51 protein-coding genes and 1 tRNA gene (1 of these 52 running past the window's edge) are annotated in these 56,918 nt (G+C 63.8%); 34 read left to right on the top strand and 18 right to left on the bottom strand.

Features of this window, described 5'->3' with window-relative positions; genetic code table 11:
- The 13 genes from drt2 to PIN31009_RS26210 form a co-directional block, all read left to right on the top strand.
- Positions 1-56, top strand: partial view of an antiviral reverse transcriptase Drt2 gene (gene drt2, locus PIN31009_RS26270; protein WP_150792039.1) — the 3' end only. It extends 1,216 nt beyond the left edge of the window; the window shows 56 of its 1,272 coding nt (coding positions 1,217-1,272); its start codon lies beyond the left edge, outside the window; it ends in the stop codon at positions 54-56.
- A gap of 82 nt (positions 57-138) precedes the next feature.
- Entirely contained in the window at positions 139-690 is a 552-nt protein-coding gene (locus tag PIN31009_RS26265; protein ID WP_150792038.1) for a hypothetical protein, read from the top strand.
- A gap of 106 nt (positions 691-796) precedes the next feature.
- Positions 797-1,036: a hypothetical protein gene (locus tag PIN31009_RS26260; protein WP_150792037.1), complete on the top strand. Its 240-nt coding sequence runs from the start codon at positions 797-799 to the stop codon at positions 1,034-1,036.
- A 654-nt stretch (positions 1,037-1,690) separates the two neighbouring features.
- Positions 1,691-2,710: a LacI family DNA-binding transcriptional regulator gene (locus PIN31009_RS26255; protein WP_150792036.1), complete on the top strand. Its 1,020-nt coding sequence runs from the start codon at positions 1,691-1,693 to the stop codon at positions 2,708-2,710.
- A 92-nt stretch (positions 2,711-2,802) separates the two neighbouring features.
- Positions 2,803-3,885, top strand: coding sequence for an ABC transporter substrate-binding protein (locus PIN31009_RS26250; RefSeq protein WP_246185869.1), 1,083 nt, complete (start codon positions 2,803-2,805; stop codon positions 3,883-3,885).
- Positions 3,869-5,689, top strand: coding sequence for an ABC transporter permease (locus tag PIN31009_RS26245; protein WP_174997407.1), 1,821 nt, complete (start codon positions 3,869-3,871; stop codon positions 5,687-5,689). Before PIN31009_RS26250 ends, PIN31009_RS26245 begins: the two co-directional genes overlap by 17 nt.
- Positions 5,686-6,798, top strand: coding sequence for an ABC transporter ATP-binding protein (locus PIN31009_RS26240; RefSeq protein WP_150792034.1), 1,113 nt, complete (start codon positions 5,686-5,688; stop codon positions 6,796-6,798). The genes PIN31009_RS26245 and PIN31009_RS26240 overlap by 4 nt, the downstream gene beginning before the upstream one ends.
- Positions 6,795-7,730 carry an inositol monophosphatase family protein gene (locus PIN31009_RS26235; protein WP_217426849.1) on the top strand — a complete coding sequence of 312 codons (936 nt, stop codon included), beginning with the start codon at positions 6,795-6,797 and terminating at the stop codon, positions 7,728-7,730. Before PIN31009_RS26240 ends, PIN31009_RS26235 begins: the two co-directional genes overlap by 4 nt.
- Before the next feature lie 291 nt (positions 7,731-8,021).
- Positions 8,022-8,747 (top strand): energy transducer TonB, encoded by a 726-nt coding sequence (locus PIN31009_RS26230; RefSeq protein WP_150792033.1) that lies wholly within the window; start codon positions 8,022-8,024, stop codon positions 8,745-8,747.
- A 36-nt stretch (positions 8,748-8,783) separates the two neighbouring features.
- Entirely contained in the window at positions 8,784-9,566 is a 783-nt protein-coding gene (locus PIN31009_RS26225) for a MotA/TolQ/ExbB proton channel family protein (protein WP_150792032.1), read from the top strand.
- Positions 9,567-9,983: an ExbD/TolR family protein gene (locus PIN31009_RS26220; RefSeq protein WP_150792031.1), complete on the top strand. Its 417-nt coding sequence runs from the start codon at positions 9,567-9,569 to the stop codon at positions 9,981-9,983. It abuts the gene before it with no gap.
- Positions 9,984-10,197: 214 nt separating this feature from the next.
- Positions 10,198-12,420, top strand: coding sequence for a TonB-dependent siderophore receptor (locus PIN31009_RS26215; protein ID WP_150792030.1), 2,223 nt, complete (start codon positions 10,198-10,200; stop codon positions 12,418-12,420).
- A gap of 17 nt (positions 12,421-12,437) precedes the next feature.
- Positions 12,438-13,814, top strand: a complete 1,377-nt coding sequence (locus tag PIN31009_RS26210; protein ID WP_150792029.1) for a histidine-type phosphatase — start codon at positions 12,438-12,440, stop codon at positions 13,812-13,814.
- A 59-nt stretch (positions 13,815-13,873) separates the two neighbouring features.
- Here the strand turns inward: PIN31009_RS26210 and PIN31009_RS26205 are convergent, their stop codons facing one another.
- The gene (locus tag PIN31009_RS26205; protein ID WP_170936107.1) at positions 13,874-14,746 is read right to left on the bottom strand and encodes a LysR family transcriptional regulator; all 873 of its coding nucleotides are present in this window, start codon (positions 14,744-14,746) and stop codon (positions 13,874-13,876) included.
- Between the two features lie 305 nt (positions 14,747-15,051).
- Between PIN31009_RS26205 and PIN31009_RS26200 the strand changes: the two genes are divergently transcribed.
- The 3 genes from PIN31009_RS26200 to PIN31009_RS26190 are packed head-to-tail and all read left to right on the top strand — an operon-like array spanning position 15,052 to position 20,956.
- Positions 15,052-16,326 (top strand): efflux RND transporter periplasmic adaptor subunit, encoded by a 1,275-nt coding sequence (locus PIN31009_RS26200; RefSeq protein ID WP_217426848.1) that lies wholly within the window; start codon positions 15,052-15,054, stop codon positions 16,324-16,326.
- A 2-nt stretch (positions 16,327-16,328) separates the two neighbouring features.
- Positions 16,329-19,475: a multidrug efflux RND transporter permease subunit gene (locus PIN31009_RS26195; protein ID WP_150792028.1), complete on the top strand. Its 3,147-nt coding sequence runs from the start codon at positions 16,329-16,331 to the stop codon at positions 19,473-19,475.
- A complete protein-coding gene (locus tag PIN31009_RS26190; protein ID WP_150792027.1) occupies positions 19,472-20,956 on the top strand; it encodes an efflux transporter outer membrane subunit in 1,485 nt (494 codons plus the stop codon). The genes PIN31009_RS26195 and PIN31009_RS26190 overlap by 4 nt, the downstream gene beginning before the upstream one ends.
- A gap of 91 nt (positions 20,957-21,047) precedes the next feature.
- Here the strand turns inward: PIN31009_RS26190 and PIN31009_RS26185 are convergent, their stop codons facing one another.
- On the bottom strand, positions 21,048-21,644 hold the full coding sequence (locus PIN31009_RS26185) for a nitroreductase family protein (RefSeq protein WP_150792026.1): 597 nt from the start codon (positions 21,642-21,644) through the stop codon (positions 21,048-21,050).
- 123 nt (positions 21,645-21,767) lie between these two features.
- On the opposite strand from PIN31009_RS26185, the gene PIN31009_RS26180 reads away from it, so the two are divergent.
- Positions 21,768-22,709, top strand: a complete 942-nt coding sequence (locus PIN31009_RS26180) for a LysR family transcriptional regulator (RefSeq protein WP_150792025.1) — start codon at positions 21,768-21,770, stop codon at positions 22,707-22,709.
- Here PIN31009_RS26180 and PIN31009_RS26175 read toward each other — a convergent pair.
- Positions 22,621-23,796, bottom strand: coding sequence for an MFS transporter (locus PIN31009_RS26175; RefSeq protein ID WP_150792024.1), 1,176 nt, complete (start codon positions 23,794-23,796; stop codon positions 22,621-22,623). The two genes, PIN31009_RS26180 and PIN31009_RS26175, sit on opposite strands and share 89 nt — an antisense overlap.
- Before the next feature lie 124 nt (positions 23,797-23,920).
- Here PIN31009_RS26175 and PIN31009_RS26170 point away from each other — a divergent pair, with 124 nt between their 5' ends.
- The 3 genes from PIN31009_RS26170 (at position 23,921) to PIN31009_RS26160 (ending at position 26,291) form a co-directional block, all read left to right on the top strand.
- A complete protein-coding gene (locus PIN31009_RS26170; RefSeq protein ID WP_150792023.1) occupies positions 23,921-24,814 on the top strand; it encodes a LysR family transcriptional regulator in 894 nt (297 codons plus the stop codon).
- A gap of 135 nt (positions 24,815-24,949) precedes the next feature.
- Positions 24,950-25,717 carry an autoinducer binding domain-containing protein gene (locus PIN31009_RS28415; protein WP_281355924.1) on the top strand — a complete coding sequence of 256 codons (768 nt, stop codon included), beginning with the start codon at positions 24,950-24,952 and terminating at the stop codon, positions 25,715-25,717.
- Positions 25,718-26,027: 310 nt separating this feature from the next.
- Positions 26,028-26,291 carry a DUF4148 domain-containing protein gene (locus PIN31009_RS26160; protein WP_058375676.1) on the top strand — a complete coding sequence of 88 codons (264 nt, stop codon included), beginning with the start codon at positions 26,028-26,030 and terminating at the stop codon, positions 26,289-26,291.
- A gap of 262 nt (positions 26,292-26,553) precedes the next feature.
- Here the strand turns inward: PIN31009_RS26160 and PIN31009_RS26155 are convergent, their stop codons facing one another.
- Genes PIN31009_RS26155 through PIN31009_RS26135 form a run of 5 tightly spaced genes read right to left on the bottom strand, consistent with a single transcriptional unit; the run spans position 26,554 to position 31,752 of the window.
- A complete protein-coding gene (locus tag PIN31009_RS26155; RefSeq protein ID WP_150792050.1) occupies positions 26,554-28,050 on the bottom strand; it encodes an efflux transporter outer membrane subunit in 1,497 nt (498 codons plus the stop codon).
- 17 nt (positions 28,051-28,067) lie between these two features.
- A complete protein-coding gene (locus PIN31009_RS26150) occupies positions 28,068-29,072 on the bottom strand; it encodes an efflux RND transporter periplasmic adaptor subunit (RefSeq protein ID WP_150686085.1) in 1,005 nt (334 codons plus the stop codon).
- Positions 29,069-29,278 (bottom strand): DUF1656 domain-containing protein, encoded by a 210-nt coding sequence (locus PIN31009_RS26145; protein WP_150686086.1) that lies wholly within the window; start codon positions 29,276-29,278, stop codon positions 29,069-29,071. The genes PIN31009_RS26150 and PIN31009_RS26145 overlap by 4 nt, the downstream gene beginning before the upstream one ends.
- Positions 29,275-31,275, bottom strand: a complete 2,001-nt coding sequence (locus PIN31009_RS26140) for an FUSC family protein (protein WP_150792022.1) — start codon at positions 31,273-31,275, stop codon at positions 29,275-29,277. Before PIN31009_RS26140 ends, PIN31009_RS26145 begins: the two co-directional genes overlap by 4 nt.
- Before the next feature lie 3 nt (positions 31,276-31,278).
- Positions 31,279-31,752 carry a MarR family winged helix-turn-helix transcriptional regulator gene (locus tag PIN31009_RS26135; RefSeq protein ID WP_058375671.1) on the bottom strand — a complete coding sequence of 158 codons (474 nt, stop codon included), beginning with the start codon at positions 31,750-31,752 and terminating at the stop codon, positions 31,279-31,281.
- A gap of 140 nt (positions 31,753-31,892) precedes the next feature.
- Between PIN31009_RS26135 and PIN31009_RS26130 the strand changes: the two genes are divergently transcribed.
- From PIN31009_RS26130 to PIN31009_RS26095, 8 genes are all read left to right on the top strand, one after another.
- Positions 31,893-33,062 (top strand): acyl-CoA dehydrogenase family protein, encoded by a 1,170-nt coding sequence (locus PIN31009_RS26130; protein ID WP_150792021.1) that lies wholly within the window; start codon positions 31,893-31,895, stop codon positions 33,060-33,062.
- Positions 33,063-33,212: 150 nt separating this feature from the next.
- The gene (locus tag PIN31009_RS26125) at positions 33,213-34,586 is read left to right on the top strand and encodes an MFS transporter (RefSeq protein WP_246185868.1); all 1,374 of its coding nucleotides are present in this window, start codon (positions 33,213-33,215) and stop codon (positions 34,584-34,586) included.
- Positions 34,587-34,927: 341 nt separating this feature from the next.
- The gene (gene nirB, locus PIN31009_RS26120; protein WP_150792020.1) at positions 34,928-37,420 is read left to right on the top strand and encodes a nitrite reductase large subunit NirB; all 2,493 of its coding nucleotides are present in this window, start codon (positions 34,928-34,930) and stop codon (positions 37,418-37,420) included.
- 10 nt (positions 37,421-37,430) lie between these two features.
- On the top strand, positions 37,431-37,823 hold the full coding sequence (gene nirD, locus PIN31009_RS26115; protein ID WP_150792019.1) for a nitrite reductase small subunit NirD: 393 nt from the start codon (positions 37,431-37,433) through the stop codon (positions 37,821-37,823).
- A 43-nt stretch (positions 37,824-37,866) separates the two neighbouring features.
- Entirely contained in the window at positions 37,867-40,644 is a 2,778-nt protein-coding gene (locus PIN31009_RS26110) for a nitrate reductase (RefSeq protein ID WP_174997405.1), read from the top strand.
- An 81-nt stretch (positions 40,645-40,725) separates the two neighbouring features.
- Positions 40,726-41,475, top strand: a complete 750-nt coding sequence (cobA, locus tag PIN31009_RS26105) for a uroporphyrinogen-III C-methyltransferase (RefSeq protein WP_150792018.1) — start codon at positions 40,726-40,728, stop codon at positions 41,473-41,475.
- A gap of 172 nt (positions 41,476-41,647) precedes the next feature.
- Positions 41,648-42,241, top strand: a complete 594-nt coding sequence (locus PIN31009_RS26100) for an ANTAR domain-containing response regulator (RefSeq protein WP_058375665.1) — start codon at positions 41,648-41,650, stop codon at positions 42,239-42,241.
- Positions 42,242-42,250: 9 nt separating this feature from the next.
- On the top strand, positions 42,251-43,465 hold the full coding sequence (locus PIN31009_RS26095) for a CmpA/NrtA family ABC transporter substrate-binding protein (RefSeq protein ID WP_150792017.1): 1,215 nt from the start codon (positions 42,251-42,253) through the stop codon (positions 43,463-43,465).
- Positions 43,466-43,501: 36 nt separating this feature from the next.
- Here the strand turns inward: PIN31009_RS26095 and PIN31009_RS26090 are convergent, their stop codons facing one another.
- The 4 genes from PIN31009_RS26090 to PIN31009_RS26075 all read right to left on the bottom strand — a co-directional run bounded on the left by PIN31009_RS26090 (position 43,502) and on the right by PIN31009_RS26075 (position 45,789).
- A complete protein-coding gene (locus PIN31009_RS26090) occupies positions 43,502-43,750 on the bottom strand; it encodes a hypothetical protein (RefSeq protein ID WP_150792016.1) in 249 nt (82 codons plus the stop codon).
- Positions 43,751-43,993: 243 nt separating this feature from the next.
- Positions 43,994-44,422 carry a cupin domain-containing protein gene (locus tag PIN31009_RS26085; RefSeq protein ID WP_150792015.1) on the bottom strand — a complete coding sequence of 143 codons (429 nt, stop codon included), beginning with the start codon at positions 44,420-44,422 and terminating at the stop codon, positions 43,994-43,996.
- Between the two features lie 96 nt (positions 44,423-44,518).
- The gene (locus PIN31009_RS26080; RefSeq protein ID WP_150792014.1) at positions 44,519-45,346 is read right to left on the bottom strand and encodes an AraC family transcriptional regulator; all 828 of its coding nucleotides are present in this window, start codon (positions 45,344-45,346) and stop codon (positions 44,519-44,521) included.
- 56 nt (positions 45,347-45,402) lie between these two features.
- Positions 45,403-45,789: a nuclear transport factor 2 family protein gene (locus PIN31009_RS26075; RefSeq protein ID WP_150792013.1), complete on the bottom strand. Its 387-nt coding sequence runs from the start codon at positions 45,787-45,789 to the stop codon at positions 45,403-45,405.
- A gap of 116 nt (positions 45,790-45,905) precedes the next feature.
- Here PIN31009_RS26075 and PIN31009_RS26070 point away from each other — a divergent pair, with 116 nt between their 5' ends.
- Positions 45,906-46,697 carry an HAD-IIB family hydrolase gene (locus PIN31009_RS26070; protein WP_150792012.1) on the top strand — a complete coding sequence of 264 codons (792 nt, stop codon included), beginning with the start codon at positions 45,906-45,908 and terminating at the stop codon, positions 46,695-46,697.
- Between the two features lie 4 nt (positions 46,698-46,701).
- Here the strand turns inward: PIN31009_RS26070 and PIN31009_RS26065 are convergent, their stop codons facing one another.
- A complete protein-coding gene (locus PIN31009_RS26065) occupies positions 46,702-48,444 on the bottom strand; it encodes an ATP-binding cassette domain-containing protein (protein ID WP_150792011.1) in 1,743 nt (580 codons plus the stop codon).
- Positions 48,441-49,985, bottom strand: a complete 1,545-nt coding sequence (locus tag PIN31009_RS26060; protein ID WP_246185867.1) for an FAD-dependent monooxygenase — start codon at positions 49,983-49,985, stop codon at positions 48,441-48,443. Before PIN31009_RS26060 ends, PIN31009_RS26065 begins: the two co-directional genes overlap by 4 nt.
- Positions 49,986-50,229: 244 nt before the next feature.
- Here PIN31009_RS26060 and PIN31009_RS26055 point away from each other — a divergent pair, with 244 nt between their 5' ends.
- Positions 50,230-51,492, top strand: a complete 1,263-nt coding sequence (locus tag PIN31009_RS26055) for a DUF1835 domain-containing protein (protein ID WP_150792010.1) — start codon at positions 50,230-50,232, stop codon at positions 51,490-51,492.
- 68 nt (positions 51,493-51,560) lie between these two features.
- Here the strand turns inward: PIN31009_RS26055 and PIN31009_RS26050 are convergent, their stop codons facing one another.
- Positions 51,561-51,902 carry a zinc ribbon domain-containing protein YjdM gene (locus PIN31009_RS26050; RefSeq protein ID WP_150792009.1) on the bottom strand — a complete coding sequence of 114 codons (342 nt, stop codon included), beginning with the start codon at positions 51,900-51,902 and terminating at the stop codon, positions 51,561-51,563.
- Positions 51,903-51,993: 91 nt separating this feature from the next.
- Here PIN31009_RS26050 and PIN31009_RS26045 point away from each other — a divergent pair, with 91 nt between their 5' ends.
- The 3 genes from PIN31009_RS26045 to PIN31009_RS26035 all read left to right on the top strand — a co-directional run bounded on the left by PIN31009_RS26045 (position 51,994) and on the right by PIN31009_RS26035 (position 53,455).
- Positions 51,994-52,323 carry a hypothetical protein gene (locus tag PIN31009_RS26045; RefSeq protein WP_150792008.1) on the top strand — a complete coding sequence of 110 codons (330 nt, stop codon included), beginning with the start codon at positions 51,994-51,996 and terminating at the stop codon, positions 52,321-52,323.
- A 93-nt stretch (positions 52,324-52,416) separates the two neighbouring features.
- Entirely contained in the window at positions 52,417-52,956 is a 540-nt protein-coding gene (locus tag PIN31009_RS26040) for a GNAT family N-acetyltransferase (RefSeq protein ID WP_150792007.1), read from the top strand.
- Positions 52,957-53,059: 103 nt separating this feature from the next.
- Entirely contained in the window at positions 53,060-53,455 is a 396-nt protein-coding gene (locus tag PIN31009_RS26035; RefSeq protein WP_150686101.1) for a VOC family protein, read from the top strand.
- Positions 53,456-53,537: 82 nt separating this feature from the next.
- Here PIN31009_RS26035 and PIN31009_RS26030 read toward each other — a convergent pair.
- Positions 53,538-53,614, bottom strand: a tRNA-Met gene (locus tag PIN31009_RS26030).
- Positions 53,615-53,829: 215 nt separating this feature from the next.
- Positions 53,830-54,558 (bottom strand): transporter, encoded by a 729-nt coding sequence (locus tag PIN31009_RS26025; RefSeq protein WP_150792006.1) that lies wholly within the window; start codon positions 54,556-54,558, stop codon positions 53,830-53,832.
- Between the two features lie 347 nt (positions 54,559-54,905).
- On the opposite strand from PIN31009_RS26025, the gene PIN31009_RS26020 reads away from it, so the two are divergent.
- A complete protein-coding gene (locus PIN31009_RS26020) occupies positions 54,906-55,424 on the top strand; it encodes a metal-dependent hydrolase (protein WP_217426846.1) in 519 nt (172 codons plus the stop codon).
- Positions 55,425-55,511: 87 nt separating this feature from the next.
- Here the strand turns inward: PIN31009_RS26020 and PIN31009_RS26015 are convergent, their stop codons facing one another.
- Complete coding sequence (locus PIN31009_RS26015; protein ID WP_150792005.1) at positions 55,512-56,522, bottom strand: serine/threonine protein kinase; 1,011 nt, start codon at positions 56,520-56,522, stop codon at positions 55,512-55,514.
- Positions 56,523-56,918 lie beyond the last annotated feature (396 nt).

Raw genomic sequence — 56,918 nt, 5'->3', positions numbered from 1 at the left:
CAATCAAGAGGCAAGTGAAGCCTCTCTGGCGACGGTTGAAGCAGCAGATGGCGTAATCAACTTCGTGATCGCACCTACGTTTTTTTGTCAATCAACGATCTGTACGGGGCAGTGAGGCGCACACTGCTAACTGGAGATATGGAAATATTCGGGGTACAGCCGGGGATGTGGTTCCCCGTTGTCACACTTCTGTTGGGAGCGATCCTAAAGGCGGTGTTCGATGCGATGACAGATCGCAGACTGGAACGACGTGAACAAGCAGCTAGGCATGAAGCTAGACGAGACGCCTTTCGGCTGCGGCACTCAGAGTTTCAACGTGCAACGCTGCTCGAACTTCAAGACGCCGTTGTTACGCTGGCTCGTTTAACAGGGCAATCCCATTATCAAGACTTGATAGCCTATCGCACAAAAGGAACATGGCAGAGGGAGCCAAATACGGACGATGTATCAGAGGGCTTCTTGAAATCGCAACAGTTGCTTTCTAAGCTCCGCGTCCGGGTCAGCAACGATAGAATACGCGAGCTGACGAAAGACGTCTCGTCGGCTTGTGCTGACACCGTCCATGCGCCAGATGAAATGTCTGCCACTTTAGCACTTAGTCGTATGAGCGATGTCCTTTCGGAACTTCAAGACAGCATCGGGGATATGCTCAGAAGTCTTGACGAAGATGACGCAACTGCTGATTCCTAGAACAACGGTAAGCTCGTGGTCCAACGTCTGCTTTGTCCGCCCCTTTCCTTTCGCGTTACGACAGACAAAGTGCTCCCTCTCATGAACCGCGTTCGCAAGGTCAGATATGGTTGATGCCGATACGTTTTCAGATGATCAGAGACAATTCCTTTCCCTCATCGTCGCCGATTTAAATGGACCAACATGTGTGGGCAGCCTGCTCCGCATAATTGAAGACACCCTGTACGCACTTAAGCCGGAATGGGAGCTTGACAGGATTCAAGGCGACGAATTGAGGCGCAACTTGGAGGTCTGCCTGGCGGCGCTTCAATACATGAAGGTCAAAAATGTTTCGGATCACGGATAGCTCACGATCACACGCCGACAGAAGTCGACGCGCCAATCGCTTCTCGCAACATTTCAACTGATGGGACTGGGCGGGCAAGATGCCTTTCACCCGCCCCTTGTTCGGGAGACTTTTTCCGAGACACTCTGCCGATTCTGGCCGGAAGTTAGCAAACTGGCGGTGGAGCAGGAGCAGGAGCAGGAGCAGGAGCAGGAGCAGCTGCGCGGAGCGCGGACGCGAAGGGAGCCGTTCTCTCAGCAGAGGTTATAGGTTCGAGCCTTGTGCCGCCGCCGGATTCGACGGGATGACGGATACGTCCCCCGTTGTTTTCCAACGACGCCCCCCCCTATCTCTTCGCGCGCCGCTCATCGCACTTCCATCACACCGACCGCTATAATCCGCTCTCACATTCGGCTCAGTTGGATTGAAGACAGGAGGCTCCCAGCCCCACTGCCGCTCCAAAGCGAGGCCTTCTAAGCCGACGGTCGGGGGTTCGAATCCCTCTGGGCAGGCCAGCTACTCTCGCGAGCTGACCGCGTCATACCGCGAAGTCACCCCCGCAACGCCTCTCCCTGTCACATCCCCGACACAACCCCCCTCTAAGCTACCCGGTTATCGTGCTGGCGCGGCCACTTCTGCGCTGGCCTCTCTTGCGTACCCGCTCCCATTGTTTCGATGACCGACAAAGAAAAGAGCTGGGCGATTGCCGAGGATGTGGCGCGCATGGCCGGGGTGTCCCGCTCCGCCGTTTCGCGCACTTTCACGCCCGGCGCCAGCGTCTCTCCGAAGACGCGGGCCCGTGTGCTCGAAGCCGCGAAGACGCTGAACTATCACGTCGACATCAACGCCCGGAACATGATTCAGGGCCGCAGCACGTTCGTCGGCGTCGTCACCTCCGCGCTGGTGAGTCCCTTTCGCGCGCAACTGCTCGCCCCGATCGCGCACCATCTGGCCGCGCGCGGCCTGCTGCCCATTCTTATGAATGCGGACGATCCGGACCAGACCAGCTACGCCCTGCAACGACTGCTGAGCTACCGCATCGCCGGCGTCATCATGACCTCCGGTGCGCCGCCGCTCTCCTTAGCGCGCGAATACATCGAACGCAAAGTCCCCGTCGCGATGATCAACCGTGCCCCTGAGCTGGAAGGCGCGGACGTCATCAACAGCGATAACCACGCCGGTGCCGCACTCGCCGCGCGCGAACTGTTCGATTCGGGAGCGACGCGCTTCGCCTTCATCGGACCGCACGCGACACACTTCAGCGGACGTCAGCGTTGCGAAGGTTATGTCGACGCACTCTCGCGTCTGGGCGTGCGCAAGAACCGGATCACGTTGTGCAATTCCACCATTTCATCGTACGAAGCTGGGCAACTGGCCGCGCGTGAAGTGCTCGCCGACGCCGCTACCGCGCCAGACGGTGTCTTCTGCGCCACCGACATGGTCGCGCTCGGCTTCATGGACGAAGCCCGCCGTGCGTTCGGCCGCCGTTTCCCGGAAGACATTCGTATCGTCGGCTTCGACGACATCCAACACGCCGCGCTCGATAGCTACCGCCTCTCGACCATTGCCCAGAACACCGACGCGCTAGCCCATAGCGTGGTCGACATGCTCACCCAACGCATCACCGACTTCTCGCGCGCCGCGGAAGTCCGCATCGCCCCCGTCACCTTCGTGCGCCGAGCCACCACCGGCTGACCCGCGCCCAACACGGACCGACTCCGACCCTTCCCATGCTGACGACGCCAAAATCTCCCGCCATTGCGCCCAACATTGCAAACGAGTGCAACGTGAAAAAACACCGCGTACGCATCGGCCTGACATCGCGTCTGCTGCGCGCCGCTCGCGGGTCGGTGGCTGCCGTGCTGAGCGTCGTCGGCGTCGCCGCGATGCTCCCGCCATCGACGGCCCACGCCGCCGATCGCCTGAGCCTGCTTTGCTCGGCAGATCTCGAATGGTGTCAGTTGATGAAGAAGCGCTTCGAGAAGGAGACCGGCGTCGGCGTCGCCATGATCCGCAAGAGCGCCGGCGAAGCGCTCGCGTTGCTGACCGCTCAGCGCGCGCGCCCGCAGTTCGACATATGGTGGGCGGGCTCCGGCGACTCGCATCTGCAAGCCGCATTCGAGGGGCTGACGCAGGCCTACCGCTCCCCGGCATTGGCACAGTTGCAGCCGTGGGCGCAGCGTTTCGCACAGACCGGCCGCGACCGCACCGTCGGTGTTTATCAGGGGCTGCTCGGCATCGGCTACAACGCCGCAGAGCTGCGCAAGCGCCGTCTTGAACCGCCGAAATGCTGGCGCGATCTTCTCTCGCCTGCGTGGAAGGGCGAGATCCAGATCGCGAATCCGAACGCTTCCGGCACAGCCTACGTGGCGCTCGCCACGCTCGTGCAACTGATGGGCGAAGACGAAGCGTTCCGCTACCTTCGCGCGCTCAACACCAACGTCAGCCAGTACACGGCAACCGGCGTCGCGCCGGGCGAAGCGGCGTCGCGCGGCGAAGCCAGCATCGCTATCGAATTCCTGCACGACCTCGTAAAGCAACGCGTGGCTGGCTTCGACATCGATACCGTCGCGCCGTGCGAAGGCACCGGTTTCGAAATCGGTGGCATGAGCCTGATCGCCGGTGCAGCGCACCCGGTGCTGGCCAAGCAGTTCTACGAGTTCGCGCTGCGTGCCGATGTTCAGGCGCTGGCAGAGCAGGCGCACGCTTACCAAATGCCGTCGAACCGCGATGCCGCCGTGCCGAAACTGGCCCCGCAGCCGTCCAGCATCAAGTTGATCGACTACGATGCCGCGCGATTTGGCGACCCGGCGACGCGCAAGCGTCTGTTGCAGCGCTGGAACACAGAAATCTATGCCCACGCTCGCTAAGCTGCCGCACGACGGCTTTACGCGCGGCGTGCTCATTGCCACGGTACTGGCGCTGGGCGTTTTCGTGGCGTGGCCGCTCGCGAACAGCTTCTTTTCGCTGGTGCCGGCATGGCGTAACGCCGGGGGCGATCTGCCCGCCGCGTGGGCCACGCTGGCGCCCGACGTGTGGCGGCTGGGCTGCGTGCGCGGCGCCGGGGCATGCGGCAGTGGCTGGCACAGCATTGCGCTGGGCATCGCCTCCGCCGCGACATCAACGATCCTTGGCGCCGCACTGGCGTTGCTCGCCACACGTAGCGCACTGACGCGCTCGCGCACCGGCGCGGCGTTGTTGCGTGGCGTTGCGATGTTGCCTGCCATCACGCCGCCGTTTGCCGTAGGTCTCGCACTGATTCTGCTGCTCGGCAGAAACGGCGCGATCACACAGGCTGTGGCCGATTGGCTCGGTGTAACGCCCGGACGCTGGTTGTATGGTCCGCTGGGCCTCTGGCTGGCGCAGTGTCTGGCCTTCACGCCGGTCGCATTCCTCACGGTGCTGGGTGTCGTGCAGCGCTTGCCTGCTGTGCTGGAAGAGGCCGCCGCGACCCTAAGGGCAACGCATTGGCAGACCTTCCGCACCGTGACGTGGCCGATGATGCGTCCCGGCCTCGCCAACGCGCTGCTGCTGTGCTTCATCGAAAGCCTCGCCGACTTCGGTAATCCGCTGGTGCTGGGTGGCAACTTCCGCGTGCTGTCGTCCGATCTGTACTTCGCAGTCGTCGGTGCCGAACAAGATCCCGGCCGCGCCGCCGCGCTCGCCGTCTGGCTGCTGCTGATGGCGTTGGGGGCGTTCGCCCTGCAACGACGGTGGCTCGGCGAGCGCAGCTATGTCGCCGTGAACGGCAAGGGCGGCGGCGGGCGCGCTGCACCGCTCGACGCGCGGCTCTCGTGGTCACTGTCGGCGCTCGTCACCCCTTGGTGCCTGCTGACGCTGGCCGCCTACGGCACGTTGCTGGCCGGCGGCTTCGTCACGCTGTGGGGCGTCGATTTTCATTGGACGCTGGCTCACTTGACAGATGTATTCGGCGTCGCCATGGAAGACGGCTCGATATCACTCACCGGGCAGGCATGGCCGTCCGCACTGGAAACCCTGCGCCTGTCGGCGATTGCCGCACCGCTGACCGCCGTCGCCGCCGTGTTCGGTGGCTGGCTGATCGCACGTCGTCAATTTGCCGGCCGCCGCTGGCTTGAGGGCGCGCTCGTCGCCGCGTTCGCGATTCCGGGCACTGTGATCGGGCTTGCCTACGCGCAGACGTTCAACGCCGCACCGCTGGCGCTCACCGGCACCGGCGCGATCCTCGTGCTGTCATTCCTGTTCCGGAACATGCCGATGGGCTTGCGCACGACCGTCGGCGCGCTGGCACAGATCGATCCGAGTCTGGATGAAGCATCGGCCACATTGCGCGCCGGTAGCTGGACGACACTGCGCCGTGTGCTGCTGCCGCTGCTGCGCCCCGCTTGTGCGGCGGCGCTGATCTACGGTTTCGTGCGCGCTGCGACGGCGGTGAGTGCCGTCGTGTTCCTCGTGAGCGCCGACCATGATCTCGCGACGACTTACCTGATCGGTCTCATCTCGAATGGCAGCTACGGCCCGGCGCTGGCGTATGCCGGTGTGCTGGTTGTCTCCTTGTTCATCATCGTCGTCTCGTTGGAAACCACGCTGCGCGTTAGCGAAACCAAACGCACACGATCAATGGCATTGGCGGTTGAATCGACGCCAGAGGGTCTTGGCAACACGCCACGCATTGGCCGGAAATCACTCGCATGAAAGCAAACCAATCCGCATCCACGTCCACGTCGCGCGGCGCGCTTGCCTTTGAAAACGTCCGTAAAGGATGGGGCACACATGTCGCCATTCCCGATCTGTCTTTCACCGTGGCGCCGGGCACGCTGACGACGCTGCTAGGACCGAGCGGCTGCGGCAAGACGACAACGCTGCGCCTGATCGCAGGGCTTGAGTTACCCGACGCGGGACGCATTACGCTCGGCGGCCGCGACGTGACTCGCCTTGGCGCGCGCGATCGTGACGTGAGCATGGTGTTCCAGTCGTACGCGCTGTTCCCGCACATGAGCGTGTTCGAGAACGTGGCCTATGGCCTCACGGTCACGCGCGTGCCCCAGCAGGAACTGCGCGAACGCGTCTTCGAGTCGTTGACGCGTGTCGGCCTCGCTTCCATGGCGCAACGCATGCCGTCCGAACTGTCGGGTGGACAGCAACAACGTGTAGCCGTCGCACGCGCGCTGGTGCTCGAACCGGAAGTGATGCTGTTCGACGAACCGCTGTCGAATCTCGATGCGCGTCTGCGCGTGCGAGTACGAGAAGACATTCGCGATCTTCAGACACAACTCGGCTTGACGGTCGTCTACGTCACGCACGATCAGGAAGAAGCCCTTGCCATCAGCGATCAGGTCGTCGTCATGCACGACGGACGAATTGCCCAGCAAGATGCGCCGCGCACGCTTGTCGAGCAGCCTGCCGACGCATTCGTCGCGACATTCATCAGCAACGCCAACCTGATCGATCTGCCCGTCACCGAACAGCGCGATGGCCACGCGCAATGCGATTTCCATGGCCTGCCGCTGACGCTGCCCTATGACGGACCGGCGTTGATTAACGCTCGCGTCGCCATCCGGCCGGAAGCGTTGACGTTGCAGGCCGTCCCCCATACCGAAGACCGTGCCGACGCGCTGCACGGTCCCATCGGTGAAATCCGGCGCGCCACCTATCTGGGGCGCGCCACGCAGTACTTCGTTCAAACCTCCGCAGGAGACCTCGTAGTCTTGTCACATCAATTCGAACCCCCGTTCCCCGTCGGCACGCGCGTCGCCGTTGGCTTGCATGCGCGCGGCGCCGCTATCGTAGGAGTCGCCCAATGACCGGCACCGAACGTCAAATGGCATCGTCGGAAAACATCGGCAACAACGACACCCTCGATGCGCGCTATCAACTCGCCCAAGTCATCGCCCGTGAAGCCGGACTGCGCGCACTCGCCATGTTTCGCACGCGCGACGCCCTGACGGTGGAATACAAGGGCGTGCAGGATGTCGTGAGCGTGGCCGATCGCGCTATCGAGCAACTGGTGCGTGAGCGCGTAGCCGCCGCGTTTCCGACGGACGCCTTCCTCGGCGAAGAAAGCGCAGCCGCAGGCAACATGCCCGCGCCGTCACGTGTCACGTGGGTGGTCGATCCGATCGACGGCACCGCTTGTTTTCTGCACGGCATGCACGCGTGGTGTGTCTCCATCGCCGTCATCGTCGATGGCGTGCCGGCCATCGGCGCGATCTACGATCCGAACGCCGACGAACTGTTTCACGGCGCAACGGCGCGCGGCGCTTTTGTCGATAACGCGGTGATGGCTAGCACCTCAACGCCGCGCTTGCCCAATGGCGGTGAGCCTGATGTGCTTCGCGTCAGCACACCGTTGCACGTCGCCGATGTGACTGCGCCGACACGAGGCGTGCTGGGTGTCGGCGTATCGCATCGCGTAGACCGAACTGACTTTCTGGCGTTTCTCGACGGCTGGCTTGCACGTGGCGGCATGTTCGTGCGCATCGGCTCGGGCGCGCTGATGATGGCGTACACCGCAGCGGGACGGCTCATCGGCTACTACGAGCCGCATATTCATGCATGGGATTGTCTGGCCGGTATCGTGCTCGTGCAGGAAGCCGGCGGGCAGGTCAGCGACTTTCTCGCCGACGATGGACTCACGCGCGGCAACCCGATTCTCGCTTCCAGTAAGACGCTATACAACACGCTGGACGATGTGGTGAATGCATCGACGCAGCGCCATTCGGCATCTCCTGATTAATCGTTTTCACGGCATTGATTTCACCGCGATTGCATTCGATTGCAATTTCCCGCGTGAGCAAGACGACGACAGACCCCATGCGAACGATGTCCGGACGACACGAAAAATTCACTAACCACGGCCAGCCATGTCACGGTGAGGTCACACTGAATTTCTACACTTCGTCTCGTTGTCCGAATCGCATTTCTTCTGCGTCGTTTTGCACACGTGTGCAAATGATTTGCAAAAACACGGAAGGAGATTCGGTGCCGTTGATGACCTGCGTCTGCCAAGACGCACAAGGAGAGTTCGATGTCTGGAGCGAATGGCGCAATGCCGCTGCTGCAAGTTCCGGCGCTGCCCAGTTGGTTGGTAGCGCCGCGTGCTTCGCAAGCGCTGCGATTGGTTGGCGTGATCGCATTGCACGTCGTGGCACTCGTTCTCGCACTGCAATGGCATAGCGAACCGACGGTGATCACGCCGCCTGCGCCCATCTACGCCACGCTCGTCCAAGACACGCCGGCGCCTGCCGTCACGCAATCGCAATCGCAGCCGCAGCCGCAACCCCAGAAGCCGCAACCGAAGCCACAAGTCACGCCGAAGGCAACACCGCGCCCGGTCGCCCCGTCGCCGAAAAGCGAACCCGCGCCAAGTACTCCGGCGACTGACCCGACACCGGCAGCCCCGGCCACGGCCGCGCCGAGCGCCGCAGCCGCACCGGCAGCAACGCCGTCACCCGTGGTTCCTGCGACGCCGCACACCATCACGCACGGCGTGCAGTATCTGCGAGCCCCGGTGCTCACCTATCCGGAGTCGTCGCGTCGCATGGGCGAGGAGGGCGTCGTGACGGTGCGCGTACTCGTCGGTGCCGACGGACTGCCGCGTGAAATCACGGTGCGCCAGTCGTCCGGCTCTGCCGCACTCGATGCGGCCGGCATTCGCGCCGTGCAGCACGCCGTGTTCAAACCCTATACCGAGGACGGCAAGCCGCAAGCCGTCTATGTGATCGTGCCGCTGCGTTTTTCGCTCGACACCTGATCCCACCTGACCCGCCAATTTTTTACCGAGGCTTTTATGGCAACTCCTCAATTCGGATTCGAAACACTGTGGGCGCAAGCCGACGGCGTGATCAAGGGCGTCGCCCTGCTGTTGTTCGTGATGTCGGTCGCGTCGTGGTACGTCATCGTGACGAAGGCGTTCGCCAACTGGCGCCTGCGCCGCATGGCCGATCAGGCGACCGGCGCGTTCTGGAAGGCGGGCTCGCTGCGCGACGGTGTCGCCACGCTCGACGGCGATGCGCGCGGTAACCCGTTCGTCGAACTGGCGCATACGAGTCTGGACGCCACGCTGCAACACCATCAGGCCACCGCCGCCGGACGCACGCCGCCTGTGTTGTCCGACTGGCTCACTCGTGCCCTGCGCGAGCGTATTGCCCGCCGTCAGGTGCGCATGCAAAGCGGTATGCCGGTGCTGGCTACGGTCGGTTCCAGCGCGCCGTTCATCGGTCTGTTCGGTACCGTGTGGGGGATTTATCACGCGCTCATGACCATCGGCGCGTCGGGGCAGGCCAGCATCGGTGAAGTGGCCGGCCCGGTCGGCGAAACGCTCGTGATGACCGCGCTCGGTCTGGCCGTCGCCATTCCCGCATCGCTGGCTTACAACGCCTTGCTGCGCGCCAACAAGACGTCGGTGGCCGCGTTGTCCGCCTTCATCTACGAACTGCACGACATGATCGTCGTCGGACAGCGTTTGCCGGAGGGCGGTGAACGTCTCGACGGCGGTGCCGACGCCGATGTGAAGGCACTCGCAACGGCCAAGGAATCGCGCCGTCGCGAAGCCATGCCGGAGGCCGCGTAAATGGCCGGTGCCGTGCATAACGACGTCGACGACGACTTCAACCCTGAGATCAACACTACGCCGCTGGTGGACGTGATGCTGGTGCTGCTCGTGATCTTCATCATCACGATGCCTGCCCTGCAACACGCCGTGAAGATCGATCTGCCGCGCGCGGCGTCGGCACCCGCCGAAGTCAAACCGGAAACGATCGACGTGGCGATCGATGCGACGGGCGTCATTCACTGGAACGACCGTGTCGTCGATCTCGACGGCATGCGTGCCTTGATTGCCGATGCCGCCCGTGCGCAGCCGCAACCCGAACTGCATCTGCGCGCCGACCGCAAGACGGCTTACGAGGACGTCATGCAGGTGATGTCGGCGGCGCAGTCCGGCGGCCTCGCCAAGATCGGTTTCGTCAGCGAGGCGGCGAAACGCTGAAGGCCCAACGGCCGGAATCCAGATCTCGCGCCTTCGTGCGCGGCTTCGCAAAGATTCACCGAGTTCCACCCATTTCCACCTATTTCGATAAGGCACACCGGCCGCTGCTGCGGCACCGGTGGGGGCGTTTGCGCGCCCGCACCGGTGCTAACAGCAACACCAACGTAGCCGGTTGCCAGATAACCACAACCCTTCGCACACCACTTCGATCACCATGCGCCACGATCTATCGCAACGCCTGACGCATCGCAAGACTGCACCCGCGACCGCGTTTTCCGCTTCACGCGTGTCTCCCCATACTTCGGCGCTGTATGCGCGCCTCGTCGCGGCCGGACTCTGTCTGGCTGGCTTGTTGCCGCTCGCCGCCCAAGCGCAGGCAAAGGCAGACGCCGCTGCCACAACCGTAGTGGCAGCGGCTGGTAGCGAAGCCACGCTGCCGGAAGTGAATGTCTCCGCCGCGCAGATCACGTCGCCCACGAGCCTCAAGCGCAGCGCCAGCGCCGGTGCACTCGGCAATCACCCGGAAATCGAAACGCCGTTCTCGATCAAATCGGTGTCCGGCGAAGAGATCGAAGACCGTCAGGCCAACATCCTCTCGGAAGCGGTCAAGTACGACGCATCGGTCACCTCGATCAGCACGAGCTACAGCACGCACCCAGCCACGCTCGCCGTGCGTGGCCTGCCGCTCGACGACCTTAACGGCTACAAGATCGACGGTCTGGCGAGCGTGAACCGTGGCGTGGAAATGCCGCTGGAAATGTTCGACCGCATCGAAGTGCTCAAGGGCCTGACCGGTTTCATGTACGGCTTCGGCAGCCCCGGCGGTATCGTCAACTACGTGACCAAGCGGGCGACCGAGCAATTCACGTTGAGTTATGACCAGAGCTGGTCGGAAGACGGCGTGTGGAAGGAGCACCTCGATACGGGCGGGCGCTTCGGCAAGGACGACCGCTTCGGGTTCCGCTTCAACGCGGTGCACGAGGAAGGCAACGCCGCCGCCGACAGCGCCAAGATCAATCGCACGTCGGTGGGCCTTGGCCTCGACGCGCGCCTGACCAATGACCTGACCGTCACGCTCGACACGATGTGGCAAGAGCGCCGCACGTCGGGCGGTGTCGACATCATCACCAGCCCGAAGTACTCGGTGCCCGATCCGATTTCGGGCCGCTCGAAGCTGTACAGCAACGGCTCCTACACCGACGTGACCTACAAGATGGCCACGCTCGGCGTGCAGTACAAGATCGCGCCGGAATGGGTCGCCAAGGTGGCCTATCGTTATTCGGATTCGGTGCGTCAGTACAAGAAGGACCAGTACTACCTATCGAGCAACAAGGGCGACTACTCGGACCGCATCAGCGCCGAGTACCACAGCTACGAGTTCGACGAAGTGCAGGCGACGGTCGAAGGCAAGTTCAAGACCGGGCCGCTCACGCACGAAATCGTCGTCGGGGCGAGCAATCTGGTGCTGCTGTCGAACAAATCGGTCAACACGCCGAAGGTGGTGGTCGGCAACGGCAACCTGTACTCGCCGACGATCTACTCGGCCAACAACGTGAATTTCAGCGGCGGCACGTACGGTGACGACAAGCTGACGCAACGCGCGATCTTCGCAAGCGACCGTATCTCGTACGGTTCGTGGTCGCTGCTCGCCGGTGTGCGTTACCAGACGTACGACGAAATCGCGCATGCGTCGGCAACGGCGGCGGCTACCACGTACCACGCCTCGCCGGTCACGCCGACGGTGGCGTTGATGTACTCGCCGCGCAGCGATCTCACGTTCTACACCAGCTATGTCGAATCGCTGGAGCAGGGCGGCACGGCCGACAGCACGACGAAGAACGCCAACCAGCAGATGGCCCCGATCAAGAGCCATCAGTACGAAGTGGGCGTGAAGACGGATCAGGGGCGCTGGCGCGCAACGGCGGCCCTGTTCCGCGTGGAGCGCGGGGCGGAGTACGTCAACAGCGCGAACTACTTTGTGCAGGACGGCAAGGTGCGCTATCAGGGCGTTGAACTGGGCGGCTCGGTCGACGTGTTGCGCAGCCTGACGCTCGATGCCAGCGTGATGGGGCTCAATTCGGAATACGTCAACGCGGCCGCCGGCGTGAACGGCAAGCGTGCCGTCGGTGCGCCGAACTGGCAGGCCGCCTTTCAGGCCACTTGGCGCGTGCCGGCGGTGCAGGGCCTGTACTTCCAGTTTGGCGTGCGCTACCTCGGTGGCATGGCGATCGACTCGGGCAACGTGAATTACATCAACCCGTCGGCACTGCTCGACGCCGGGGTGGGTTACCGCACGCGCATGTATGGCAAGCTCGTGACCCTGCGTGCCAACGTGACGAACCTGACCGATCGCCGCTACTGGTCGTATTACCAAGAGAACTACCTCCAAGTGGGGGCGCCGCGTACGCTCAGCCTGAACGCGCGTATCGACTTCTGATCGGGAGACGGAAATCCATGCAACGACATTGCCGGAATCGCGGCGGAAAGTGGGCGGCGATGGCGGTGGTTATCGCCAGCGGCCTGACGACGGCGCTTTTGTCGCCAGTTGCGAATGCTGCGGGTGCGCCGGTCGCAGAGTCGGCGGCCAAGGCATGGGCGCTGTCAGGAATGCGTCTGGAGCGCGCCGTGATCGTCATGCGTCATGGCGTGCGCGCTGCAACCGACACGCCCAAGATGGACGCGGCGTCTGCGCAACCGTGGCCCGCCTTCGAAGTCGCTGATGGGCAACTGACGCCACATGGCTACAAGGCGGTGACGTTGCTTGGCGCGTGGGAGCGCCAGACGCTGAACCGCGCCGGGCTGTTGGGCAAGGAGGCGTGCGCAGGCGCGGCCGACACGTTCGTCTGGACGAGCCCGTCAGCACGCACACAGGCGACGGCCAAGGCGATGCTTGACGGTATGTTCCCGGGTTGCGGTGTGCCCGTGCGGCACACCACCAACGCGTTGGACACGCTGTTTCATGGCGCAGAGATCGGCCTCGGCACGCCCGACCCGAAGCAGGCGAACGCGGCCATTCTGCAAGCCATGGGCGGCTCACCCGAACTGGCGCGCAAGCAGTATGAGGCGGATGTCGCAGCGATGGTCGCGGCGGTCGGTGTACCGGCGGACTGCGCCGCGAAACGGGGTGCGGATACCTGCGGTCTGTATGCGAAGGCGTGGGGCGTGAAGGACAGCGGCAAGATCGGACTGACCGGGCCGGTGTCGGTCGGTGCGAGCATGAGCGAGACCATTCGCATGCAATACGCGGATGGCTGGCCGCTCGAGCGCATCGCCTTCGGGCATGTGAAGGGCGAAGACGATGTCATCCGTCTGATGGGCCTGCGCAGCGCCAAGTACGACCTCGTCAACCACACGCCTTATCTGGCGCGACGCGGTGCCTCGCAGTTGCTGAGTCAGGTGGCCATCGCGATCGAATCGGGCCCGGGTGTGGCGAAGGCCAAGCCGGTGAAGGGCGGGCCGCCGCCCGCGCGCCTGACGCTGTTCGTGGCGCACGACACCAACATCTCGCAAGTGCGCGCGATGCTCGGTTTCGACTGGAAGCTGGGGGCGTATCGCGAGAACGATGTGGTGCCGGGCGGCATGCTGATGTTCGAGCGATTCGTGCGTCAGCGCGACGGCAAGCGTTTCGTGCGCGTGTCGTACGTGGCGCAGAGCCTCGACCAGACGCGCAATCTCGTGCCGCTTGACGAGGCGCATCCGCCCTTGCGGGCCGTCTATCGACCGAAGTCCACCGGCACCGAGTGGCTGACGTTGGCGCAGTTCGAATCGCTGACTGCTGGCGTCATCGATCGGGAGGCTATCGCGCCGGAAGCTTACGTCGGGACGAAGTGAGCGGGTAAATTTGTAAGCCTCAATGCAATGGGCGGCGCTTTGTGCGCCGCCCATTGTTTTTATGGTGTGGCGGCGCTGCCGCGCAGTAATTCCCCAAATCGGCCTTCGCACCAGCGCATCACGTCGTTGGGTTCTCTCCCAAAACGCCACAGCATACGCACGGGCAGCTGCGGCAATCCCAAGTCGTCGCAGCGCAATTCGTGCAGGTCTTCGTACTGGGCAATGTCGATGGGCAGCACGGCCCAGCCGAGCTTGTCGACCACCATGCTGGCGATCACGTACGAGCTATCCGCCCGCCAGATCGACGGGCTCAACTGCAACGGCGTGAAGTCGCCCATCTGCAACAGAATCTGCCGGTATTTCGCCAGATCGCCGCGCGTCACATGATCGCGGAAGGCCAGCGGGTGGTCGCCCGCCACAAATACGCCCTGCACGGCGGAGCCCACGTACTTGTGCCCGAGCGCCGACGAAATCGCGCCACGGTCGACGTGAAAGCCGATATCCGCGCGCTGCTTCTCCACGTACTCCGCCACTTCCGTCGACGTGCCGTTAAGCAGCGTCAGTTCCAGATAAGCGAATTGGTGCGCGAGATCGCGAACCAGCTCGCTCACGGCCTGATAGGGCAACGCTTCGTCGATGGCGAGCGAGAGCTGCGGCTGCTCGCCATACGCCAGCGCATTCGCCCGGTGATTCAGCCCCTCGGCCTGACGCAACAACTCTTTGGCTTCGAGCAACATGACGTCGCCCTGATCGGTCAGCCGGGCGTTGCGGCGGCTGCGGTCGAACAGTTCGAACCCCAGATCGGCCTCGAGCAAGGCAATGGCCGTGCTGACCGCAGACTGGGCCTTGCCCAGACGACGCGCGGCAGCCGATATCGAACCCTCTTCGGCTGCCGCCACAAAATAGCGCAATTGTTCAATTGTCCAGTTCATCCATCCATTCTATAGATAGGTTCCAACTTTTTCTAACATCGTTTTCAGGTCAGAATCGCGGTTCTCCTAGTGAAACGCCGAATTGAAACGCCGAAACAGGCGAGGCGGCAGACGACCGGATCTCCGGTCCGGTGGTCTCAGGTTCAGACCCTTTCGCGCAACGCGCACCTGCCACCCACGGCGACCCATGAAAGAGACGCAGATGCCCGGTTCCCCATCGCCGGCCCTGCCACCGGGTCGACGCAGCGCTCCCAACGCCGTGTCGACACCCCCCCGACCGGATGTCGTATATCCAACGTTTCTACATGTCATCGAAAATCGAATACCGAACCCGCTTCGGAATGCTAACGGGCGCGCTCGCGGGCCTGCTCCTGCTCGCTGCCTGCACGGATCGCGGCAAAGAAGACAAAGCCGACGCCACGCCGGAAGCCGTCGTGCGCACGGTCGAACGTCGCGCCGAGCCACTCACGACCCAGCAGCCGGGACGCCTTGAGGCTTACCGCAGTGCCGACGTGCGTGCGCGCGCTGGCGGTGTTGTCATCGAGCGTCGTTATCAGGAAGGCCAGAAGGTCGCGCGTGGCGACGTGCTGTTCCGCATCGACCCGCAGCCGCTCTCGGCAGCGCTCGATGCCGCACGCGGCGCGCTCGCCAAGGCACAGGCCGAACATGACTCCGCCAAGGACAAGATCGAGCGTTACCGCGGCCTGCTCGAAGAGCGCGCCATCAGCGCCCGCGAAGACGCCGAATCACGTGCTGCAGAAGCCCGCACGCGTGCCGACGTGCTCGCCGCACGCGCCGAAGTCCGTCGTGCCGAGTTGAATCTTGGCTATACGAGCGTCGTCTCGCCCATCGCGGGCCGCGTGCGTCGTGCCGAGGTCACGGAAGGCGCGTTGGTCGGTCTCGATTCGCCGACGTTGCTCACGCGCGTCGAGCAGATCGATCCGATCTACGTGAACTTCTCGCAACCGGCCGCCGAGGTGTACGCCATGACGCGCGATCTGCGCGCCGGCAAGTTGCAGAACGGCAACGAAGCGGCCGCGCCGAAGGTGCATGTCACGCTGCCCGACGGCCGCGAATACGACCTGCCGGGCAAGCTGCTCTTTACCGATCTCGCAGTCGATCCGGGCACCGACACCATCGCCATGCGCGCACTGCTGCCGAACCCTGACGGCGTGCTGCTGCCCGGCGCTTTCGTACAGGTGCGCATGCAGGGGGCGGTCAATCCGAACATCGTGCGGGTACCGCGCGAGTCGCTGCTTCGTACGGGAAATGGTGCGGTTGTCCGCGTGGTCGATGCGCAAGGCAAGGTGCACGACACCAAGGTGCGCGCCGAAGCCATCGAGGGCCGCGACTGGCTCGTGACCGACGGCCTCAAGGGCGGCGAGCAGGTGATCGTGCACAACGTGGCGCAGTTCGCCGAGGGCATGCAGGTCAAGGTGAAGGCAGACGGCGAGCCGAAGGTTGCCGCCAAGCCTGCCAGCGCTGCTGCGGCGGCTACGCCCGATACCTCCGAAGCCCAAGCCAAACTTGAATCCGATCCGGCGCGTGCCGGACCGGCCTCCAAAGCGGAGACGCTCTAACAATGGCTCGTTTCTTTATCGATCGCCCGGTATTCGCTTGGGTGATCGCGTTAATCATCACGCTGGTCGGTCTGTTGTCGATCCGGTCGCTGCCGGTGGCGCAGTACCCCGACATCGCGCCGCCTGTGGTCAGCATCTGGAGCAGCTATCCGGGCGCGTCGGCCAAAGTGGTCGAAGATTCGGTGACTGCCGTGATCGAGCGCCAGATGAACGGCGCGCCGGGACTGATGTACATGTCGGCATCGAGCGGCAACGGCGAATCGTCGATCAGTCTGACGTTTCGACAGGGCACCAGTCTCGATCTGGCCGCCGTCGAAGTGCAGAACCGGCTGAAGACCATCGAATCGCGTCTGCCCGAAGTCGTGCGTCGCTACGGCGTAAAAGTCGAGCGCGCGGCCGATAACGTGCAGATGGTGGTCACGCTCTCGTCGAGCAATCCGTCGGTCGATGAGTTCGACCTCGGCGAAATCGCCGCGGCGCAGGTCATGAACCAGCTCAAGCGCGTGCCCGGTGTCGGGCAGGTGCAGTTCTGGGGCACGGAGAAGGCCATTCGCATCTGGCCCGATCCTTCCAAACTGGTGGCACTCGATCTCACCGCCTCCGACATCGTCTCGCGTGTGCGTGCTTACAACGCACGCGTGACCATCGGCGATCTCGGTGCCGGGGCAACGCCCACGGCAGCGCCGATCAACGCCAACATCGTCTCCGACAGCGCGCTGTCGACACCGGAGGAGTTCGCCAATATTCCGTTGCGCGTGCGCGCCGACGGTTCGGCGATCCGGCTGGGCGATGTGGCGCGGGTGGAGTTGGGCGCGTCGGATTACAACTACTCGTCGCGCGTCGACGGTCTGCCGGCCACGGCCATGGGCATCAAGCTCGCGGCTGGGTCGAATGCCATCGAAGTGATGAAGGCCGTGCGTGCCGTCATGGACGAGCAGGCGAGCCTGTTCCCGGCCGGGGTGTCGTATCAGATCCCGTACGAAACCGCGTCGTTCGTGAAGGTGTCGATCCAGAAGGTCTTCAAGACCTTGCTCGAAGCCGTGGTGCTCGTGTTCCTCGTGATGTATCTGTTCATGCAGAACCTGCGGGCCACGCTGATCCCGACGCTTGTCGTGCCGGTCGCGTTGCTTGGCACCTGTGGCGTGCTGCTGGGGCTGGGCTACTCGATCAATACGCTCACGATGTTCGGCATGGTGTTGGCCATCGGTATTCTGGTCGACGACGCCATCGTCGTGGTCGAGAACACCGAGCGGATCATGGTCGAAGAAGGGCTGCCGCCCTATGCCGCCACGGTCAAGGCCATGCGGCAGATCAGCGGCGCCATCGTGGGCATTACGGTCGTGCTGGTGACGGTGTTCGTGCCGATGGCGTTCTTCTCGGGCGCGGTGGGCAATATCTACCGCCAGTTCGCGGTCACGCTCGCGGTGTCGATCACCTTCTCGGCGTTCCTCGCCCTCTCGTTGACGCCCGCGTTGTGCGCCACGTTGTTGCGCCCGATCTCGGCCGATCATCACGAGAAACGAGGTTTCTTCGGCTGGTTCAACCGCACGTTTGCATTGGGCACCGAGCGCTACACGCGCACGGTCGGCAATACGCTGCGTCGTCCGTGGCGCGCCATCGTGGTCTACGCGGTGGTGTTGATCGCGGTGCCGCTGGCATTCATGCGCCTGCCGTCGGCCTTCATTCCGGAGGAAGACACCGGCAGCTTCATGGTCATGGCCTCGGAGCCGCAAGGCGCCACGCTGCCCGAAGCGATGACGGCGCTCACGCGTATCGAGAGCTATCTGATGAAGGACGAGCCGGTCAAACACGTCTTCGTGCTGGGCGGCTGGAACGAGTTCGGTGCGGGTCCGGGCGGCGGCATGTTGTTCGTGACGCTGAAAGACTGGCACGAGCGCACATCGAAGCACGACGGCGTGAATGCCATCGTCGATCGCGTGAATGCGAAATTCGGCGGTCAGCCGGACCGCATGGTGCTCGCGATGAACAGCCCGGCGCTGCCGGAGCTGGGCTCGTCGAACGGCTTCAGCCTGCGCTTGCAGGACCGCGCCGGGGTGGGCAACGAAACGCTCATCGCCGCGCGTGACCAACTGCTCAAGCGGGCGGTCGAAGACCCGGTGCTCAAGAACGTGATCTTCGCCGGTCAGGGCGACGTGCCCCAGATCGACGTCACGCTCGACCGTCGCAAGATGGAAGCGCTCAAGGTGAGCATGGACGAAGTGAACACGACGCTCGCGACGATGTTCGGTTCCGACTACGTGGGCGACTTCATGCTCGGCGCGGAGAACCGCCGTGTGATCGTGCAGGCCGACGGCCGTCAGCGCGTGTCGCCGGAGAACGTCGGCAATCTGCGCGTGCGCAACGCCAGCGGCGAAATGGTGCCGCTGTCGTCTTTCGTGTCGCTCAAGTGGAAGCTCGGTGCGCCGCAGTTCAAGCGCTACAACGGCTATCCGTCGTTCACGCTGCAAGGGGAATCGGCACCGGGCAAGAGCAGTGGCGAAGCCATGGCGCGCATGGAGCAGTTGATGGCCGACATGCCGAAGGGCATCGGCTACGAGTGGAGCGGCCAGTCGCGCGAGGAACGCATTTCAGGCGCGCAGGCACCGATGCTGTTCGCCTTGTCGATTCTGGTGGTGTTTCTCGCACTCGCGGCGCTCTATGAAAGCTGGGCCATTCCGGCGGCCGTGATCATGGTGGTGCCGCTGGGGGTGATCGGTGCGTTGAGTGCCGTGAGCTTGCTTGGCATGCCGAACGACATCTACTTCAAGGTCGGTTTGATTGCGACCATCGGTTTGTCGGCGAAGAACGCGATTCTGATCGTGGAAGTGGCGAACGATCTGGTCAAGCACGGCATGAGCTGGATCGATGCGGCGGTGGAAGCCGCGCGTCTGCGCCTGCGCCCGATCGTGATGACCTCGCTCGCCTTCGGTTTCGGCGTGGTGCCGCTGGCCATCGCAACAGGGCCCGCTTCGGGCGCACAGCGTGCGATCGGTGTGGCGGTGTTGGGCGGGATCGTGACGGCCACGGTGCTGGCGATCTTCCTCGTGCCGTTGTTTTTCCTGTGGGTCGGGCGCTTTGCGCGCCGGCCGAATCCGAATCAGGCGGACGCTGCGGTTGACGTCAAGCCGGCCGCCGAGGGGAATGTATGAAGAAGTTTCGACCCCGCGTTAGCGGGATGACCATGGGCCGCATCGGCAGTCTGGCGCTGTTCGCCTTGCTAGCCGGTTGCACACTGGCGCCGACGTACGAGCGCCCGGCGGCACCGATGCCGACCACTTACGAGGCCTCGCCGGACGGTTCGGTGCCGGCATCGGCGTCGCTCAGTTCGATGACGGCACTCACGGCTGCCCCGACGGCCGATGCCGATTGGGCCGAGGTGTTCACCGACCCGGGCCTGCAAGCGCTGATCCGCAAGGCACTGGTGCAGAATCGCGACCTTCGGTTGGCCTCGCTGCGTGTGCAGGAAGCGCGCGCGCTGTACGGCATCGAAGCCGCGAACCTGCTGCCGAGCGTGCAGGCAGGCGGTGCCTTCGGCCGCCAGCGTTATGCCGGGACGTCTGACGGCAACGGCGGCACGACGGGCAATTACGTCGCCAACGACTTGCGTGCGACGGTGGGCGTGAGTGCGTTCGAACTCGACTTCTTCGGTCGTGTGCGCAGCCTGCGCGACGCGGCGCTTCAGGAGTATCTCGCCAGCGAGGAAGCGCAGCGCGCGGCGCAGGTGAGTCTGGTCGCCGAGGTCGCCACGTCGTACATCGGGCTGGTGGCGCTCAGCGAACAGATTTCTTATGCCCGCGACGTGCTGGCGGCGCGCGAAGAAGGCATTCGCGTCATCCGTCTGCGGGCCGAACGAGGTCTGGTCGACGATCTCGATCTGAACACCGAGACGACGCAGGTCGAAGTCGCGCGTGCAGCCCTTGCCGAGCGGGAGCGCCAACGCAGTCAGGTCGTACATGCGTTGCAGGTACTCACGGGTGACGTCGGCACGCGACCGGTAGCGGCTGCTACGCTCGATGACGCGTTTGTCGTGCCGGTGGCCGCAGGGTTGCCGTCGTCGCTGCTGATGCGCCGTCCGGACATCCGCCGTGCCGAAGCGCAGTTGCGTGCGACCAATGCGAATATCGGTGCGGCGCGCGCCGCGTTCTTCCCGTCGATCAAGCTCACGACGGAGATCGGCACGGCCAGCACGCGCTTTGCCGATCTGTTCGGTGCAGGCTCGGGTGTCTGGTCGTTCCTGCCGCAGATCACCGTGCCGATTTTCGACGGTGGCCGCAATATTCAGGGCCTGAACCTTGCAGAAGTGCGCAAGGAAATGGCCGTGGTCACGTACGAGCAGACCATCCAGACGGCGTTTTCCGAAGTGGACGATGCGCTGACGGCACAGACGCAACTGGCGCGTCAGTTTCAGGCGCAGAAACGCGTATCGGATGGCGAGCGCGAGCGGCTGCGGCTGGCTAAGCGCCGTTATGTGAACGGCGTGGCGAGCTACCTCGAACTGCTCGATGCGCAGCGCAGCGAGTTTCAGGCGGCGCAGCAGTTGATCGACGTGAAGCAGCGCGTGCTCGTCAATCACGTGGCGTTGTATCGTGCACTGGGCGGTGGCTGGGAGCCGCAGCCGTCGGCATCGTGATCCGCTGATCGACGCTCAGGCAGTCGCTGTCAAAGAAAAACCCCGCCGGTTCGAAAGACCCGGCGGGGTTTTTTCCATCAGGCGATGCGCTTTAGAACGCGAAGCGGCCTTCGGCGGCAATCTTCGCGAGCGGCTCACGCGGGCTCGGCACTTCGCGCGAACGCAGGCCTTCCGGCAGCGTGGCGGGGTCGCCCGGGCGGCCGATGGCGACGGCGGCTTCAATCGTGTACTTCGACGACAGGTCGAGTTCGTTACGGATCTTGTCGTGCTCGATACCGGCCATGGCGTGCGTTGCCCAGCCCGAGAGCGAGGCTTGCAGGGCGAGGTAACCCCACGCGGCGCCCGTGTCGAGCGCGTGCGTCGGTGCCGGCACTTCCTGCTGCGAGCCCGGGGGCGTCAGCGTCGACTTCGAGATCACGATGACGATGGCGGCCGCATGCTTGGCCCAGCTTTGATTGAACTCGTTGAGAAAGCCGACGAACTTTTCCCAGTGCGGCGTGCCGCGACGGGCATACACAAAGCGCCACGGTTGCGCGTTGTAGGCCGACGGCGCCCAGCGGGCGGCTTCGAAGAACGTGTTCAGGGTGGCTTCCGGCAGCGTTTCATCGGTGAACGCGCGCGGCGACCAGCGGGCCACGAATTGTGGGTCGATCGGATGGTCGGCTTGGCGGGGCGTCGTGTCGGTCATACGGAGAGTCTCGTAGGCAAAGAGAAGTCGAAGGGTGAAGCTGGACTATCGGGGCGCTAGGATACCAAGCCGGCGCGCCGATCCCAACCAATATCGGGGCACGTGCATATATCATGACGCTCCATGAACACCCTCAAGAACATGCGGATCTTCGTGCGTGTGGCCGATGCGGCAAGCTTTGCCGGTGCGGCGCGTGCGCTCGACATGACCACGCCACAAGCCTCGAAAGCGGTCTCGGAACTCGAAGCGCATCTGCGCACCCGCCTGCTCCATCGCACGACGCGAAAGCTGGCGCTGACCGATGCCGGTCATCGCTATCTCGCGCGCTGCCGCGAGATTCTCTCGTTGGTCGAAGACTCCGAGGCGGAGGCCGGGGCGGCAAGCGCTGCGCCGAGCGGCACGCTGCGTCTGCACGCACCTGCCAGCTTCGGGCAGGTGTTCGTCATCCCCGCACTGGCGCGATTTCTCGAGCAACACCCGGACGTGCAGGCCGATCTCATTCTGTCTTCACGGGTGCCCGACCTGCTGGAACAGAACATCGACGTATCGCTGCGGCTGGCGACGGCGCAGCTGCCCGATTCCGGCCTCGTCTCGACCCGTATCTGCCGCATGGCGTCGGTCCTGTGCGCCGCGCCGCTGTATCTGGAAATGCATGGCGCGCCGGCCTCGCTGGACGAACTGGCACAGCACACGCAAGTGCGGCTCATCGCACCGCACTATTCCGTCGATCACTGGCATTTCGAAGGGCCCGACGGGCGCGTGAAGATTCCCGTGCCCACGGGGCGTTTGCGCGTGAATACGGCCGACTCGCTGGCGGCCGCGCTGATCAGCGGCTGCGGCGTGGGCCCGGTGCCATTGCTCTCGGCGTTGCCCGCCTTGCGCAGCGGTGCGTTGGTGCGTGTGCTGCCCGACTATGAATTGCAGGGCACCAACGTGTACGCCGTCTATGCCTCGCGGCTGTATCTCGACGCGAAGGTCAAATCGTGGATTGAGTTTCTGCGGGTGTTTGTGGAGCAGGCGCTCGCTGCGCCTGACGCAGCAACGCTATTGCCGCGCACGCGATAAGCAGGCCGATACCGAGCGATACCCAGAGAATGGCGAGATCGCCCCAGTGCTCGCGCGCCAGTGCATAGCCCCAAGGGGCGATGGCGGAGAACGCAAACGCGGGCGTCAGCAACGTGCCTAACGCGCGGGCATAGGCGCCATGCGCAAAGAGTTCCAGTGGCAAGCTGGCGCGCAGCAGGGTGGCCAGACCGTTGAGCGCCCCATACGCGAAGATGAACACGGCTGCCGCCACGAGCGACGACATGCCCGCCAGTCCCAACGCGAAGCACAACGGCAGGCCGCAGCCGACGATCACGTTGAGCCTCACCGCGCTGGTCTGACGCGGTTGCAGCCACTCCAGCATGCGGGCACACACTTGCCCCAGCCCCCATAGCGCAGCGAGGCCGACCGGCAATCCGTATGCGCCGAGCAATGCGGTCAAGTGCGCTGCCAGTCCTGACGACAGGATCGACACCAGCGCCATGACACTGCCGTAGAGCAGGGCAGGGCGGCACGGCAACGCCGTCGCAGTCTTTGGCGTTTCACCTGCCGTGGCCGCACGCGGTGGCGTCGGCGGCAGGCTGCACAGCAACCCCCACGCGATCAGGCCGAACCCGCCGTAGACCCACACCCCCGCGCGCCATCCCCACGCGTCGCCTAGCCAATTGCCCAATGGCCAGAAGACGGTCGTGGCGAGCCCGCCCATCAACGTGATCTGTGTCATCGGCCGACGCGCGGCGGCGCCGTAAAGCGTGGCGAGCGTCGCGAAAGCGGCATCGTAAAGCGACAACCGCATGCCGACGCCAAGCAGGCACCACGCGCCGTAGAACTGCACCAGCGTCGTGCTGGTGGCGAGCACCGCGCAGCCTGTCGAACAGATGAGCGTGCCGGCGCACATCACGCGGCGGCCACCGAAGCGTTCGAGCCAGCGGCCCGAATACGGCGAGACGGCGGCCATCACCAGCATGGCGAGCGATGGGCCGGCAAACACGATCGTCTGCGCCCAGCCGGTTGTCTGCACGATGCGCCATGCAAAAGCGCCGGGCAGATAGAAGCTCACGCCCCAGTTGATCAGTTGCGCAAGACCTAGCGTGACGACGGTGGGCATGGTGATGTAGGGCGCATGCCGGGACGGGCAGCAACGAATGGCCGGGGGAGGCTGCCATGGTGCGCGCAGCCCATCTCTTGGTAAAGTCTTGGCATCTTATTCGATCCATAAGGGAAACTTTGAGATGCGCCGCCTGAATCTGGATCAACTCCATACCTTCGCCGAGGTCATCGACGCCGGCAGTTTCTCCGCCGCCGCCGATCGCCTCGATCTGTCGCAACCCGCCGTCAGCCTTCAGGTGCGCCAACTGGAGCAACGCCTGAACGTGCGCCTGATCGAGCGCGTGGGCAAGCGGCTCAAGCCGTCGTCGGCCGGGCTCACGTTGCTAGAACACGCGCGACGTATCGATGCTGTCGTCGAAGAGGCTTTGCAGGCGTTGTCCACACATGCCGAGGGCGTTGCAGGGGAGGTTGCCATCGGCACGGGGGCGACCGCATGTATCCACTTGCTGCCGCCCATGTTGCGCGCGATGCGCAAGCGCCATCCGGCGCTCGACATTCGTGTGAGCACCGGCAATACCGACGATGTTTTGGCTGCCGTAACGGAGAACCGTCTCGATGTGGGGCTGGTGACGTTGCCTGCCGCCGGACGCAGCCTGCACATCACGCCGGTGTTGCGCGACGAGTTCGTCGCCATCGGCGCATCGGGGGCGCAAGACTGGCCCGAAGAAGTCACGCCGCATGCGCTGGCGGCCATGCCGATGGTGGCCTTCGAAACCGGCAGCAGCACGCGGCTTTTGATCGATGAGTGGTTTTTGCAAGCGGGGTTGCGCGTGCGTCCGGTGATGGCACTCGGCAGCATCGAAGCCATCAAGGAAATGGTCGCTGCGGGGCTCGGCTACAGCATCGTGCCGCGCATGGCCGTGAGCGCTGCGCACCATCGACGAGGCCTGCGCATTGCTGCGTTGACGCCGGAACTCTCGCGCACGCTGGCGATCGTCGTGCGGCAGGATAAACCGCTGGCGCCCGGTTTGCGCCGCGTGCTGCAAGCGCTGGAAGGTCTGGGCAGCGCGACATGATGTCGCATGTTAATAATTGGCAGTCCACGTCAACGGGGCGTGTTGTTTTACTGCTCAAAATAAACTATCCGCAAAATGCGAAGCTCGGACTACAATGCGCCAACATCGGCATCTAACAAGAAAGTGCAATTGGAAATGCATCACAATCTTTACCGATATGAGGGGCTCCTCAGCGCCCGCTCGGTCGAGGCGCTTGACGCAGAATTTCAGCAACTGACGCACGTACTGGGTTATCACGCGCTGTTCTACGCACCGTTGCTGCCGCGCCGCGAGCGCGAGCCGGCGGCGTTTCACGCGGGCGACGAGCGCATCACCGCCGAGGGCATGCCGAGCCGGCACATCTTTACGACGTTTCCGGGCGCGTGGATCGAGCGTTATCAGGTGGCCGGTTATGCGGAAGTGGACCCGGTGCTCATCGCCGCGAACTTGTCGCCGCTACCGATTCTCTGGCGCTCGTTTCTCACACAGAAACGGCCGCATCCGATCTTCGCGGATGCGCGTGAGCACGGACTCGGCTGCGGTGTGACCGTGCCGCTGTACGGTGCGGCCGGCGAGCGTGCCATCTTCACGGCGGCCACGTCGCAATCGCCGGAAGAGTGCGCCGAGCACGAAGCGCACATGATGGGCGAGATCTATCTGGGCGCGCTGTACTTCCATCAGGCTGTGCAGCAACTCGACATGCAATGGGTGGCCAGTCGCAGTGCAGGCAAGTTGAGTCCGCGCGAGATCGAGAGTCTGCTGTGGGCGGCGCGCGGCAAGACGGCATGGGAAATCGGTCTGATTCTGAAGATATCCGAGCACACCGTGACGTTCCACATCAATAACGCCAAGCGCAAGCTGGGTGCCGTCAATCGGCATCAGGCCATTGCCGCTGCCATTAGCAGTGGATTGATTGCCCCCTGAATTCGCGGACGGCGTTGATTCATCGTCCTGAATTCCCTCGCATTTCCCCGGCAACACCGCTTTCCATTCCCCGCTGGATGAAATGGCTCGATCTTCGAGAGATCGATGCCATCTCGCCGCCGCCCGTTTGCCATTCCGGCGCCATTTAGCGCGCAATTCGCCCCGATTTAACAGCTTTTGCGAAACAGTGTGTTGTCGCAATCGGGCTGGCTCATTGCTAGGGGAAAACTATAATTTACTCAGGACGAAAGCTGGCTTGAATGCGGTTTTCGCTCCCTGAGCGTCAAATTAACGATAAAAGGAGTTTTCCATGAAAAAGAACCTGCTGACTGCCGTCGCGCTCGTTGGCTTTGCCATGGCCGCCGGTTCGGCATTTGCCGACCAGACGCAAACGGGTGGTGTGACGCGTGCGCATGTGCGTGCCGAACTGCAAGCCGCGCGTGAACTCGGTCTCTCGCCGGTGACGGAATTCAATTTCCCGTACACCTATGAGCAGTCGATTCAACTGCAAAAACGTACGGCCGAAATCGAAGCCGCACAGCAAGGTGTCGCAACGCAACCGATGACCAACTAAGCACGCAAGCCCACGTTGTCCGTTTGACCTGCTGTTCGTTGCACCCGATTCGCCGACGGCCCGCCTGACCTTTGCGTCCCGCCCGCGCCGCGCGAATCAACCCGACGCCGTACCGCGTCACTTACCACAGCCCCGCCCGAGGATTCGTTCCCGACGGGGCTTGTGTGTTTCTGGGGCCCGGTGTTTTGTGGTCGAGGCAAAGAGAAAGCGGATGTGTCTTGCGACAACATCCGCTTTTTTGCGTCGAGCTTTTTCGTGAAGCTCAGTTTGTCTTGACGACCGGTGCCTCGGAAGTGTTTTCCACCTTCTCGTGCTTCGCATGCGATTCCGCCAGTGACGTCGCATCGTTGGCGGCGCTCGACTGCCAGCCACCGCCAAGGGCGAGGAACAGGTTGATCTGATCCAAAGCGACTTGTGTCTGCGAGGCGGCCAGTGCCGCTTCCGTACTGGCGTGCGTGCGATCGGCGTCGAGACTCGTGAGGTACGGCGCGCGGCCGGCCTGATACAGCTTGCGGTTCTGATCCGCTGCGAGACTCGACTTGTCGCGGGCATCGCGCAGGGCGTCGTCGCGTTCGAGTTCGTGGGTGTAGGCCGACAGGGACGTCTGCGTTTCCTGCAAGGCCTTGAGCACCACGCCGTCGAAGTGCGCGAGCGCAGCATCGGCGCCGGCTTCCATGCCCTTGATGTGGGCACGCACGCCGTTGGTCGGCAGCGACCACGAGATCATCGGGCCCACGCTCCACTGCTCCGTACGGCCCTGCCCGAAGTGTTCGAGCATGCCGCTGGCGCCGACCGACGCGCCAATACGAATGGTCGGATACAGATCTGCCGTGGCTACGCCGATCTTGGCCGTGGCCGAGGCCAGCTCGCGCTCGGCCTGACGCACGTCGGGGCGGCGCTTGAGCAGTGCCGTACCGTCACCGACGGGCAGCGCCTGCTTGAGTTGCGGAATCTGACGGCATTCGGTCAGCTTCGGATCGAGCGAGCCCGGCACTTTGCCGAGCATCACGGCGAGCCTGTACGTGGCGGCTTCGTGTTGCGCCTTGAAGTGGGGCAGGGCAGCGCGTAATGTGTCGGCTTGCGACTGTGCGCGCAGCAGATCGGTCGGCTGATCGCGGCCGACATCGACGAGCTTGCGCGTGATCGCCACGCTCTTTTCCTGCAACTTCAGTTGATCGTTCGCGATGTCGAACTCGTGATTGGCCGCGCAGCTTTGCACGTAGGCGCGCACGGTTTCGGCGGCCACGCTGACGCGGGCCACATCGAGCGCGGCGTGGCTGGCTTCAGCGGCGGCGAGCGCGGCTTCATCTGCACGGGCGAGCCGGCCGAAGAAGTCGATCTGATACGAGATCGACAGTGCAGCGGCAGCCAGATTGATCACCGGCAGCTTTTCTTCCTGAAGGAAGCTCTCGCCGGAAAGCTGCGCGCGCGCCGCGTTGGCTTCGACGCCGCCTTGCGGCAGATTTTCCGATTCGACTTCGTGGTACATCGCAATCGCGCGCTGCACGTTGGCCACGGCCACGCGCACGTTGGTGTTCGCGGCGAGGGCCTGCTTCACTAGCGCGTCGAGCTTCGGGTCGTCGTAGAGTTGCCACCAGTCGTCCGGCACCTCACCGATCGACACGGCGCGCTGGTTGGCCGTTGTGATCGGGCCATTGGCCTGCGCCGAGCGCATCACCGAGTTCTCCGGCAGATGGTAGTCGGGACCGACGGTGGTGCAGCCCGCGACGAGTGCTGCGGCCGCAGCCACCGCACTCATCAAGATCAATCTGGTTTTCACTGCTGTGCTCCCTGAAGGGAACCTGTCGTGCGCGCGGCGGCAACGGTGGTGTGCGCAGCGCTGTCAGTGGCCTCAGCGGCCGCGGCGGACTTTGACGGATTACCTTCTTTCGATCCTTCTTCCGATTTATGGCCCTGTGCTTCCACGACCGTCACGGTGGCGGTGCGGCCGGCGACGAGCCGCATGTCCTTGGGCACATCGTCGAGCGCGATGCGCACCGGAATGCGCTGGGCAAGACGCACCCAGTTGAACGTCGGGTTGACGTTCGGCAGCATCGACGCGCCGCTGGTGCGGTCGCGGTCTTCGATGCCGGCGACGATGCTCTGCACATGACCGTGCAGCACGTGGCGCTCGCCCATCAGGCGCACTTCAACCTTGTCGCCGATGTGAATGCCGCGCATCTTCGTTTCTTCGAAATAACCTTCCACATGCAGCGAATTCGCGTCGACCATCGAGAGCACCGGGCGGCCCGTGCTCACGTAGTCGCCCACGCGCGGCAGGCGATCGTTCAGATAGCCGTCGGCCGGTGCCAGCACGCGGGTGCGTTCGAGATTGAGCTTGGCGAGTTGCACGGCGGCATTGGCTTGCGCCACCGCAGCTTCACCCGACTCGACCTTGGCCTGACCGGCTTCGACGACTTCCTTCGCGACGACTTCGGTCAGTTGATGATTGCGGGCGTTCTCGCGGCGCGATTGCGCGAGCGTGGCGCGCAGCGCGGCGGCGTTGGCTTCGGCCTGTTGCAGCGCCAGCGTGTAGCGGTCGCGGTCGATCACGAACAGCAGGTCGCCGCGATGTACGGGCTGGTTGTCCTTGACCTCGACATCGGTGATGAGGCCGGAGACGTCGGGCGCTACCTGCACGATGTCGGCACGAATGCGGCCGTCGCGGGTCCACGGGGCGACGGTGTAGTAGTCCCACAGGTGCAGGAGAACAAAGACCGCAACGACCGAGACGGCGAGCGTCAGGATGACGGGCCCAAGGGAGCGAAGTTTCAGTTTCATGATTGGCAGGCGCGCACGATAGCGACAATGCCGCCCAGCGCAATGATGTACACAGCAAGGTTGAATAACGAACGGTGCCAGACCAGCTTGTAAAAGCCGATGCGCGCAAGCACGAAGCGCAGCGCACCTGTCAGCACGAAGGCCACGATCATCAGGGCCAGCAGCATCGGCACGAATACGCCGTAGATGTCGATCTCTCCGCTCATTGGGCACTCTCAGGTCGTGTGGCCGGGAACAGCGCAACGTGGATGTCCATGAGCGAGGCGCGCGCACTGCGCGAGGCCTGATCGCTATGGGCCACCAACGAGCGCACAGCGCCCAGCAGTTTGTCGTGCAGCGTGGTGTCGGGCTGGCTCACTTGTTCGTCGAGTCGCGACTGATAAAAGCGCGCCACGTCGGTGAGCACGGCCTGTACGGCATCGCGCTGCGAGGAATTCAGATGCGGCAGCTCTCGCTGCAACGCCAGCGCCGAGAGTTCGACGCGTACTTCGGTAAAGCCGTCGCTCGACGTTTCGCTCTCGCTGGCAGCGAGTCGCGGCACCAACTGGCCAAGCCGGTCGAGCAGGCGTGCCCGCAGGCGGCCGTGTTCGGCAACCGACCGACCGACAGCGTTCTTCGCAATGTCGCGCCAGCTCGAATGAATCAGCCGCCGCATCGCCACGCGTGTGCCGAACGGGCGGGTTTGCAAGGTCCAGAGCAGCGCGAACAGCACGCCGGCAAGACCCGCGATGTTGCTGTTGAAGAACGCCGAGAAGTCAGCGCTGTAGCCGCCCTGAATGCCGACGAAGCTCGCCGTATTCACGGCAACGAGCATCGCCACCATCGTGAAGCGCGGCTGCGGGATGAACGTGCCGAGCAAGAGATACGGCACGGCAAACATCGCCACCAGCAGACCGAAGTCGTGCGCATTCGTCAGGATGAAGAACACGTACACGGCAGCGAAGACCACGCACACGGCCGTCGCCCAGAAGAATGAGCGGATGAACGGTGCGGGCTCATCCATCGCCGCGAAGAAGCAGCAAGCCACGGCACCGAGCGAGACGCCGGCGGCGCCGTCGTTCCAGCCCGTATAGATCCACGCCATGCCCATCAGGAACGTGCACAACGCTGCCGACACCGTCGAGAACAGCAGCAAGCCGTGGTCGTAGTGGCGCGCGCCGCCCAGTTCCCAATATGGAAACGCCGGTTTCCACTCGGGCGCCTCGTCGGTCTGACCGAAACGGCGTTGCAGCGACACGCAGTCCTGCCACAACTGCACGAGCGAGCGCAGGCGGTCTTCGGTCGCCGAAACGAGCGCGGCATACCAGTCGGAGGCTTCGCCGGGCAATGCCGCAGGCTTGAGCAGATGCGCCGGCGCCGGTGACGGGGCGCCCTGACGCAGCCATGCAACCACGTCGGCCATCTTGGCTTCTAGCGCCTCAGGGGCACCCTGTGGGTGTTGGCGAAGTGTCTGCACCAGCGATGCCACGGTCGAGAGCACCGGCATCATCATCGTCATGCGCCCGCGCAGCTCCTGCGCATCGCGCACGCGCGCCGAGGTATCGGCGTCGTACGAAAGCTGGCTGATCAACTGGTCGAGCGCCAGAATGTCGGCCGCCATCCGGTGGCGGCTCATGTGGCGCGCGGCCTTGCCGTCGGGGTCGGCCGAGAGCATGTCCATGGTCCAGCGCGCGGCATCGACGAGCCAGCGTCCCGAGCGATCGTGCAATACCTTCGCCACGCTGGTGGGCAAGATGATGGCGCCGACGACGCTGGCACAGACGATGCCGAGAATGATCTCTTCCGAGCGCGCCACGGCGATGTCGAAGATCCCGTCGGGCGTCCCGACCGCAGGCAGGGCGATCAGCGGCAGCGTGTACGACGCGAGCAAAAACACATAGCTGCGCGGCGAGCGATGGAGCAACGAAATATAGAGCAGCGTGCCGGTCCACAGGCCGACCGCTGCCATCAGCAATTCAGGCGTATTGACCAGCGCGGGGACGAAGACGATCGACGCGGTGGCGCCGAGCAGCGTGCCCAGCACCCGGTACAGGGCCTTGGAGCGCGTGGCGCCCGTGAGCGGATGCGACACGATGTAGACCGTGGCCATTGCCCAGTAAGGGCGGGGCAGGCCGAGCGCGAGCGCGATGTAGAGCGCCAGCATCGAGGCGACAAACGCCTTGATCGAGAAAATCCAGTCGCGTGAGGATGGCCAATTGAACACGGTTTACTTCTTGGGGGGCACCATCGCGAGAATGGTCGCATCGGGACCCGTCGCGCTGGAGAGGATTTCGAACACGCGCAACACCGCTTCGAAATCCTCGCGGGGCACGTTGGCGAAAACCTTCGCGCGCAACTGGCTGAGTTCGATTTCGAGCTTTTCGGCGAGCGCTTCGCCGGCCTCCGTCAGCCGCAGCGCGTTGGCGCGCCGGTCGCTGGCATCGACTTCGCGCAGCACGAGCCCGGCGGCGCACAACTGATCGAGCAGCCGCACCAGCGAGGCGCCTTCGAGCCCGACATATTCGGCAAGCTCGACCTGACGCACACCCTGGCCAAGACGGCGGATGAACAGCAGCGGCCCGGCGCTGGCGGCAGAAATGCCGTACTCGACGATTGCGCTTTGCGATAACTGGCGCCACTGCTTACCGGCCAGCAACAGGTGGCTCGTGAAAGCGAAGCGGAGCGATTCTAAGGAGGTCATGGAGAAAGATTATATGTTAACTAATAATTAGGATGCTAGTTAATATGGTATTGCTTCAGACGAAGGAATGCCGCCGACCGCCCCCGAAGGTAAGATACAGAAACCAAAATGGCGCCACCGGCACTCAGGAAACACGGCTTATGACATCGAAAGGACTGGATAGCGAATCGTTCGCGCTGCTGCTCGCGACCGTGCAACGTTTTATTCGCGAGCGGCTCGTGCCCGCCGAGAACGACGTCGAAGAACACGACGAAGTGCCTGCCGCGCTGGTCGAGGACATGAAGGAAATGGGCCTCTTCGGCCTGTCGATTCCCGAGGAATACGGCGGCATCGGTCTGTCGATGGCGCAGGAAGTGCGCGTGGCCTACGAGTTCGGCCAGACGTCGCTGGCGTTTCGCTCGGTATTCGGCACCAACGTCGGTATCGGCTCGCAAGGCATTCTGATGGACGGTACCGAAGCCCAGAAAAGCGACCTGCTGCCACGTGTGGCGAGCGGCGAGCTGGTCATGTCGTTTGCGCTGACGGAGCCCGATGCCGGCTCCGATCCCGCTGCACTCAAGACGCGCGCCGTGCTCGACGGCGACGTCTATGTCATCGACGGCGTGAAGCGCTTTATCACCAACGCACCGCGCGCCGGAGCGTTCACGTTGATGGCGCGCACGGGCGGCGAGGGGGCGGGCGGCATCTCGGCCTTCATCGTGCCGGCCGACACGCCGGGGCTCTCGCTCGGCAAGCCCGACAAGAAGATGGGCCAGCGCGGCACGAAGACCTGCGACGTGGTGCTCGATGGCGTGCGCGTGCCGGCAGCCAATATCATCGGCGGCGAGGCGGGCAAAGGGTTCAAGACGGCCATGAAGGTGCTCGATCGCGGCCGCCTGCATGTGGCGGCGCTCTCCTGCGGCATGGCGCAGCGCATTCTCAACGAGGCCGTGGCGTATGCGCGCGAGCGCAAGCAGTTCGGCCAGCGCATCGGCGACTTTCAACTGGTGCAGGCTATGCTGGCCGACAGTCAGGCCGAGCTTTATGCCGGCTGGTCGATGGTGCAGGACTGTGCGAATCGATACGACGCCAAACCGGCGGGCAAGCGCGACGCCGAGGTGAGCATGCTGGCGTCGTGCGCCAAGCTGTTCTGCACCGAAATGGTCGGGCGCGTGGCCGATCGCGGCGTGCAAGTGCATGGCGGCGCGGGCTATATCAACGAGTACAAGGTCGAGCGCTTCTACCGCGACGTGCGCCTGCTGCGCCTTTACGAAGGCACGACGCAGATTCAGCAACTGATCATCGGCCGCGCATTGATGCAGGACGATTGACGTTTCAGGCGGCATTCGCCCTGATACACTCGCTGGCGTTCGCTGCCCCCAAGAGCTGCCGTCGTGTCCGACCCGTCATCGCAAGGCCCGCAATCGCCATCCCCACACCGTCCGCCAGCGACATCCGCCCGGACGGTCTCGCAAACGGCCTTGCCGTTGCTCGTCGCGTCGACCTTCTTCATGGAGAACCTCGACGCGACGATTATCACCACGTCGCTGCCCGCCATGGCGCACGACTTCGGGGTGGCCCCTTCCGCGCTTTCCATTGGCTTGTCGGCCTATCTGGTCGCACTGGCCGCGTTTATTCCCGCGAGCGGGTGGCTGGCTGACCGGCTCGGACCGCGCCGCGTGTTTCCGTCGGCGATTGCCTTGTTCACGCTGGCTTCGGTGCTGTGCGCGATGAGCACCAGCCTCGACATGTTCACCGTGTGTCGCGTGCTGCAAGGGCTGGCGGGCGCGATGATGGTGCCCGTCGGACGGCTCGTCGTGTTGCGCAATACCCCCAAACCGGCGCTCGTTCGCGCCATCGCCACCATCACTTGGCCCGGGCTTGCCGCGCCGGTGCTCGGGCCCGCGTTGGGCGGTTTCATCTCGTCGACGTGGAGCTGGCACTGGATCTTCCTTATCAACGTGCCGCTGGGCATCGCTGCGTTTGCGGCGGCGTTGTGGTTGGTGAAACCGTCGCCGGGGCAGCGCAAGCCGTTCGACTTTGCGGGCTTTGTCGCGAGCGGAGTCGGCGCGAGTGCGTTGATGTTCGGCGTGGAGCTGGCCAGCCGCACGCCGGCCGACTGGCCGATGGTGATCGGTTGCCTCGTCGTCGGTGGTGTCGCCATGGTGTGGTCGGTGCGGCACTTTCTTCGCACGCCGCATCCGCTCATCAATCTGGGCGCGATTCGGGTGCAGACATTCGCGGTGGTGGTCTGGGGCGGCTCGCTGTTCCGGATTGCCATCGGCAGCGCGCCGTTTCTGCTGCCGCTCATGTTTCAACTGGCGTTCGGCATGAGCGCCGTGACATCGGGGCTGCTGATGCTGGCGCTGTTCGCGGGCAACCTTGGCATCAAGCCCGCCACGACACCGATCATGCGGCGCTTCGGTTTTCGCGGCGTGCTGCTCGGTAATGGTGTGCTCGTGGCGATCGGCTTCGCGTTGTGTGCGCTGCTCACGGCAACGACGCCGCTCTGGATCAGTGCGCTCGTGCTGCTCTTCGGCGGTATCTGCCGTTCGGTGCAGTTCACGACGTTGGCGACCATGGGTTTTGCCGACGTACCGCCCGACGACATGAGCGGGGCATCGACGCTGTTCTCGGCGTTGCAGCAGATGACCTCGGGGCTGGGCATCGCGCTCGGTGCGCTGGTGCTCAAGATGACCGAAGTGGCCGGGGCGACGCCCTACAGCGCGGCAAGCTTCCGGTGGACGTTTGTCGCAATGGGCGCGCTGGCGTTGCTCGGTCTGATCGATGGCGCACGTCTCCCGGCAGATGCCGGCGCGCAAGTGAGCGGACATTCGCCCCGCACGGTTCGCTGATCAAGGCGTGCCGCATCGTGGTTCGCCCGCGTCATCGTGGTGCGGGTGAACCGGGTTGTGCACTGCTGCGGTGCAGCACGTTGCCCCTGCCGCTTGCCTCGCTCCCTCTGTTCTTCCTCCCCTCCTGCCTTATCCGGCAACGCTTTGCCGATGACTGCACCCTCGCTGGCATGCTTGTTGCGTAGTCACTATCGCTAGCGGCAAAGGCGTCGCGAGCATTGATACCGGTGCGACGTCAGGGGCAAGCCTGCGTTGCACCCACCGGACAACGGCGTCCCTCCGTGCTGCGGCACGGACGGACGCCGTTTTGTTTTTCGGGCGCTGCCACAGGAGCTGTCAACATGCGCAAACCTCGTCTGGTCGTCATCGGCAATGGCATGGCCGGTATCCGCACGCTCGAGGAGCTGCTGGAGATCGCGCCGAATCAATACGACATCACCGTGTTCGGCGCGGAGCCGCATCCGAACTACAACCGCATCCTGCTTTCGCCGGTGCTCGCGGGTGAACAGGCGTTTGCCGACATCGTGCTCAACCCCCTCGATTGGTATGCCGAGAAGGGCATCACGCTGCACTTGGGCAAAGAGGTCACGCAAATCGACCGGCCGCGCCGCGTCGTGCGCTGCGCCGATGGCACCGAAGCGCCCTACGATCGCCTGCTGATCGCGACCGGATCGAGCCCGTTCATCCTGCCGGTACCGGGCAAGGACCTCGATGGCGTGATTAGCTATCGCGACATTCGCGATACCGAAACCATGATCGAGACCGCTCGCGTCAAGCGTCACGCGGTGGTCATCGGTGGCGGCCTGCTCGGTCTGGAAGCGGCCAACGGTCTGAAGCTGCGCGGCATGGAAGTCACGGTGGTGCATCTGGCAGAGACGTTGCTTGAGCGCCAGCTCGATGCCACGGCGGGCAAGCTGTTGCAGCAGTCGCTGGAGGAGCGCGGCCTGACGTTCCGCCTGTCGCATCAGACGGCGGCGATTCTTGGCGACAGTGACGACGGCACGACCGGTGCCGTGCGCGCGGTGCGCTTCGCGAATGGCGAAGAGATCGCGGCCGATCTGGTGGTGATGGCTGCCGGTATCCGCCCGAACACGACGCTCGCCGAAGCGGCCGGCTTGTATTGCTCGCGCGGCATCGTCGTCTCCGACACGCTCCAGACTTACGACCCGCGCATCTACGCGGTCGGCGAATGTGTGAGCCATCGCGGCGTGGCCTACGGTCTCGTCGCCCCGCTCTTCGAACAGGCCAAGGTCTGCGCGAATCACCTTGCGTTGATGGGCATCGGCAGTTATCGCGGCTCGGTGCTCTCGACCAAGCTCAAGGTCACCGGCATCGATCTGTTTTCCGCAGGCGATTTTCTGGGCGGGGACGGCACCGAAGAAATCGTGTTGTCCGACCCGGCCGGGGGCGTCTACAAGAAGCTCGTGATTCGCGACGACAAGCTCGTCGGCGCCTGCCTGTACGGCGACACTGCCGACGGCGCGTGGTACTTCAAGCTGCTGCGCGAAGGGCGCGCGCTGGGTGAGTTGCGCAACAGCATCATGTTCGGCGAATCGAGCGTGGGCGACGTCGGCACACAAGGGCAAAGCCGCGCGGCGGGCATGGCCGACACCGATGAAGTGTGCGGTTGCAACGGCGTGTGCAAGGGCACCATCGTGAAGGCCATCACCGAGAAGGGGCTCTTCACGCTCGACGACGTGAAGAAGCACACCAAGGCCGCCAGCTCCTGCGGCTCGTGCGCCGGGCTGTGCGAGCAGATTCTGATGAGCACGCTGGGCTCGACTTACGACGCTGCGCCGAAAGAAAAGGCGATCTGCGGCTGTACTGATCTGTCGCATGCCGACGTGCGTCGCGCCGTGCGCGAGCATCGGCTGACGTCGCATCGCGCGGCCTACGACTTTCTTGAATGGCGCACACCCAACGGTTGCGCGACCTGCCGTCCGGCGCTGAACTACTACATGCTCAGCACGTGGCCCAAGGAGGCCGTTGACGATCCGCAAAGCCGCTTCGTCAACGAGCGTGTGCACGCCAACATTCAGAAAGACAACACGTTCTCGGTCGTGCCGCAGATGAAGGGCGGCGTGACGAACGCGAGCGAACTGCGCCGCATCGCGGACGTCGCGGACAAGTACCAGATTCCGATGGTCAAGGTCACGGGCGGGCAACGCATCGACTTGCTCGGCGTGAAGAAAGAAGACCTCGTGAGCGTGTGGCGCGATCTGGGCATGCCGTCGGGACACGCCTACGGCAAGTCGATCCGCACCGTGAAGACGTGTGTGGGCAGCGAGTTCTGCCGCTTCGGCACGCAGAACAGCACGCAGATGGGTATCGATCTGGAGACCATGCTCGCGAACATGTGGTCGCCGCATAAGGTGAAGCTGGCCGTGTCAGGGTGTCCGCGAAACTGCGCCGAGGCGGGTATCAAGGACGTGGGTGTAATCGCCGTCGACTCGGGCTGGGAACTGTATGTGGGCGGCAACGGTGGCATCAAGACGGAAGTCGCCGAGTTTCTCGTCAAGGTGAAGACGGCCGAAGAGGTCAAGGAATACACCGGCGCGTTTCTTCAGTTGTATCGCGAAGAAGCCTATTACCTCGATCGCACGGTGCACTACCTCGCGCGCGTGGGGCTCGATTACGTGAAGCAACGCGTAGTGCACGATGCGGCGAACCGTCGCGCGCTATATGAACGGTTGCTCTATGCACTCGACGGTCTGCCCGACCCGTGGCAAGCGCGTATCGACGGCAAGCAGGCGAATGAGTATGTGCCGCTCAAGCCGGTCATCCCCATCACACCGGTCGCCGCGCATTCTGCTGCTGCCCCTGCCACCGCCTGAGGACGACGCCATGACAATGTCTCAACCTATCTGGCTGCACGTGTGCGACATCGATGCGATTCCGCGTCTGGGCACGCGTGTATTGCCGCATCCCGACGGCAACATTGCGCTGTTTCGCACCGAGAGCGACAAGGTCTTCGCGCTGCGTGACAAGTGCCCGCACAAGGGCGGTGCGCTCTCGCAGGGCATTGTTCACGGCGAGCGTGTGACGTGTCCGCTGCACGCGTGGAACATCGATCTCGCGACGGGGCAGGCCTGCGCGCCCGATGTGGGCTGCGCCGAGCGCTTCGCCGTGCGGCTCGACGGCAGCGACGTGTTGTTGTCGTTCGACAAGACGAGCGACGAGACGAACGACGCGACAGTCAACACGCCAGCGGATGCCGACGTGTCGGCCACCGTCTGAGCATTACAGGGCACCCCACACCATGTCCGCGCCGGAGTCCGTCATGAATCTGCTGACCCCTGCTTCCACGTCCATCGCAGCGCCTGCCGTGACGACGATCACGAAGACGACCTGCTGCTACTGCGGCGTGGGCTGCGGCATGCTGGTCGAAAGCGACGGCGAGCGCATTGTCGGTGTGCAGGGCGACCCGGCACACCCGGCCAATTACGGGCGTCTTTGCAGCAAAGGCATGACGCTGCCGCTCACCGCGCAGTCGCTGGCCGGGCGTGTGCTCATGCCCGAGCTGCGCACGTCACGCGACGCAGTGCGAATTCCTGCCACTTGGGACGATGCGCTCGGTACGGTCGCGTCGCGCTTCGCCGACATCATCCGTGAACATGGACCCGACGCCGTGGCGTTCTACGTGTCGGGGCAACTGCTCACCGAGGACTATTACGTCTTCAACAAGCTCGCGAAAGGGCTGGTGCGCACCAACAACATCGATACGAACTCGCGGCTGTGCATGTCGAGCGCCGTGAGCGCGTACAAGATGGCGCTCGGTGCCGATGGCCCGCCCACGTGTTACGAGGATCTCGAAGCGGCAAAAACGGTGATCTTCGCGGGCAGCAACATGGCGTATGCGCACCCGGTGCTGTTCCGCCGGCTGGAGGCGGCCCGGGCGGCCGATCCGTCGATTCGCTGGATTGTGATCGACCCGCGCCGCACCGATACCGCCGCGATGGCAGACCTGCATCTGCCCATCGTGCCCGGCACCGACGTGGCGCTGTTCCACGGCATGCTGCATCACCTGATCTGGGAAGGGTGTATCGACCGCCGCTACATCGATGCGCACACCGAGGGGTTCGACGCGCTCAAGCAAATCCTGCGCGCCTATCCGCCGCAACTCGTCGCGGATGTGTGCGGCATCGAGGAATCGGCGCTGCGTCAGGCGGCGGACTGGTTCGGCGAAAGCCCGGCGGCGCTGTCGCTGTATTGCATGGGCCTCAATCAGTCGAGCCATGGCACGGAAAAGAATCTGGCGTTGATTCATCTGCATCTGGCGACGGGCCAGATCGGGCGTGCGGGTGCTGGCCCGTTCTCGCTCACGGGGCAACCGAATGCCATGGGCGGTCGCGAAGTCGGCGGGCTGGCAACGATGCTCGCCGCACATCGCGACATCGGCAATGCAGCCCATCGAGAGGAAGTCGAGCAGTTGTGGGGCATGCAGGGGCTGTCCGATCGCCCCGGGTTGCCGGCCGTCGAGATGTTCGATGCGGTGCGCGACGGACGCATCAAAGCCATCTGGATCGCCTGCACGAACCCCGTGCATTCGATGCCCGACAGCGCCCGTGTGCGCGAAGCGCTCGATGCCGCAGAGTTCGTCGTCGTGCAGGAAGCCTTCCATCAGACCGACACCGTGCCCTATGCCGACGTGTTGCTGCCCGCCACCAGTTGGGGCGAAAAGGCGGGCACGGTGACCAACTCCGAGCGGCGTATCTCGCGCGTGCGTGCGGCGGTCGAAGCGCCGGGTGCGGCGCGCGCCGATTGGTGGATTGCGAGCGAAGTCGCGCGTCGTCTTGCCCCGATGCTCGACATGCCGGTCGAGCGGTTTGTCTTCGATTCGACAGAAGCGGTCTTCAACGAGCATCGCGCAATGACGCTCGGCCGCGATCTCGATATCGGCGGCATCGACTACGCGATGCTCGAACAACAGGGCCCGCAGCAATGGCCGTTTCCGGCGGGAGCCTCGCAAGGGCAGGCGCGCCGTTATGAAGATGGCGTGTTTGCCACCAGCGATGGCCGTGCACGCTTTCACGCGTTCGAGTACCAGCCGGTGGCCGAGCCGATCAATGCGCGTCATCCGTTCCGGCTGATTACCGGGCGGCTGCGCGACCAGTGGCACGGCATGAGCCGCACGGGCCGCGTGGGCCAGTTGTTCGAACACGCCCCGGAACCCACGCTGACGATGCATCCGACCGACGCCACGCGGCGCAGCTTACGCGCGGGCGACTTCGTGCGGCTGTCCAGCCGCCGCGGTGAGCGCGTGCTGATGCTCGCCGTGAGCGACGACGTGGCGTCGGGCACGGTCTTTGTGCCGATGCACTGGAGCGGCCAGTTTCTCGGCGGCGGCGGTGTCAACGACACGACGACGGGAGCCGTCGACAAGTATTCGAAACAGCCCGAATTGAAGCACGCGGCCGTGCGCGTCGATCCGCTGACGTTGCCGTGGCGTGTCACGGCGGTGCGTCGTGGCGACGCGCTGCGACTGCACGCGGCGGTGCAGCCGTTGCTTGCCGAGCGGCGCTTCGCGACGGTGCGTCTGGAAGGTGAGGACCGCTTGGTGGTATCCGCCGCAGACGATCAGGCCGATGCCGACTGGCTCGAGCGCTTGCATACCGCGCTTGGGCTGCCGCGAGACGAGGCGTTGCTCGAATACCGCGACGCGCGCCGTGCCATGACCAAGCGGGTGGCGTGGCGAGACGCCGTGATCGAGGGCGTGCTCGTGGCCGGAAACGAGGCGGACGTGGCGGGATCGGCGTCGTTGCTCGCGCGGGTGCGCGAGGGCACGCCGTGGACGCGGGCGCGTCACGCCGTATTCGTGGCGGACAGCGCCGCGACGGCCGGTGCCGCGCGCGACCGCACGGTGTGTCAGTGCAAGCAGATCAAGGCGTCGAGCATCGCTGCGGCGATTGCCTCTGGCGCAGACGTATCAAAACTCAAGGCAACGCTCGGCTGCGGCACGGTCTGTGGATCGTGCGTGCCGGAGTTGCAGCGCATGTGTGTGGCATCGAGGGCGTCGTCGTTCGCAGTAGAACCCTCGGCCACGGCCGGGGCAGTGTGATCGACACGACATCGGCATGACGCTCGCCAGCATGCGCAGTACCTCACCAACAGGACATGGAAGAATTGACGGAGAACGATCATGAAGCTCGGCAAAGTTACCCTGCTCAGTGCGGGCCCCGGCGCGCTCGATCTGCTTACGCTGCGCGCCGCGCGGGTGCTGAGCGAGGCCGACGTGCTGCTGGTCGACGATCTGGCCAACCCGGAAATCGCGACCCTCGCGCCACAGGCCCGCGTGATTGCCGTGGGCAAGCGAGGCGGCTGCCGGTCCACACCGCAAGCGTTCATCGAACGGCTGATGTGCCGGTTGGCCCGGCGCGGCGCGCATGTGGTGCGCGTGAAGGGGGGCGACGCGCTGATGTTCGGCCGGGCCGGGGAAGAGATGCGCGCGCTGCGACTTGCTGGCGTGCCGGTGGACATCGTCAACGGCGTGTCGGCGGCGTTTGCGGCGGCGGCCGGGCTCGGCATGTCGCTCACGCACCGCGACCATTGCGCGGGCGTGACCTTCGTCACCGCGCACCGGCAGGACGGCATGGCGCCGAACTGGGCCGCACTGGCCGCGACGGGCACGACGCTGGCGATCTACATGGGCGTGCAGCGGGTCGATGGCCTGTGTGCGACGCTGCTCGCGCATCTCGACGCCGCGACACCGGCGGCCGCCGTGCAGTGGGCGGGCACGGCGCACGAACGGCGTTTGTTGACGACGCTCGGCTGTCTGGCACAGGACGTGAGGGCGGGCGATTTCGCCAGTCCGGCCATTTTGCTCGTTGGCGGCGCGGTCGGTGAGGCGGTACTGGCGTCGAGTGTGGACGCCATCGCCATCGCCGCCTGATTGGCGTGCCTATACTATCGATACCTAGATTTCCCCCTGACTTTCCCCCTGACTCTTGGCCCCCACGATCTTGCCAAAACGACCGGATGCCGGGGATCGCGATCCCCTCGCCGACACGTCACCGATAGCGGCTCCCGCCACTTCTGCTGCTGCGCCTGCCGGCGTGGGTGGTGTGAGTGGTGCGGCTGGCGTATTGCGTGTGCTGCTCGTGACCGATACCGACAAGCCGATTGGCGACTTGCGGGCGGCGCTCGCGCGTCTGGGCTGCGAGATGCTCGCTGAAGTGGCCAAGCCGCAGGCGTTGCCGCGCGTGGTCGAGAGCGAGCGCCCGGACGTGATCATCATCGATACCGAATCGCCCTCGCGCGACACGCTGGAGCAGTTGGCCGTCATGAACGCGGCGGCACCGCGCACGGTGTTGATGTTCTCTGCCGACGGTAACCAATCGCTCATTCGCGCCGCCGTCGATGCTGGCGTGACGGCCTATTCGGTGGAAGGGCTCGCCGCCGACCGGCTGGCACCGATTCTCGAAGTGGCGCTGGCGCGCTTCGCGCACGAGGAAAAATTGCGTGCGCGGCTGACCAAAGCCGAGAGCGAACTGGCCGACCGCAAGCTGATCGACCGGGCCAAACGTCTGCTGATGGACCGGCGCAAGATTTCCGAGCAGGAGGCGTATGCCCTTCTGCGCAAACGGGCAATGGATCAGGGCGAGAAGCTCGTCGAAGTGGCGCGCCAACTCGTCTCGATTGCCGAATTACTGGGATAGACACTGCTCATGTCGACGTCATCATGGAAGGATTTCGGCGCAGGGCGCGCCGACACGCTGGGGGCGGCATCGGGTGGCGGGCCGGAGAAGCGCCATCTGCGCGTGGGCTTCGTGGCGCTGTCGGATGCCGCGCCGCTGGTCGTCGCGAAGCGGCTGGAGTTGGGACACGAGCACGGACTGACTCTGGAGTTGAGCCGCGAGTCGTCGTGGGCTGCCGTGCGCGACAAGCTGCTCACGGGCGAGCTGGATGCCGCGCATTCGCTGTACGGCTTGGTGTACGGCGTGCAACTGGGTATCGGTGGCCCGCGCGAGGACATGGCCGTGCTCATGGTGCTCAATCGCAATGGTCAGGCCGTGACGGTGACGCCGTCGCTGGCGGAGGCGATGACGCAGACCGGGAGCTTGCGAGAGGCATTGGGCACGCTGGGGCGCACGCCGGTGTTTGCGCAGACGTTTCCGACCGGCACGCACGCCATGTTTCTCAATTACTGGTTTGCGGCGCAGGGTATCGATCCGCTCTCGGAGATCGCGCGTATCGTGATTCCGCCCGCCCATATGGTGGCGGCGATGGAGGAGGGTGGGCTGGACGGTTTCTGTTGCGGTGAGCCGTGGCATGCCGTGGCACAGGCGCGCGAGTTGGGACGTACGGTCGTGGTGTCGAGCGACATCTGGCCGAATCATCCGGAAAAGGTGCTCGCATGCCGGCGAGATTTCGTGACCCGCTACCCGAACACGGCGCTGGCGCTGGTGCGAACGCTACTCAGTGCCTGCCGGTGGTTGGATATGCCGGGGCACCGTGAAGAGGCCGCCGGGTGGCTGGCCGAACCGGCGTGGGTCGGTGCGCCGCGCGACCTGATTGCCGCCCGCCTGCTGGGGGACTTCGGCAAGTTGCAGGGCCGGCACGCTTTGTTGCCGGTGAGCTTCTTCGACGATGGCGCGGTGACTTATCCGCGCCTGTCGGACGGGATGTGGTTCATTTCGCAATATCGCCGCTGGGGAATGGTGGGCGACGACGCGCTGGCCGAGGCCGCGCTGACTGCGGCGCAAATCAATCAGATCGGGCTTTACGAGGCAGCCGCGCAAGCCGAAGGGGTGCCGGTCGCCAATGCGCCCGTGCGCGAAGTGCTATGCGATGGCCGGGTCTGGGACGAAGCCGTCTGGGGGCCGGGGACCGATCTGCGTGACTATGTCGAGGGGTTTCCGATTCGGGTGAAGCCGGCCTGAACCCGGGCTGGCGGACGCGTTCGACGCGTTCGACGCTTAGCGCGCGAAGGCGTCGCAGTCGCCGCCCGACGTGCAGAAGGCGCGGATCCCTGTGCGGTGATGCAGGTGCAGATGGCAGACCAGCGCAACCAGCACGAGCTGACGCGAGAGGTTGGCGAACACCGGCTCGAGGCCGGCGGCCCGGGCGAGTTCGCGCCGGAGCGTCGGGTGCAGGCAGACCAGCGCGAGAATCGCGAAAGATCCCGGGACTGCAAGGAAGGCCGCTAATGCGATTTTTTTTGTCATGACCGTCGTGTGTGGCGCGAGCGCACCGCACTCGCGGCGCACTTCATGGAGACGGCAGGGGGTGTTCAACTGAAACCGGCGCACTTTGGAGTACGCCGGAAGTTTTGCGGGCGCGGGCGCCTCCTCCCGACTCGCAACATGACTGCAAGTTTAAGAGACCACGCGCGACGGATAAATACGCAGATTGGAAAACATCTGTTGTGAAATCTGAACAAAATCCCGGGCAGGTGTCCGGGCCTGCCGTCAAATCCACTGATCGTTAGCCACGGTGCGGTCGCCGCCGTCGCCGTCACCGGTGTTTCGCACACCACGCGGTTCGATCAGCAGCAGCTTGGCTTCCTTCGGCGCGAAAGGCTTGTGCTCCGTGCCTTTCGGCACCACGACCATCTGGCCCGCAGGCACGACGATGGTGCGCTCACCCTCGGGGCCGCCGCGCACGTCGATGTTCAATTCGCCCTCCAGAACGATGAAGGTCTCGTCGGTATCGCCATGAGCGTGCCAGACGAATTCGCCAATCACCTTGACGACCTTGAACTGGTAATCGTTCATCTCGGCGACGACGCGAGGCTGCCAATGGCCGTCGATCTGGGAGATTTTGGCTATCGGGTCGATAGCTTGGGACTGTCCGCGCTGTGCCGGGGCACCGGCGGCGTTGTAGTGGGAGGAGGGCATCGTTGGCTCCGGTCGTGAGGGGATGCGTCGAGCCTACGCGCCCGGCCGGCGGCCGTATTGAACGTTTGTGCGGGGCGGGGCCTCGCGCTTCCCTGCTTATCCTCCGGCGGCGCTGCGGGCGGCCTGAAGCCAGCGGCCCGGCGTCAGGCCGAACGTCTTGAGGAAGTGCCGCGACATATGGCTCTGGTCCGCAAAGCCCGCGTCGGCGGCCGCATTGGCCAGCGGTTGGCCGGCCATCAGCAGGCGCCGGACGACGTCGAGCCGGCGCATCGTCAGGTAGCGGTACGGGCTCGTGCCGTAAAACTGGCGGAAATCGCGCGACAAGCTCCAGCGATCGCGGCCGGTGGCGGCTTCGAGCATGTCTAGCGAAACGGCTTGGGTGCAGTTCGCGTGCAGAAAGTCCAGCGCACGGCGCGCCGCGAAATAGTCCCCCGTGGGGTCGCGTCGAGGGTCACCCGCCACCGTCGCCAGTGCGTGGGCGAGTTCGGTGAGCGCGTCGCTTTGCTCCAACGGCTCGAGCGTGTCTCCAACCTGCTGGAGCAGGGCCTCGGCGGCAGCGGCCAGTCGTGGATCGGTCGACAATCCGCCTTCTACGAACGGCAGCGAATGCCCTCCAAGCACGGCCTGAAACAGCGAGGGCTGCACGTAAATCATGCGATAGCGGAAGCCTTCGTCCGTGCCGGCCTGCCCGTCGTGGGCTTCGTCGGGATGCAGCACCATGGTGTGGCCCGGCAGGCTGTCGCGCCGGTCCCGCCGGTAGTTGAAGCTTTGCACGCCCGCCAGCGTGCGGCCGATGGCATAGGTGTCGTGGCGATGCATCGCGTATGCGTTACCTTGAAACCACGCTTCAATGCGCTCGACACCATCGACCGGGGTGGCGCGTTTGACCCAGTCGGCGGTGGCAGGTTTGGCTGGTTGCGGCATAGGCGTGAAGGCGTACGGGTGTTTCGATGATCGTGAATGTGGTCCAGAACCGCAGGTTAGCCGATCTTGGCCGCCTGCCCGGCAATGACCCGCCATGTCGCCCCGTGAGGCCGCCAGAGCCGCGTGTAGGCGAACGTGCCATCGAACGTCATCGTCCCGTACTGGCCGGCGAGCGTCGCTTTGGTCGTCGTCAGATATAGCGTGTCGATGCGGCGGATCTGGGTATCGAAAAAGTCCAGTTGCTTCAGATGCAACTGCCCGTCGCGATGCACCGTCAGGTCTTCCTGTTTGGTGAGCACGCGCCCGTCGGGCGTGGTGAACACCAGATCGTCGTCCAGCAGGCGCTCCAGCGCTGCCACGTCGCTGGCGAGCATCGCGGCGCGCAGTTCGGCTTCCAGTGCAGCAATGGCGCTGATGGTGGCGCTGGTCTTGTCGTCGTCCATGGTCAGGCATCCTTTAGTCGTCTTGCTGATAACCATTCCCGTGGCGGGAAGAAAGTGTCCGGCATCGACCGTCATAATGGCGCGAACATCATTGCCATTCGTTGATGAAACCGATCATGCAGACCCTGTCGCTCGCGCCCCTTCAGCAGTTTTCCACCGTCCAATTCGTTTTAACCGATATGGACGAGACGTTGACTTACCGGGGGCGCTTGGCCGCCGCGACCTATTCGGCGCTCGAGCGTTTGCAGGATAGCGGTATTCGCGTGATTCCGGTGACCGCCGCGCCGGCGGGCTGGTGCGATCAGATGGCGCGCATGTGGCCGGTCGATGGGGTGATCGCCGAGAACGGCGGCCTTTTCCTCACCCGGGGACACGACGGCCATAGCGTGACGCGGACGTATTGGCATGCGCCGGAAGACGTTGACGGTGTTCAGCGGCAGCTTCAGTCGATTGCGGCGCAGATCGAAGTGAGCCTTCCTCACGCGCAACGCGCCGACGATCAGGCGTTTCGGCTCACCAGTCTGGCGTATCGCCGAAGCGGGACGGAACAGGACCAGCAGATTGTCCGCGCGCTCATCGACGCCGGGGCCGACGCCACGATCAACAATCTCTGGGTGCTGGGCTGGCTCGGCGGCTACGACAAGTTATCGATGTCGACGCGGATACTGGCCGAAGCCTTCGGCGTGGATGCCGCGACCGCTCGCGACGTCGTCGCTTATTCGGGCGATTCCACCAATGACGCGCCAATGTTCGCGTATTTCCAACATACGGCGGGGGTGAGCACGGTCGTCGACTATCTACCGCAACTGCCCGTGCCGCCTGCGTGGATCACGCAGGGGCCCGGAGGTGCCGGTTTCGTCGAATTCGCCGAGGCGATCCTGCGAGGGCGACCGGCCGTTTCACCTTGATCGATCAGTGGCTGCGGCGTGCGAGGACTTCGTCGCGCGGGCCCGCATCCACCACGCGCCCGGCTTCCATGACGACGACGGTGTCGAACCGGCTGAGCAAGCTCGGCCGGTGCACCGAGGCCACGATGCAGGCCGACGGGAAGGCCGCGTCCATGCGGTCGAACACGCGGGCCTCGGCTTGTGGATCGAGGGCGCTGGTGGGCTCGTCGAGCAACAGCAATGAACTTCCCTGTGCCGCCAGTGCGCCGCGTGCGAGTGCCAGACGCTGACGCTGGCCCCCTGACAGGTTGCCGCCGCGTTCACTGAGCGCGCTGTTCAGACCGTCGGGGAGTCGCTGCAACACGTCGTCGAACGCGCCGGTATGGACTGCCGACTGCACGAGCGCGTCGTCGGCAGGTTCGCCGAACGTCAGGTTTTCGCTCACGCTCGCTTCGAAGACATCGGCTTCCTGCGGGATCAGGGTGGCCAGCGTGCGCAACTCGGTCCATGCCACCCCTTGGCCATCGCGTCGCAACTCGCCTTGCTGCGGCGGATAGAGACCGGCGAGCATGCGCAGCAGCGTGCTTTTGCCGCCGCCGCTCGGGCCGATCAGCGCCACGCGTGCTCCCCTTTGCAGTACGAGGTCGATGTTATGCAGCCCGCCGCGCGCGTTGTTGGCGTAGTGCCATGTGGCATCGTGCAGCGACAGTGTCTGCCACGCGGCGTCGGGGTCGACGGCGGGCACAGTGGCATCAGGGTCGCTCGGCGCGTCCCAGATGGGTTCGGCACTGCCGTAATCGGTATGCATGCGTGCGAAGCTCTGGAAGTTCGACGCCATGGCGCCGACGACCGTCGCGGCCTGCTGGGCATATTGGTAAATCATGAAGACGGTACCGAGCAGAATCGCCTGCCCGGGCTGCCGCGTTTGCAGCACGTACTCCACCACCAGAATCCACGTGAGCCCCATGCCGAGCAGGTCGACGGCAAACCACTTGCCCTCGTTGACGAGTACCGTGCGGCGCAACGGCACCATCACCGCGTCCATGCGGCGGCCAAGCACTTTGCGCGAGGCGGCTTGCAGCCGCAACCCGATGACGGTGCCCGCGTTGCCGACGAAATCCAGCAACGCAGCGGCGTAGCGGCGTTCTGCGTCGTTTTCAGCGCGTGCAAGCTGCATCAGGACCCGGTCGAAACGCAGGATGATGACGGCGATGATGACGTAGCCGGTCACCGCTATCGCGCCACTAACGCGCGATAGCAGGGCGAGTGCTACTAACGGTCCGACGAAGTTGAAAGCGCTTTGCAGGTACCCGAACTGGTTCTGGGCGAAGTCGGACAGCGCGCGGCTCGCTTGCACTACGCGGTGCTGTAGCTCGCCCGAATGTCTGCCGTCGCGCCAGACCAGCGGTGCGGCGGCGATGCGCGCGTAAAGCTCGTCGGCCAGTCGTACGCGCACGCGTACGCCGACGTTGCGTTCCAGAATCCGGCCGGGGCCATGCAGCAGCCACGACAGTAAATAGATGCCGACGAGGTAAATAATCCAGCGGCCGGCCAGCGGCATGTTGTCCTGCTGGAGCGCGTTGATGGCCTGCGCGGCCAGCCACGGCATGGTCAGACGCAGTAGCTGTGCCGCCGACAGCAGGCCGGCAGCGCCGAGCATCTGCGGGCGCACGCCGGCGGCATGGTGCCAGAGCGCACGATAAAGATCGCGTGCCGCGCTGCCGAGGCCGATGGCGGCCGGCGCTGAAGTGGACTCGGGCGCCGTCATGCGTCGTTGGGCGCGCCGAACCAGCGCGACGCGGCTTGCACGAGGGCGTCGTGGTCGCGGGGCGTGTCGTTGGCATCACTGGCCCAAGCCACAAAACCGTCGGGGCGCAAGAGGACGGCGCGCAAACCGAAGCGCTGCTTGGCGTCGCTGCCGTAGTACGCGATGCGGCCGTTCCAGCGGCTCGCGAGGGCGTTCAATGACGCATCGGCTTCGAAGTCCACCAGCAACCCGTTGCCGTGGGTGAGCAATGCGCCGAGCTTCGTGCCGTCGATAAATTCGAAATCCGGCGCAGTGCGACCGACGAGCGGATGGTCGCTGCCGAGGTCGTAACGCAGCGACGCGCCCCACACACGCTCGGCAAAGTAGGTCGCGCCGTCGCGGGTGTCGATGACGTCGCGAAGGATGGCGCCGAGCGCGCGAGAACTTGCACTCGGCCGCATGATGCCGACTTGCGCGCGTGACCAGTCGAGCACCTGTGCGCCCACCGGATGGCGTTCGGTCGTGTAGGTGTCGAGCAGATCGGGTGGCGCGTCGCCCCGGACGGTCGCCGCGAGTTTCCACGCGAGGTTCATCGCGTCGCCGAGTCCCAGATTGAGACCTTGCCCGCCCAGCGGCGAATGAATGTGGGCCGCGTCGCCTGCGAGCAGCACGCGTCCTTTGCGATAGGTCGTGGCCTGATAGGCGCGATCGGTCCACGTGGTCGCAAGCGAGAGTTCGGTCACGGTAACGTCCGTGTTGGAGACGCGGCGCAATACCGTCTGCACGTGCTCGCGGGTGACGGGGTGCGTGCGGTGGAAGGCACCGCCGTCGAAGTCGGCGATCGCGATGGTGCCGGGCGGCTGGTAGGTGTACATGCCGGTGGGCGTGTAGTGGCGGCCCGGGGTGAGTTTGTCCGGATCGGCCAACTCGACTTGGGCCGAGTAGCCGGTGAACTCGGGATCGGTGCCGGCGAATTCGATGCCGGCGGCTTTGCGCACAGCGCTGCGTGCGCCGTCGCAACCGATCAGCCATTGCGCGTGAAAGACTTCGCCATTCGCATGAACGGTGACGCCGTCGTCGGTGGTGTCGAAGCCATCGACGCCGCAACCGCGCCGGATTTGCGCACCCGACGCGATGGCGTGCGCCGCCAGCACCGATTCGATGTGTTCCATGGCGACGGCCACACTGGTACCCGCTGGATTGGGCTGGAAGTATTGCCACTTCGCGGTGTCGACATTGTCCTGAAAGAACTGGATGCCCGCGAAATGCCCGCCGGGTCGGCGAGCTTGCTGCATCCAGTGCGGAACGCTTGCGTTCGCATTCGCGCCGGTACCGGCCTTCGCGTGTTGCGGTGCGGTGATGTCGTCGAGCAGGCCGCGACGATAGAAAGCATCGAGCGTAGGCATCGAGAGGCCACGCAATCCGAAGGGCAGCCGCTTTAAAGGCGAGTCCGGTGTTTCGGCTTGCTCCAGCACCAATACCGACAGGCCTGCGAGCCGTAGCTCACAGGCGAGAAACAAACCGACGGGGCCCGCGCCGGCAATGATGACTTCGTAGATCAAGGTGAATTCCTTTATTGCATTTGGACGCGGCACACGATCGTTTTCGCGATTATAGGCATCCCGCGTTGGAGAAAGCGCAGCAGTGGCGCTGCGCATCGTTCGGCATCCGTTTCATGTAGAATCGGCCACGGCGTGCAACCGCGCCTCCATTCCGCGGAAAGGGTTCTGCCCAGGTAAAGCGTTTCACCGCATTTTTCATGCGACTCCCGGCCAATGAGCGGATACGGCTATCTTTGGAGATCGTATGCCTCAAGACCTTCGCGCCACGGCGCAAAACGGTTACATCGACCTTGCGCAACTGCGCAAGCGTGCCAAGCAACGCCTCAAACAATTGCAGGAACAAGGTCCGTCCGTCGGGCAAAACGCATTGCTGCACCGTGGCGCATCGCCGGTGCTCGCGGATGCGCAATGGTTGGTTGCGCGTGAACTGGGTTTCGCCAGTTGGCCGAAACTCAAGGCCCATGCCGATGCCATTGAGTTCGCCGCAAAGCATCCACAATTTGCCGCCGACGATGAAGCCGGCACGCAGCATTGGCGTTGCGGAAACGACATTGCGCACAGTCTGCGTGTGGCCGGGTTTCAAGGCGAATTCCACATGTTCGCCGACCCATACTGCATGGGGCCGGTGCCGGATGTCCCGCTGGCGGCGCTGATCGAGGCTCGCTGTGAGTTCATCAGTCAATGTTTCGAGATGCCGTTGCAAGCTGCGCGGCAACGTGCGCAGACCGAATACGGCGCGTTGTCCGGGATGTCTCGGGCCAAGCGTGTGGTGCTGTGGTGCGAGGCCGATGCCTACGACCAGCTGTTTCTGATTGCGGTGCTGGCAAACATGACGCAGCGGCCCGAGCGGTTGGAGTTGATCGAGATCGACAGTGTCCCGGGCGTGGAGCGATTTGTCGGCATGGGCCAATTGGCGCCGCAGGTGCTGGCGTGGCTCTGGCCGCGCCGCCGGGTGCTGCATGACGACGCGTTTTCGTTGGCGCGCAGCGCGTGGGACGCTTACCGGGCTTCGACGCCGCAGGCTTGGGCGGAACTCTGTCGGGACGCGAGTCCTGTACTGCCGCTTCCGCTACTCGTGCCCGCGCTGAAACGCCAGTTGCAGGAGTTGCCGTCGCTGCGCGATGGTCTGGGGCTGACCGAGCGCCTTGCGCTAGAAGTCATTCGCGAGGGCGAGGGCATCACGCTTGCGCAGGTGTTTTCCGAACTGACGCTGCGCCGTGACCCGCTGCCATTTCTGGGGGACACGATGTTCTACGCGATGATGCGCGGCCTGACTGACGGGCGGCATCCGCTTATTGCAGCGTTTGATGCTGAAGCGCAGCCGGCGCGCGAAAAGCGCATCGTCGGTTTGACCCCGCTAGGCGAGCAGGTGCTGCACGGCAAGGCCTATTGGCCCGATCATGCCGAGACCACGCGATGGGTCGGTGGCGTGCGGATCGAGCCTCGCGCCGCGCATTGGGCGCTGGATGAGAATCTCACGCCGGTGCTGAGGCAGCCTTCCCGCTGATGACGACGTAATGACGCACGGCGGTGTGGCTGCCGATCGCTTGGTTGCCGCACCGTCCACATGGGGCGTTAAACCTTTTTGACGAATTCCGTTTTCAGACTCATAGCGCCGAAGCCGTCGATCTTGCAATCGATGTCGTGATCGCTGTCCACCAGACGGATGTTCTTTACCTTGGTTCCCATCTTGATCACGCCACCGGAGCCCTTCAACTTCAGGTCTTTGGTGACGGTCACAGTGTCGCCGTTTTGCAGAACGGTGCCGGTCGAATCGCGATAAACCTTCTCGGTCGGTTCGGTTGACGCGGCCGCTTGCGCAGACCATTCGTGTGCACATTCCGGGCAGATGCAGAGGCCGCCGTCTTCATACGTGAACTCGGAATTGCATTTCGGACAGGGAGGCAATGCGCTCATAGCGGGATCCTTGGGGCAGACGGAAGCATTTAGAGCGCGAGAGTATAACGCCAGCGGTGGCTAAAGATGCTGGCGTGCGGGACGTTATGCCATGTACGTTCATCCCAATCCATCAGACACCATGCGTTCATCGTTAATGATCCATCCCACGCTGCCGGCGCGACAGGTTAAATGTGGTTTCAATATCGGTGCGCTGCTATTCGGGACCTTGTGGGCATATACCGAAGGGCTGATGGTGCAAGGTGGACGCATGGCCGCGGCCGATGCAGCGGCGGCCATCTTCGTCTATGCCGGACAACCAGCGTTGGTGGTGGCCGGATTGATCCTGTTCGCGGCGAAGAATGTCTACGCGGCACGTCATGGGGGCACGTGGATACGCACGCAACTTGTCCGCCAAGGCTATCGTGAGGCAGGTGGCTAATCTGCATGACGTGTCGCTATCGACCGCATGACTCGGGATCGATGCGGAGAATCGCAGTAGTATCGGACGACGGCTTTCTTGGCAGATCATCCCATGCGAATCGATCATCCTCCACAGTTGAATATCGCCGGCATTTCTCTCCGGCAACTTGAGCGTGCCGATCTGGGCGCCTGGTATTCCTATTTGCAGCTACCCAGCGTCGTCGAACACACCAGTTGGAATCTGCAATCCTCCCAAGACCTGATGCCAATGTTTGAATCGCTGGAATCCACTTCCAGCGAATCCATTCGTCGTGTGGCGGTCATCGACAATGCCTCGAACGAACTGATCGGCACGATCGGGTTTCACACGATTTCCGAGCGAAACAGGACAGCAGAAATCGCCTATGACCTTGCGCCGTCTCATTGGGGCCGCGGCATTGCGCGTGTAATTTGTTCCGCGGTGACACAGTGGGGATTCGAGGTGAATAATTGGGTTCGTATTCAGGCCGTGGTTGTCGAAACCAATCTGAGATCGGCGGCCGTGCTTAAGGCGTGCGGATATCAGCCGGAGGGTTTGTTGCGTGCCTATCGAATGGTTCGCGGCACGCCGCGCGACTTTGTCATCTATTCGCGGCTGGCGACGGATACGTAAGTCGCCGGTGCGACAGTACTGTTGCGGATTTGCGGGCGAAGCGCAATGCCTGCCGATTCGCGAAGATTGTCAGTGTGGGGTGTCTGGAAGGAGGTGAGTGCTTATGTCCGATACCAATGTGTTACGTCCGTTCGCGTTCGTTCTTGCCGTGCCGAGCATTGAACGCAGCGCGGCATACTTCAGCGAAGTTCTCGGTTTTCAGGTGGAGTGGGCAGAGGCTTCCGATTGGCGTCTCGTCTCTCGGGGCGCGGTTCGCATCATGCTGGGCGGCTGCCCCAATGCGCAGCCGCCGTCGCAGATTGGCGATCATAGTTACTTCGGCTATATGGAAGTCGACGACGTCGATGCGTTATACAAAGAGTTCGCGCTGAAAGAGGCGATTCTTTTGATGCCACCCACCGATCGTCCCTATGGCATGCGGGAATTCACCATCGCGACGCCCGACGGGCATCGATTCGTTGTGGGGCAGGTGATCGGTCAGCATAAAGCTGACGAATGAGGTTTTAGCGCTTCCGCTAACGAATTTCGCGCGTGAAATAACAAAAGCCCGTTGATCTTGCGATCAACGGGCTTTTCGTATTTGGTTGCGGGGACAGGATTTGAACCTGTGACCTTCGGGTTATGAGCCCGACGAGCTGCCAGACTGCTCCACCCCGCGTCTGAGAGATAGAATAATACGGGAATAACGCGCATCCTGTCAAACGTTTATGACATTTATTTTAAGGACTCCCGCGATATCGTGCGCGACACGCGCATTTCTCCCGCCTCTCACGCATGTTGTTCAATCGATATCAGAAGGTTGCAGAGGCGCAGTTCAGCGCGGTGCAGACGGCGCTGACCGTGGCTGACGTTGGCTGGCAATGAGGCGGCCAATCACCAGCGAATGGTCACCCCAGCCTGCACGGAGTGATCCAACGATGCCGGATTCAAGCCGCGTTTGTAACCCACATCGAGATCGAGATCTTTCGTCGGGCTGTAGATGGCACCGACCAGTGCGTAGGCGGGGCGCGTTGTCGACGTCGGGTCCGTGTTCGTTTGATAGCCGACGTCCAATGCCACTCGGAACTTGTCGGTCACGCTGAACAGCACTGCCGCCGAGGCATTCCACAGGTTTTTCCGATTTCCGTCCCGGTTGTCGTTCCAGACGTAACCGGCGTTGGCGAGAAACGTCCAACGGTCGAGATCGTATTGCATCAGCAGATTCGCGCCGGTGGTTGCGCGACCGTTGCCAAGCCCGCGATCGTGACTTGCCGTCGGCAGCGTCACGAACGGTTTCAGGCCGAGACTCCAGTGGTCCCCCTCCAGAAAACGCCACTTGGCCTGCAATTGCGGATCGGCAAACCCGTTAGTCCATCCCGCCCCGTCGGGACGATTCCGCTGATACGGCGCCTGAATCGCGATGTCCAGATTCGGCAGCACGCCGTAGGTCAGCGTGGAATTCCATTGCTGCTGGCGTGCGTTGACCAATGACGTCCATTCACTACTGAGCTCTAACTGCCAGTTACCAGTGTCTTGGGTGCCGGTGTCATCCGTTACGAGCGGGTTCATCGCGTTTGCGCCTAGGGGGGCGAGGGCTGCGGCGAGGATCAGAAGTTTCTTCATCGAAAACTCCGGCTGGCAGTTCATTGGCCAGACGTTGGATTTTTTATGTCGCCACGTGCAGCGCGGGCCGAGCGTGGTGTTGGGGACGGCGTATCGGGAAATGAAACAGTCGGGCGGATCGTACGCGGCGGCGCTGGGCAGCGTCAACCGCGTTTGAATGACATGGGGCATTCCTCAATGGCTGGCGTCGTGCGAGTCACGACGACGTCATGGGGATATGTTGGCGGAACTCGCGTCATGGTCGAAACGTCGTAGGAAGCCGCCCACGTCGGTGATAGACTCCGCCGCCCTTTACCTTTACGTCGTGGCGCATTTCGTGTGCGAGCAGGGCGTCGCGATGCGTCTCCATGCAGCAGATGGCGAGTGTCGAGGATGTTGTGTCATGGCTTTCCCCTCTCTTCTTCCTCATGCAAGCCAGAAGTCATCTTATTTTCGGTATCGGCGCGACGTGGCTGATGCACCGCACCGGCTGGGCGGCCAGCGTTCATGCGTGGCCGTTGACGCTCGTCGGCGCGCTGCTGCCCGATATCGATCATCCCAAAAGTATGTTGGGACGACGGCTGGCCCCCGTGTCCCTTGCGATTTCCAGTGTGTTCGGACATCGCGGCATGACGCACTCGTTGCTGCCGCTAATAGCGTTCGTCGCGGCGTGCATTTACGGCTGGGGCCATGTGCCGCCTTGGGCGTTGGCGCTTTGTGCTGGGTATTTGTCCCACTTGCTTGCCGATTGGCTCACGCCTTCCGGTGTGCCGCTGTGTTGGCCGCTGCGCACACGATTTCGCTCGCCGCTATATGTAACGACGGGATCGTCTGCGGAGTGGTGCGTCGCCGCTGCGCTCGCCTTCGCCATGTGGCGATGGTGGTGAGCGCGAGCGGTTAGCGATGGGGGATGGGTGTCTTGAATCTATGCGCGAGGTTGGGCCGGCTTGTCGTGCATTGGCCCCGCAAGGGCCTCAGCGCCAGACGAGTGGCGGCTCGTCCATGAGGGCGACCTGTTCGCGCAGTTCCAGAACGCGGTCTTGCCAGTAACGCTGCGTGTTGAACCACGGAAACGCGAACGGGAACGCGGGGTCATCCCAGCGGCGTGCCAGCCACGCGCTGTAATGGAGTAAGCGCAGGGTGCGCAGGGCTTCGGTCAGGTGCAGCTCGCGCACATTGAATTCGGCGAAATCTTCGTAGCCACTCAAGACTTCGTCGAGTTGCATCGTCATCTCGCTGCGCGTGCCGGAAAGCAGCATCCATAGATCCTGCATCGCCGGCGCCATACAGGTGTCGTCGAAGTCCACGAAGTGGGGGCCGGCATCCGTCCACAACACGTTGCCACCGTGGCAGTCGCCGTGAACGCGCAGCAGCTTCACCTCCCCAGCCCGCTCATACGCGCGGGCAACACCGTCCAGCGCCAGATCGACGATGGCGCGCCACGCGTCACGCAGATCGGCGGGAATGAAGTTATGCGTCCATAGATAGTCGACCGGGCCGCGACCGTAGGTCTCGATGTCCAGTGTCAGGCGGTGCTGGAACGGCTGCGTCGCGCCGACCGCGTGAATGCGGCCCAGAAAACGGCCTAACCAATTCAGTGTGTCCGGGTCCTGAAGCTCCGGTGCGCGTCCACCGCGCCGGGGGAATACGGCAAAGCGAAAGCCATCGAAGTGATGGAGCGTCTTGCCGTCGATGACGAGTGGGGCGACGACCGGAATCTCGCGTTCCGCCAGCTCTTGCGTGAATGCGTGCTCCTCGAGAATGGCGTCATCGGTCCAGCGGGCCGGGCGGTAGAACTTAGCGATCAGTGGCGGCCCGTCTTCCATGCCTACCTGATAGACGCGGTTCTCATAACTATTGAGCGCGAGCAGGCGCCCGTCGCTATAACTGCCGAGATGCTCGACGGCGCTGATCACCGTATCGGGAAGGAGTGCCGCGAACGGATGGGCGTGCTCGGGGGCTTGCTGGGAAAGATCGGTGTTCATGCGCGCTATTGTGCCAAAGGCGTGGATGCCGGGGCGCACTGCGGCATCTATATATAGGGAAGCTGGGAATTGGCCGTTCCGGATGGGCGGGAAATTAGCCAGAAGCGGACTATTTTCAAAATTGTTTCACAAACCCCTTGCCAGCATCGCCGAACCTGACTAATATCTCGTCTCTCGCAACGACAGCGACGCAGCGAAAGCGGCGAAGCAGAAGGAAGCGACGGGCTGGAAAGCCCGGTGGTTAGTGGTTTTAGAGCTTGTGAGTCGCTACGGCGGCGAACGAAAAGAAGCGAAAAAAACTGTTGACGACGACGAGAAACTGCGACATAATCTCACTTCTCTGCTGCTGATGCAGCGACGCAGAAAACGAAGCGACGGCGCGGTAATAATGCGACG

It is taken from the genome of Pandoraea iniqua (genome assembly GCF_902459685.1).
GTDB lineage: Bacteria > Pseudomonadota > Gammaproteobacteria > Burkholderiales > Burkholderiaceae > Pandoraea > Pandoraea iniqua.
Note: the sequence above shows the minus strand (reverse complement) of the source record. Positions and strands in the feature narration are given on the sequence as shown.

What these genes read in the sequence shown, in the direction of transcription:
- PIN31009_RS26090 (WP_150792016.1), bottom strand. Translation starts at nt 43,750, where the DNA reads ATGACAAAAAAAATCGCATTAGCGGCCTTCCTTGCAGTCCCGGGATCT.
- PIN31009_RS26200 (WP_217426848.1), top strand. Translation starts at nt 15,052, where the DNA reads ATGTCATCGAAAATCGAATACCGAACCCGCTTCGGAATGCTAACGGGC.
- PIN31009_RS26150 (WP_150686085.1), bottom strand. Translation starts at nt 29,072, where the DNA reads ATGAAACTGAAACTTCGCTCCCTTGGGCCCGTCATCCTGACGCTCGCC.
- PIN31009_RS26230 (WP_150792033.1), top strand. Translation starts at nt 8,022, where the DNA reads ATGTCTGGAGCGAATGGCGCAATGCCGCTGCTGCAAGTTCCGGCGCTG.
- PIN31009_RS26240 (WP_150792034.1), top strand. Translation starts at nt 5,686, where the DNA reads ATGAAAGCAAACCAATCCGCATCCACGTCCACGTCGCGCGGCGCGCTT.
- PIN31009_RS26110 (WP_174997405.1), top strand. Translation starts at nt 37,867, where the DNA reads ATGAATCTGCTGACCCCTGCTTCCACGTCCATCGCAGCGCCTGCCGTG.
- PIN31009_RS26225 (WP_150792032.1), top strand. Translation starts at nt 8,784, where the DNA reads ATGGCAACTCCTCAATTCGGATTCGAAACACTGTGGGCGCAAGCCGAC.
- PIN31009_RS26205 (WP_170936107.1), bottom strand. Translation starts at nt 14,746, where the DNA reads ATGAACTGGACAATTGAACAATTGCGCTATTTTGTGGCGGCAGCCGAA.
- PIN31009_RS26095 (WP_150792017.1), top strand. Translation starts at nt 42,251, where the DNA reads ATGTCGACGTCATCATGGAAGGATTTCGGCGCAGGGCGCGCCGACACG.
- PIN31009_RS26185 (WP_150792026.1), bottom strand. Translation starts at nt 21,644, where the DNA reads ATGACCGACACGACGCCCCGCCAAGCCGACCATCCGATCGACCCACAA.
- PIN31009_RS26020 (WP_217426846.1), top strand. Translation starts at nt 54,906, where the DNA reads ATGCAGCAGATGGCGAGTGTCGAGGATGTTGTGTCATGGCTTTCCCCT.
- PIN31009_RS26045 (WP_150792008.1), top strand. Translation starts at nt 51,994, where the DNA reads ATGTACGTTCATCCCAATCCATCAGACACCATGCGTTCATCGTTAATG.
- nirB (WP_150792020.1), top strand. Translation starts at nt 34,928, where the DNA reads ATGCGCAAACCTCGTCTGGTCGTCATCGGCAATGGCATGGCCGGTATC.
- PIN31009_RS26245 (WP_174997407.1), top strand. Translation starts at nt 3,869, where the DNA reads ATGCCCACGCTCGCTAAGCTGCCGCACGACGGCTTTACGCGCGGCGTG.
- PIN31009_RS26070 (WP_150792012.1), top strand. Translation starts at nt 45,906, where the DNA reads ATGCAGACCCTGTCGCTCGCGCCCCTTCAGCAGTTTTCCACCGTCCAA.
- PIN31009_RS26050 (WP_150792009.1), bottom strand. Translation starts at nt 51,902, where the DNA reads ATGAGCGCATTGCCTCCCTGTCCGAAATGCAATTCCGAGTTCACGTAT.
- PIN31009_RS26220 (WP_150792031.1), top strand. Translation starts at nt 9,567, where the DNA reads ATGGCCGGTGCCGTGCATAACGACGTCGACGACGACTTCAACCCTGAG.
- PIN31009_RS26035 (WP_150686101.1), top strand. Translation starts at nt 53,060, where the DNA reads ATGTCCGATACCAATGTGTTACGTCCGTTCGCGTTCGTTCTTGCCGTG.
- PIN31009_RS26175 (WP_150792024.1), bottom strand. Translation starts at nt 23,796, where the DNA reads ATGCCCACCGTCGTCACGCTAGGTCTTGCGCAACTGATCAACTGGGGC.
- PIN31009_RS26065 (WP_150792011.1), bottom strand. Translation starts at nt 48,444, where the DNA reads ATGACGGCGCCCGAGTCCACTTCAGCGCCGGCCGCCATCGGCCTCGGC.
- PIN31009_RS26085 (WP_150792015.1), bottom strand. Translation starts at nt 44,422, where the DNA reads ATGCCCTCCTCCCACTACAACGCCGCCGGTGCCCCGGCACAGCGCGGA.
- PIN31009_RS26145 (WP_150686086.1), bottom strand. Translation starts at nt 29,278, where the DNA reads ATGAGCGGAGAGATCGACATCTACGGCGTATTCGTGCCGATGCTGCTG.
- PIN31009_RS28415 (WP_281355924.1), top strand. Translation starts at nt 24,950, where the DNA reads ATGCATCACAATCTTTACCGATATGAGGGGCTCCTCAGCGCCCGCTCG.
- PIN31009_RS26190 (WP_150792027.1), top strand. Translation starts at nt 19,472, where the DNA reads ATGAAGAAGTTTCGACCCCGCGTTAGCGGGATGACCATGGGCCGCATC.
- PIN31009_RS26210 (WP_150792029.1), top strand. Translation starts at nt 12,438, where the DNA reads ATGCAACGACATTGCCGGAATCGCGGCGGAAAGTGGGCGGCGATGGCG.
- PIN31009_RS26055 (WP_150792010.1), top strand. Translation starts at nt 50,230, where the DNA reads ATGCCTCAAGACCTTCGCGCCACGGCGCAAAACGGTTACATCGACCTT.
- PIN31009_RS26015 (WP_150792005.1), bottom strand. Translation starts at nt 56,522, where the DNA reads ATGAACACCGATCTTTCCCAGCAAGCCCCCGAGCACGCCCATCCGTTC.
- PIN31009_RS26260 (WP_150792037.1), top strand. Translation starts at nt 797, where the DNA reads ATGGTTGATGCCGATACGTTTTCAGATGATCAGAGACAATTCCTTTCC.
- PIN31009_RS26155 (WP_150792050.1), bottom strand. Translation starts at nt 28,050, where the DNA reads ATGAGTGCGGTGGCTGCGGCCGCAGCACTCGTCGCGGGCTGCACCACC.
- PIN31009_RS26170 (WP_150792023.1), top strand. Translation starts at nt 23,921, where the DNA reads ATGCGCCGCCTGAATCTGGATCAACTCCATACCTTCGCCGAGGTCATC.
- PIN31009_RS26130 (WP_150792021.1), top strand. Translation starts at nt 31,893, where the DNA reads ATGACATCGAAAGGACTGGATAGCGAATCGTTCGCGCTGCTGCTCGCG.
- PIN31009_RS26255 (WP_150792036.1), top strand. Translation starts at nt 1,691, where the DNA reads ATGACCGACAAAGAAAAGAGCTGGGCGATTGCCGAGGATGTGGCGCGC.
- PIN31009_RS26265 (WP_150792038.1), top strand. Translation starts at nt 139, where the DNA reads ATGGAAATATTCGGGGTACAGCCGGGGATGTGGTTCCCCGTTGTCACA.
- PIN31009_RS26025 (WP_150792006.1), bottom strand. Translation starts at nt 54,558, where the DNA reads ATGAAGAAACTTCTGATCCTCGCCGCAGCCCTCGCCCCCCTAGGCGCA.
- PIN31009_RS26135 (WP_058375671.1), bottom strand. Translation starts at nt 31,752, where the DNA reads ATGACCTCCTTAGAATCGCTCCGCTTCGCTTTCACGAGCCACCTGTTG.
- PIN31009_RS26075 (WP_150792013.1), bottom strand. Translation starts at nt 45,789, where the DNA reads ATGGACGACGACAAGACCAGCGCCACCATCAGCGCCATTGCTGCACTG.
- PIN31009_RS26160 (WP_058375676.1), top strand. Translation starts at nt 26,028, where the DNA reads ATGAAAAAGAACCTGCTGACTGCCGTCGCGCTCGTTGGCTTTGCCATG.
- PIN31009_RS26040 (WP_150792007.1), top strand. Translation starts at nt 52,417, where the DNA reads ATGCGAATCGATCATCCTCCACAGTTGAATATCGCCGGCATTTCTCTC.
- PIN31009_RS26180 (WP_150792025.1), top strand. Translation starts at nt 21,768, where the DNA reads ATGAACACCCTCAAGAACATGCGGATCTTCGTGCGTGTGGCCGATGCG.
- PIN31009_RS26080 (WP_150792014.1), bottom strand. Translation starts at nt 45,346, where the DNA reads ATGCCGCAACCAGCCAAACCTGCCACCGCCGACTGGGTCAAACGCGCC.
- PIN31009_RS26235 (WP_217426849.1), top strand. Translation starts at nt 6,795, where the DNA reads ATGACCGGCACCGAACGTCAAATGGCATCGTCGGAAAACATCGGCAAC.
- nirD (WP_150792019.1), top strand. Translation starts at nt 37,431, where the DNA reads ATGACAATGTCTCAACCTATCTGGCTGCACGTGTGCGACATCGATGCG.
- cobA (WP_150792018.1), top strand. Translation starts at nt 40,726, where the DNA reads ATGAAGCTCGGCAAAGTTACCCTGCTCAGTGCGGGCCCCGGCGCGCTC.
- PIN31009_RS26195 (WP_150792028.1), top strand. Translation starts at nt 16,329, where the DNA reads ATGGCTCGTTTCTTTATCGATCGCCCGGTATTCGCTTGGGTGATCGCG.
- PIN31009_RS26215 (WP_150792030.1), top strand. Translation starts at nt 10,198, where the DNA reads ATGCGCCACGATCTATCGCAACGCCTGACGCATCGCAAGACTGCACCC.